The organism is Acidovorax sp. SUPP1855 (assembly GCF_030158955.1).
In the GTDB taxonomy this organism is placed as follows: domain Bacteria; phylum Pseudomonadota; class Gammaproteobacteria; order Burkholderiales; family Burkholderiaceae_C; genus Paracidovorax.
Genome location: NZ_BQXI01000005.1, coordinates 114,071 through 170,168, shown reverse-complemented (window position 1 = coordinate 170,168; position 56,098 = coordinate 114,071). Strand labels below are relative to the sequence as shown.

The 56,098-nt window shown below is 68.4% G+C and carries 47 protein-coding genes and 1 pseudogene (2 of these 48 cut by a window edge); 23 read left to right on the top strand and 25 right to left on the bottom strand.

What is annotated here, in order from left to right; translation table 11 throughout:
- Together AVMA1855_RS06485 and AVMA1855_RS06480 are read right to left on the bottom strand one after the other, a co-directional pair.
- Positions 1–905: the 5' portion of a sensor histidine kinase gene (locus AVMA1855_RS06485; protein ID WP_284425060.1), read on the bottom strand. It extends 166 nt beyond the left edge of the window; 905 of the gene's 1,071 nt are visible here — the first part of the coding sequence; it begins with the start codon at positions 903–905; the stop codon falls past the left edge of the window.
- 74 nt (positions 906–979) lie between these two features.
- Positions 980–1,333 carry a 2TM domain-containing protein gene (locus tag AVMA1855_RS06480; protein WP_284425059.1) on the bottom strand — a complete coding sequence of 118 codons (354 nt, stop codon included), beginning with the start codon at positions 1,331–1,333 and terminating at the stop codon, positions 980–982.
- A gap of 263 nt (positions 1,334–1,596) precedes the next feature.
- On the opposite strand from AVMA1855_RS06480, the gene AVMA1855_RS06475 reads away from it, so the two are divergent.
- The 5 genes from AVMA1855_RS06475 to AVMA1855_RS06455 all read left to right on the top strand — a co-directional run bounded on the left by AVMA1855_RS06475 (position 1,597) and on the right by AVMA1855_RS06455 (position 12,024).
- Positions 1,597–3,027, top strand: a complete 1,431-nt coding sequence (locus AVMA1855_RS06475; RefSeq protein ID WP_284425058.1) for an efflux RND transporter periplasmic adaptor subunit — start codon at positions 1,597–1,599, stop codon at positions 3,025–3,027.
- Between the two features lie 19 nt (positions 3,028–3,046).
- Positions 3,047–6,169, top strand: coding sequence for an efflux RND transporter permease subunit (locus AVMA1855_RS06470; RefSeq protein WP_284425057.1), 3,123 nt, complete (start codon positions 3,047–3,049; stop codon positions 6,167–6,169).
- Positions 6,166–9,369, top strand: a complete 3,204-nt coding sequence (locus AVMA1855_RS06465; RefSeq protein ID WP_284425056.1) for an efflux RND transporter permease subunit — start codon at positions 6,166–6,168, stop codon at positions 9,367–9,369. Before AVMA1855_RS06470 ends, AVMA1855_RS06465 begins: the two co-directional genes overlap by 4 nt.
- Positions 9,366–10,808 (top strand): efflux transporter outer membrane subunit, encoded by a 1,443-nt coding sequence (locus tag AVMA1855_RS06460; protein ID WP_284425055.1) that lies wholly within the window; start codon positions 9,366–9,368, stop codon positions 10,806–10,808. Before AVMA1855_RS06465 ends, AVMA1855_RS06460 begins: the two co-directional genes overlap by 4 nt.
- 214 nt (positions 10,809–11,022) lie before the next feature.
- Positions 11,023–12,024 carry a hydrogen peroxide-inducible genes activator gene (locus AVMA1855_RS06455; protein ID WP_284394806.1) on the top strand — a complete coding sequence of 334 codons (1,002 nt, stop codon included), beginning with the start codon at positions 11,023–11,025 and terminating at the stop codon, positions 12,022–12,024.
- A gap of 18 nt (positions 12,025–12,042) precedes the next feature.
- On the opposite strand, the gene map is transcribed toward AVMA1855_RS06455, so the two are convergent.
- Positions 12,043–12,855 carry a type I methionyl aminopeptidase gene (gene map / locus AVMA1855_RS06450; protein WP_284425054.1) on the bottom strand — a complete coding sequence of 271 codons (813 nt, stop codon included), beginning with the start codon at positions 12,853–12,855 and terminating at the stop codon, positions 12,043–12,045.
- Positions 12,855–13,109, bottom strand: a complete 255-nt coding sequence (locus AVMA1855_RS06445; RefSeq protein WP_284408525.1) for a ParD-like family protein — start codon at positions 13,107–13,109, stop codon at positions 12,855–12,857. Before AVMA1855_RS06445 ends, map begins: the two co-directional genes overlap by 1 nt.
- A 454-nt stretch (positions 13,110–13,563) precedes the next feature.
- Between AVMA1855_RS06445 and AVMA1855_RS06440 the strand changes: the two genes are divergently transcribed.
- Positions 13,564–14,826 (top strand): GGDEF domain-containing protein, encoded by a 1,263-nt coding sequence (locus tag AVMA1855_RS06440; protein WP_284408526.1) that lies wholly within the window; start codon positions 13,564–13,566, stop codon positions 14,824–14,826.
- 86 nt (positions 14,827–14,912) lie between these two features.
- Positions 14,913–15,851 carry a LysR family transcriptional regulator gene (locus tag AVMA1855_RS06435; protein WP_284425053.1) on the top strand — a complete coding sequence of 313 codons (939 nt, stop codon included), beginning with the start codon at positions 14,913–14,915 and terminating at the stop codon, positions 15,849–15,851.
- Between the two features lie 35 nt (positions 15,852–15,886).
- Here AVMA1855_RS06435 and AVMA1855_RS06430 read toward each other — a convergent pair whose 3' ends face one another.
- The 3 genes from AVMA1855_RS06430 to AVMA1855_RS06420 are packed head-to-tail and all read right to left on the bottom strand — an operon-like array spanning position 15,887 to position 17,624.
- Complete coding sequence (locus tag AVMA1855_RS06430; RefSeq protein WP_284425052.1) at positions 15,887–16,270, bottom strand: nuclear transport factor 2 family protein; 384 nt, start codon at positions 16,268–16,270, stop codon at positions 15,887–15,889.
- 15 nt (positions 16,271–16,285) lie between these two features.
- Positions 16,286–17,185 carry an amino acid ABC transporter substrate-binding protein gene (locus tag AVMA1855_RS06425; RefSeq protein ID WP_284425051.1) on the bottom strand — a complete coding sequence of 300 codons (900 nt, stop codon included), beginning with the start codon at positions 17,183–17,185 and terminating at the stop codon, positions 16,286–16,288.
- 7 nt (positions 17,186–17,192) lie between these two features.
- Positions 17,193–17,624, bottom strand: a complete 432-nt coding sequence (locus tag AVMA1855_RS06420) for a VOC family protein (protein WP_284425050.1) — start codon at positions 17,622–17,624, stop codon at positions 17,193–17,195.
- Between the two features lie 204 nt (positions 17,625–17,828).
- Here AVMA1855_RS06420 and AVMA1855_RS06415 point away from each other — a divergent pair, with 204 nt between their 5' ends.
- The gene (locus AVMA1855_RS06415; RefSeq protein WP_284394799.1) at positions 17,829–18,653 is read left to right on the top strand and encodes an undecaprenyl-diphosphate phosphatase; all 825 of its coding nucleotides are present in this window, start codon (positions 17,829–17,831) and stop codon (positions 18,651–18,653) included.
- A 179-nt stretch (positions 18,654–18,832) separates the two neighbouring features.
- Positions 18,833–20,173 carry a diguanylate cyclase domain-containing protein gene (locus AVMA1855_RS06410; RefSeq protein ID WP_284394798.1) on the top strand — a complete coding sequence of 447 codons (1,341 nt, stop codon included), beginning with the start codon at positions 18,833–18,835 and terminating at the stop codon, positions 20,171–20,173.
- A gap of 71 nt (positions 20,174–20,244) precedes the next feature.
- Here AVMA1855_RS06410 and AVMA1855_RS06405 read toward each other — a convergent pair whose 3' ends face one another.
- The 4 genes from AVMA1855_RS06405 to AVMA1855_RS06390 all read right to left on the bottom strand — a co-directional run bounded on the left by AVMA1855_RS06405 (position 20,245) and on the right by AVMA1855_RS06390 (position 25,763).
- On the bottom strand, positions 20,245–21,729 hold the full coding sequence (locus tag AVMA1855_RS06405) for an FAD-binding oxidoreductase (RefSeq protein WP_284425049.1): 1,485 nt from the start codon (positions 21,727–21,729) through the stop codon (positions 20,245–20,247).
- Between the two features lie 87 nt (positions 21,730–21,816).
- Entirely contained in the window at positions 21,817–23,613 is a 1,797-nt protein-coding gene (locus AVMA1855_RS06400; protein WP_284425048.1) for a diguanylate cyclase, read from the bottom strand.
- A 459-nt stretch (positions 23,614–24,072) separates the two neighbouring features.
- Positions 24,073–24,888, bottom strand: a complete 816-nt coding sequence (locus AVMA1855_RS06395) for an alpha/beta fold hydrolase (protein ID WP_284425047.1) — start codon at positions 24,886–24,888, stop codon at positions 24,073–24,075.
- Between the two features lie 47 nt (positions 24,889–24,935).
- The gene (locus AVMA1855_RS06390) at positions 24,936–25,763 is read right to left on the bottom strand and encodes a proteasome-type protease (RefSeq protein WP_284394794.1); all 828 of its coding nucleotides are present in this window, start codon (positions 25,761–25,763) and stop codon (positions 24,936–24,938) included.
- 283 nt (positions 25,764–26,046) lie between these two features.
- Between AVMA1855_RS06390 and AVMA1855_RS06385 the strand changes: the two genes are divergently transcribed.
- On the top strand, positions 26,047–26,931 hold the full coding sequence (locus AVMA1855_RS06385) for a cysteine dioxygenase (RefSeq protein WP_284425046.1): 885 nt from the start codon (positions 26,047–26,049) through the stop codon (positions 26,929–26,931).
- Positions 26,932–26,964: 33 nt separating this feature from the next.
- On the opposite strand, the gene mutS is transcribed toward AVMA1855_RS06385, so the two are convergent.
- Complete coding sequence (gene mutS, locus AVMA1855_RS06380) at positions 26,965–29,547, bottom strand: DNA mismatch repair protein MutS (RefSeq protein WP_284425117.1); 2,583 nt, start codon at positions 29,545–29,547, stop codon at positions 26,965–26,967.
- Positions 29,548–29,998: 451 nt separating this feature from the next.
- Here mutS and AVMA1855_RS06375 point away from each other — a divergent pair, with 451 nt between their 5' ends.
- Positions 29,999–32,251 (top strand): aminotransferase class V-fold PLP-dependent enzyme, encoded by a 2,253-nt coding sequence (locus AVMA1855_RS06375; RefSeq protein ID WP_284425045.1) that lies wholly within the window; start codon positions 29,999–30,001, stop codon positions 32,249–32,251.
- Between the two features lie 150 nt (positions 32,252–32,401).
- Here the strand turns inward: AVMA1855_RS06375 and AVMA1855_RS06370 are convergent, their stop codons facing one another.
- The 5 genes from AVMA1855_RS06370 to AVMA1855_RS06350 all read right to left on the bottom strand — a co-directional run bounded on the left by AVMA1855_RS06370 (position 32,402) and on the right by AVMA1855_RS06350 (position 35,650).
- Positions 32,402–32,869, bottom strand: a complete 468-nt coding sequence (locus AVMA1855_RS06370; protein WP_272564333.1) for an Lrp/AsnC family transcriptional regulator — start codon at positions 32,867–32,869, stop codon at positions 32,402–32,404.
- A gap of 197 nt (positions 32,870–33,066) precedes the next feature.
- Positions 33,067–33,555 (bottom strand): dihydrofolate reductase, encoded by a 489-nt coding sequence (locus AVMA1855_RS06365; RefSeq protein ID WP_284425044.1) that lies wholly within the window; start codon positions 33,553–33,555, stop codon positions 33,067–33,069.
- 41 nt (positions 33,556–33,596) lie between these two features.
- On the bottom strand, positions 33,597–34,202 hold the full coding sequence (locus AVMA1855_RS06360) for a DUF4337 domain-containing protein (RefSeq protein ID WP_284394789.1): 606 nt from the start codon (positions 34,200–34,202) through the stop codon (positions 33,597–33,599).
- Positions 34,203–34,334: 132 nt separating this feature from the next.
- A complete protein-coding gene (locus AVMA1855_RS06355) occupies positions 34,335–34,901 on the bottom strand; it encodes a phosphonate degradation HD-domain oxygenase (protein ID WP_284425043.1) in 567 nt (188 codons plus the stop codon).
- A gap of 2 nt (positions 34,902–34,903) precedes the next feature.
- The gene (locus AVMA1855_RS06350) at positions 34,904–35,650 is read right to left on the bottom strand and encodes a phosphonate utilization associated transcriptional regulator (RefSeq protein WP_284425042.1); all 747 of its coding nucleotides are present in this window, start codon (positions 35,648–35,650) and stop codon (positions 34,904–34,906) included.
- A gap of 157 nt (positions 35,651–35,807) precedes the next feature.
- On the opposite strand from AVMA1855_RS06350, the gene AVMA1855_RS06345 reads away from it, so the two are divergent.
- The 8 genes and pseudogenes from AVMA1855_RS06345 (at position 35,808) to AVMA1855_RS06310 (ending at position 43,412) form a co-directional block, all read left to right on the top strand.
- Complete coding sequence (locus AVMA1855_RS06345; RefSeq protein ID WP_272564327.1) at positions 35,808–36,854, top strand: putative 2-aminoethylphosphonate ABC transporter substrate-binding protein; 1,047 nt, start codon at positions 35,808–35,810, stop codon at positions 36,852–36,854.
- Positions 36,812–37,297 (top strand): annotated as a pseudogene (locus AVMA1855_RS06340) (ATP-binding cassette domain-containing protein); the annotation flags it as partial. The gene AVMA1855_RS06345 and the pseudogene AVMA1855_RS06340, both read left to right, overlap by 43 nt.
- Before the next feature lie 298 nt (positions 37,298–37,595).
- Positions 37,596–37,958, top strand: coding sequence for a TOBE-like domain-containing protein (locus AVMA1855_RS06335; protein WP_284425116.1), 363 nt, complete (start codon positions 37,596–37,598; stop codon positions 37,956–37,958).
- Positions 37,955–39,676 carry a putative 2-aminoethylphosphonate ABC transporter permease subunit gene (locus AVMA1855_RS06330; protein ID WP_284425115.1) on the top strand — a complete coding sequence of 574 codons (1,722 nt, stop codon included), beginning with the start codon at positions 37,955–37,957 and terminating at the stop codon, positions 39,674–39,676. Before AVMA1855_RS06335 ends, AVMA1855_RS06330 begins: the two co-directional genes overlap by 4 nt.
- Positions 39,677–39,743: 67 nt before the next feature.
- Complete coding sequence (locus AVMA1855_RS06325; protein ID WP_284425041.1) at positions 39,744–40,868, top strand: TIGR03364 family FAD-dependent oxidoreductase; 1,125 nt, start codon at positions 39,744–39,746, stop codon at positions 40,866–40,868.
- Positions 40,869–40,918: 50 nt separating this feature from the next.
- Complete coding sequence (gene phnX, locus AVMA1855_RS06320; RefSeq protein WP_284425040.1) at positions 40,919–41,740, top strand: phosphonoacetaldehyde hydrolase; 822 nt, start codon at positions 40,919–40,921, stop codon at positions 41,738–41,740.
- 58 nt (positions 41,741–41,798) lie between these two features.
- Positions 41,799–42,785, top strand: coding sequence for a thymidylate synthase (locus tag AVMA1855_RS06315; protein ID WP_284425039.1), 987 nt, complete (start codon positions 41,799–41,801; stop codon positions 42,783–42,785).
- A gap of 114 nt (positions 42,786–42,899) precedes the next feature.
- Entirely contained in the window at positions 42,900–43,412 is a 513-nt protein-coding gene (locus tag AVMA1855_RS06310; RefSeq protein ID WP_284425038.1) for an Ivy family c-type lysozyme inhibitor, read from the top strand.
- 30 nt (positions 43,413–43,442) lie between these two features.
- Here AVMA1855_RS06310 and AVMA1855_RS06305 read toward each other — a convergent pair whose 3' ends face one another.
- Both AVMA1855_RS06305 and AVMA1855_RS06300 read right to left on the bottom strand, forming a co-directional pair.
- A complete protein-coding gene (locus tag AVMA1855_RS06305) occupies positions 43,443–44,870 on the bottom strand; it encodes an FAD-binding oxidoreductase (protein WP_284425037.1) in 1,428 nt (475 codons plus the stop codon).
- Positions 44,871–44,937: 67 nt separating this feature from the next.
- Entirely contained in the window at positions 44,938–45,390 is a 453-nt protein-coding gene (locus tag AVMA1855_RS06300) for a DUF2069 domain-containing protein (protein WP_284407720.1), read from the bottom strand.
- A 21-nt stretch (positions 45,391–45,411) separates the two neighbouring features.
- On the opposite strand from AVMA1855_RS06300, the gene AVMA1855_RS06295 reads away from it, so the two are divergent.
- A complete protein-coding gene (locus AVMA1855_RS06295; RefSeq protein WP_284425036.1) occupies positions 45,412–46,662 on the top strand; it encodes a YihY family inner membrane protein in 1,251 nt (416 codons plus the stop codon).
- Positions 46,663–46,725: 63 nt separating this feature from the next.
- Here the strand turns inward: AVMA1855_RS06295 and hpnE are convergent, their stop codons facing one another.
- The 3 genes from hpnE to AVMA1855_RS06280 all read right to left on the bottom strand — a co-directional run bounded on the left by hpnE (position 46,726) and on the right by AVMA1855_RS06280 (position 49,687).
- Positions 46,726–48,069, bottom strand: a complete 1,344-nt coding sequence (hpnE, locus tag AVMA1855_RS06290) for a hydroxysqualene dehydroxylase HpnE (protein WP_284425035.1) — start codon at positions 48,067–48,069, stop codon at positions 46,726–46,728.
- A 14-nt stretch (positions 48,070–48,083) separates the two neighbouring features.
- The gene (gene hpnD / locus AVMA1855_RS06285; protein ID WP_284407717.1) at positions 48,084–48,923 is read right to left on the bottom strand and encodes a presqualene diphosphate synthase HpnD; all 840 of its coding nucleotides are present in this window, start codon (positions 48,921–48,923) and stop codon (positions 48,084–48,086) included.
- A gap of 509 nt (positions 48,924–49,432) precedes the next feature.
- Positions 49,433–49,687, bottom strand: coding sequence for a hypothetical protein (locus tag AVMA1855_RS06280; protein ID WP_284425034.1), 255 nt, complete (start codon positions 49,685–49,687; stop codon positions 49,433–49,435).
- A gap of 232 nt (positions 49,688–49,919) precedes the next feature.
- Here AVMA1855_RS06280 and AVMA1855_RS06275 point away from each other — a divergent pair, with 232 nt between their 5' ends.
- Positions 49,920–50,606 (top strand): hypothetical protein, encoded by a 687-nt coding sequence (locus tag AVMA1855_RS06275; protein ID WP_284425033.1) that lies wholly within the window; start codon positions 49,920–49,922, stop codon positions 50,604–50,606.
- Between the two features lie 64 nt (positions 50,607–50,670).
- Here the strand turns inward: AVMA1855_RS06275 and AVMA1855_RS06270 are convergent, their stop codons facing one another.
- From AVMA1855_RS06270 to hpnC, 3 genes are all read right to left on the bottom strand, one after another.
- Positions 50,671–51,573, bottom strand: coding sequence for an amino acid ABC transporter substrate-binding protein (locus AVMA1855_RS06270; protein WP_284425032.1), 903 nt, complete (start codon positions 51,571–51,573; stop codon positions 50,671–50,673).
- 181 nt (positions 51,574–51,754) lie between these two features.
- Positions 51,755–53,131, bottom strand: coding sequence for an L-serine ammonia-lyase (locus AVMA1855_RS06265; protein WP_284425031.1), 1,377 nt, complete (start codon positions 53,129–53,131; stop codon positions 51,755–51,757).
- Positions 53,132–53,371: 240 nt separating this feature from the next.
- Complete coding sequence (gene hpnC, locus AVMA1855_RS06260) at positions 53,372–54,301, bottom strand: squalene synthase HpnC (RefSeq protein WP_284425030.1); 930 nt, start codon at positions 54,299–54,301, stop codon at positions 53,372–53,374.
- A gap of 50 nt (positions 54,302–54,351) precedes the next feature.
- Between hpnC and AVMA1855_RS06255 the strand changes: the two genes are divergently transcribed.
- Both AVMA1855_RS06255 and AVMA1855_RS06250 read left to right on the top strand, forming a co-directional pair.
- Positions 54,352–55,611 carry an efflux RND transporter periplasmic adaptor subunit gene (locus AVMA1855_RS06255; protein ID WP_502870275.1) on the top strand — a complete coding sequence of 420 codons (1,260 nt, stop codon included), beginning with the start codon at positions 54,352–54,354 and terminating at the stop codon, positions 55,609–55,611.
- Between the two features lie 10 nt (positions 55,612–55,621).
- On the top strand, positions 55,622–56,098 hold the start of the coding sequence (locus tag AVMA1855_RS06250) for an efflux RND transporter permease subunit (RefSeq protein ID WP_284408553.1). Its footprint extends 2,691 nt past the window's final position; only the first 477 of its 3,168 coding nucleotides appear in the window; it begins with the start codon at positions 55,622–55,624; the stop codon falls past the right edge of the window.

Sequence of the window (56,098 nt, the reverse complement as noted above, 5' to 3'; positions counted from 1 at the left end):
GCGGTGCCGCCCGCGGCCAGCCCGGCGCCCGAGTCCTGCACCTGCAGTTCCAGCAGGCCGTCGGGCAATGGCCGGGCGGCGATGTGGATGCTGCCGCCTTCTACCTTCGGCTCCAGGCCGTGGCGGATGGCGTTTTCCACCAGCGGCTGCAGCAGCAGCGGCGGCACGGGCACGCGGGCGAGCGCCTCGGGCAGGTCGAGCGTGTAGGCCAGGCGCGGGCCCATGCGCACCGACATCAGCTCCAGGTAGTCGCGCAGCCGGGCGAATTCGTCGGCCAGCGGGTGCAGCGTGGCCCGCGAGGCGCCGAGTGTGGCGCGCAGGTAGTCGATCAGGTGGTCCAGCATGGCCTGGGCGCGGGGCGGGTCGGCGGCGATCAGCACGCGCAGGTTGGACAGGGTGTTGAACATCATGTGCGGCTCCAGCTGCGCCTCCAGCAGTTTGAGGCGCGCCTCGGCGGCGTCGCGTTCGACCTCGGCGATCTTGCCTTCCAGAAAGCGCGATTTGCCCTGGGCGTAGAAGAAGAACGACAGCGCCAGGCACGCCAGCACCGTCGTCACCATGGCCGAACTGGGGCCGCCTGCCGACGCCAGGGTCAGGCCGGGGTGCATGCTCTCGCGGTAGGCATCGCCCAGGGCCGAGCCGAACTGAAAGCCGATGGAGCCGCCCACCGCGACCAGCGCCCAGCCGCGCCAGCCCAGGGGCCACGGGATGGGGCTATGGCGCGAGAGCCACAGGCGGCCGACGTCGATCAGCAGCCAGCTCGGCAGGCCGATGGCCAGGGAGTACACGAGCTGCACGTCCCACGGTCCCCGGCCGTAGGCGAGTTGGATGCCGGCGATGGCGGCGCAGAACGCGGCGATCACCAGCCCGTGGCGAATGGATTGGCGAAGGCTGAAGTGCTGCATGGCGGCGCTGGAGAAAGGAATAGCTTCTGGTGGGCCGATTGTGGGGGCACTCCTGGCGGCGGCCGTGCGCCCGGTCAGCGCCGCTGCAGGGCCTGGCGCAGGGCGGCGCGCTCGCGCTCCAGCAGGCGGGCGTGCAGCCGCCCGCCCGGCAGCGCCAGCCACACGGCCGCGCCATGGATCCCCAGGACCAGGCCCCAGCCCAGCGCGGGAAACACCGCCCAGTGGCGCCCCTGGTAGGCGGCGAGGGCGGCCAGCGCCAGGTTGACGCACAGGTACACGCAGGCGTGCAGCAGCCAGCCCATCTTGGCACCGGCCCGCTTGCGGGCCAGGCGGTCCAAGTCGTCCAGGTCGTCCAAGTCGTCCAAGTCGTCTAGGTCGTCCAGGTCGTCCAGGTGGGCGAGATCGTCGGGGGTGTGGAAAGCGGGCATGGCGGCTCCTTGGGGATCGGGGTGGGAGGGGAGGGGAGGGAATGGCCGCACTGTGCGCCCGGCCGCGCGGTCCGGCCAGCGCCATGCGACGAACCGCCCGCCGCGCGGCGCGAACCGCTGCGCCGGGCGACAGATTTACCTTTCTTCGCACAGCAGCCAGACAATCGGTACGCAGAGCCCCTACGATTCGGCGTGCCCCCCGTGCTGCCCCGCCGGCAGCCCGGGACGGACCTTTTCCGCGACACGCCACGCCAGCCATTTCCATGAATCCACAACCACACGACGCGCCCGTTCCCAACCCGCCGCCTTCCGCCCACCGGCCGCCCTCGCGGCGGTCGCGCTGGCTCGGCACGCTGCTGATGCTGGCCGTGGTGGCCTTGCTGGGCGGCGGCGCCTGGTATCTGGTGCAGCGCAGCACCGCCCCGGCGGGAGCGATGCGGGGCGCGGGCGGTCCCGGGGGGCCGGGCGGGCCCGGTTTCGGCGGCGGTGGGCGGGCCATGGTCACGGTGGGCGAGGCCACGGCACGGCAGGCGTCGCTGCCGGTGGTCATCGACGCGCTAGGGACGGTCACGCCGGTCACCACGGTCACCCTGCGCCCGCAGGTGTCGGGCGTGCTCACCCAGGTGCTGTTCACCGAAGGGCAGATGGTCAAGAAGGGCCAGGTGCTGGCGCAGATCGACCCGCGCCCCTACGAGCAGGCGCTGATGCAGGCGCAGGGCACGCGCCAGCGTGACGAGGCGCAGCTCGACAACGCCCGCATCACCCTGGAGCGCTACCGCACGCTGCTGTCGCAGGACTCGATCGCGCGCCAGGACGTGGACACGCAGGCCGCGCTGGTCAAGCAGCTGCAGGGCACGGTGATGACCGACCTCGCCCAGGAGAAGACCGCGCGCCTGAACCTCGACTACACCCGCGTCACCTCGCCCGCCACCGGCCGCATCGGCCTGCGCACGGTGGACGCCGGCAACTACGTGAGCGCCGGCGAGGCCACGGGCATCGCCACCATCACGCAGATGACGCCGATCGATGTGCAGTTCTCGGTGCCCCAGGACCGCGTGACCGACGTGCAGGCGTCGCAGCAGGGCGCGCAGCCGCTGGCCGTGACGGCGTTCGACCGCACCCGCACCACCGAGGTGGGCAAGGGGCAGTTCTCCACGCTGGACAATCTGGTGGACACCACCACGGGCACGGTCAAGGCCAAGGCCCGGTTCGAGAACGCCAACGGTGCGCTGTTTCCCAACCAGTTCGTGAACGTGCAGCTCCTGCTGCGCGAGGTGCCGGCCGTGGTGGTGCCGGTGACGGCGGTGCGCACGGGCGCCAATGGCGACTTCGTCTATGTCATCAACGAAGACCGCACGGTGTCGCTGCGCAAGGTCAAGCGCGGCCAGGCGACGGTGGGGCTGATGGCCGTCACCGAGGGCCTGAAGGCCGGCGAGCGGGTGGTGACCGAAGGCGGTGACCGGTTGAAGGACGGTGCCACCGTGCAACTGCAGGGCGCGCGCGGCCCGGCCTCCGCGGCCAGCGGCGCCGCGGGCGCCCAGCCACGCCGCGCACGGGCCTCGGGCCCGCGCGGGGAGGGCGAGGCCCGGGGCTTCGGCCCCCGTGGCGAGGGCCGTGGACCGGAAGGCGAGCGCCGCCAGCGCCCGCCGCAGGAGGGCGCCCACCCCGGGGCCTCCGCCCCGCAGACCCCTTGATGACCGCCCGGCCCCACCCATGAGTCCGTCGCGTCCGTTCATCGAAAGACCCGTCGCCACTGCGCTGCTGATGGTGGCCATCGTGCTGGCCGGCCTGGTCGGCTTCAAGCTGCTGCCCCTGTCGGCGCTGCCGGAGGTGGACTACCCCACCATCCAGGTGCAGACCCTCTACCCCGGTGCCAGCCCTGAGGTCATGAACCGCACCGTGAGTGCGCCGCTGGAGCGCCAGTTCGGGCAGATGCCGGGGCTGGCGCGCATGTCGTCCACCAGCGCCTCGGGCGTGTCCATCGTCACGCTGCAGTTCGGCCTGGGGCTGGCGCTCGACGTGGCCGAGCAGGAGGTGCAGGCCGCCATCAACGCCGGATCGTCGCTGCTGCCCACCGACCTGCCCGCGCCGCCGGTGTATGCCAAGGTGAACCCGGCCGATGCGCCTGTGCTCACGCTGGCCGTCAGCTCCGACACCCTGCCGCTCACCGAGGTGCAGAACCTCGTGAACACGCGCCTGGCGCAGAAGATGAGCCAGGTGCCCGGCGTGGGCCTGGTCAGCCTGGCCGGCGGGCAGCGGCCGGCCGTGCGCATCCAGGCCGACACCAAGGCGCTGGCCTCGTACGGCATCGGGCTCGACACCTTGCGCACGGCCATCACCTCGGCCAACGCCAACAGCGCCAAGGGCAGCTTCGACGGGCCGCAGCGCTCCTACAGCATCAACGCCAACGACCAACTGGTGACGGTGGCCGACTACAAGAACCTCATCGTCACCTGGAAGAACGGCGCGCCCGTGCGCATGACCGACGTGGCCCGCGTGGTGGACAGCGCCGAGAACAACCGCCTGGGCGCCTGGGCCAACGAGACCCCCGCCATCATCCTGAACGTGCAGCGCCAGCCGGGCGCCAACGTGATCGCCACGGTGGACAACATCAAGAAGCAGCTGCCCGAGCTGCAGGCCGGGCTGCCCGCCTCGCTGAAGGTGGAGGTGCTGTCGGACCGCACCACCGGCATCCGCGCATCGGTGCACCACGTGGAGATGGAACTGGTGCTGGCCGTGCTGATGGTGGTGCTGGTGATCTTCTTTTTCCTGCACAGCCTTCGCGCCACGGTGATCGCCAGCCTGGCGGTGCCGATCTCGCTCATCGGCACCTGCGGCGTGATGTACCTGCTGGGCTACAGCCTGAACAACCTGAGCCTGATGGCACTCACCATCGCCACCGGCTTCGTGGTGGACGATGCCATCGTGATGATCGAGAACATCGCCCGCTACATCGAGGAGTGCGAGCCGCCGTTCCAGGCCGCGCTCAAGGGCGCCACGCAGATCGGCTTCACCATCATCTCGCTCACGGTGTCGCTGATCGCGGTGCTGATTCCGCTGCTGTTCATGAGCGATGTGGTGGGGCGGCTGTTCCGCGAGTTCGCGGTGACCCTGGCGCTCACCATACTGATCTCGGCCGTGGTGTCGCTCACGCTCGTGCCCATGATGTCCGCGCGCTGGCTGAAGCCTGAGCCGCCGCACGGCGAGCGGCGCGGCTTTGGCGGCGCGGTGCAGCGCGGCTTCGACCGCGTGATCGCGCGCTATGACATCTGGCTGCAGTGGGTGCTGCGCCGTCAGGGCGCCACGCTGGTGGTGGCGCTGCTCACGATGGCGCTCACGGCGCTGCTGTACGTGGTGATTCCCAAGGGGCTCTTTCCCACGCAGGACACGGGACAGCTGCAGGCGCGCGTGGAGGCCTCGCAGGACGTGTCGTACGCCCGCATGAGCGAGTTGCAGCAGGCCGCGGCCCGCGCCATCCTGGCCGATCCGGACGTGCAGTCGCTCAGCTCCTTCATCGGGGTGGACGCGGCCAACAACACTATGCTGAATGCCGGGCGCATGCTCATCAACCTGAAGGCCGACCGCGACGGGCAGGAGGCCGTCATGCAGCGCCTGCGCGAACGCGTGCGCGCCGTGGCCGGCGTGACGCTGTACCTGCAGCCCACGCAGGACCTGACCATCGACGCCGAGACCGGGCCCACCGAGTACCGCCTGTCGATCGGCGGGGTGGATTCGGCGCAGGTCAACGAATGGACGAACCAACTGGTGGATCGCCTGCGCACGGTGCCCCAGGTGCGCAACGCCACGTCGGATGCGGGCGCGCAGGGCCTGTCGGCCTATGTGGACATCGACCGCAACACGGCCTCGCGCCTGTCGGTCACGGCCAGTTCGGTGGACGACACGCTCTACAGCGCGTTCGGCCAACGCATCGTCTCCACCATCTTCACCGAGACCAACCAGTACCGCGTGATCCTGGAGGCGCAGCAGGAGCATCTGGACAGCCCCGAGGCGCTGGGCACCCTGCAGCTGCGCACGGGCGGCGGCACGCCCACGCCTCTGTCCGCCGTGGCCACCATCCGCGAGCAGCTCGCACCGCTGCAGGTCACCCGCGTGGCGCAGTACCCGGCCGCCACGCTGGGCTTCGACCGGGCCGAGGGCGTGTCGCTGGGCAACGCGGTCGATGCCATCCGCGCGGCGGCGCAGGAGATCGGCGTGCCGGCGGGGCTGTCGATGCAGTTCCTCGGGGCAGCGGGCGCCTATGAAAAATCGCTGTCCAGCCAGCTGTGGCTCATCCTCGCGGCCATGGTGTGCGTGTACATCGTGCTTGGCGTGCTGTATGAGAGCTACATCCACCCGCTGACCATCCTGTCCACGCTGCCCTCGGCCGGCGTGGGGGCCTTGCTGATGCTCATGGTGACGGGCAACGACCTGGGGGTGATCGGCATCATCGGCATCATCCTGCTGATCGGCATCGTCAAGAAGAACGCGATCATGATGATCGACTTCGCCATCGACGCCGAGCGCGAGCAAGGCATGGCCCCGCAAGAGGCCATCCATCAGGCGGCGCTGCTGCGCTTTCGCCCGATCCTGATGACTACCCTGGCCGCACTGTTCGCCGCGTTGCCGCTCATGCTGGGCTGGGGCGAGGGGGCCGAGTTGCGCCGGCCGCTGGGCCTGGCCATCTTCGGCGGCCTGGTGCTGAGCCAGATGCTCACGCTGTTCACCACGCCGGTGATCTACCTGGCCTTCGACCGGCTGGGCCGCCGCTGGACGGGCCGGGGCACGGCCGCCGCGCCCGCGCAGTCCGGCGCGGCACCCTCCGGGCCCACGCCATGAACCTGTCGCGCCCCTTCGTCGAGCGCCCGGTCGCCACTGTGCTGCTGACCATCGGCATGGCGCTGGCGGGCATCGCCGCGTTCTTCGTGCTGCCGGTGGCACCGCTGCCGCAGGTGGACTACCCGGCCATCTCGGTGTCGGCCAGCCTCGCGGGCGCCAGCCCCGAGACCATGGCCACCAGCGTGGCCACGCCGCTGGAGCGCCGGCTGGGCGTGATCGCGGGCGTGAACGAGATGACGTCCAGCAGCTCGACCGGCTCGGCCCGCGTGAGCCTGCAGTTCGACCTGAGCCGCAACATCGACAGCGCCGCGCGCGAGGTGCAGGCGGCCATCAACGCATCGCGCGTGGACCTGCCGGCCACGCTGCGCAGCAATCCCACCTACCGCAAGCGCAATCCGGCGGATGCGCCCGTCATCATCCTCACGCTGACCTCCAAGACGCGCACGCCGGGCGAGATCTACGACGCGGTCTCCAACGTGGTGAGCCAGCGCATCTCGCAGGTGGCGGGCGTGGGCGAGGTCGAGATCGGCGGCGGCTCGCTGCCCGCGGTGCGCGTGGAACTGCTGCCGTTCGCGCTCAACCGCTACGGCATCAGCACCGAGGACGTGCGCGCGGCCATCCAGGCCTCCAACGCCAACCGCCCCAAGGGCGCCATCGAAGGCGATGGCAAGCGCCTGCAGATCTACACGCCTTCGCCCTCGCGCAAGGCGTCCGACTACGCCTCGCTGGTGATCGCCTGGCGCAACAACGCCGCCGTGCGCCTGGGCGACGTGGCGCGCGTGGTCGATGGCGTGGAGAACACGCGCACGCTGGGCCTGTTCAACGGCGACCCGGCCATCATCGTGCTCATCACGCGCCAGCCGGGCGCCAACATCATCGACACGGTGGACGGCGTGCGTGCGCTGCTGCCCGACCTGCAGGCGCAGCTGCCGCAGGACATCCAGGTGTCGGTGGCATCGGACAGCACCAATTCCATCCGATCGTCGCTGCGCGAGATCGAGTTCACGCTCATGGTCTCCATCGCGCTGGTGGTGCTGGTGGTGGGCCTGTTCCTGCGCAAGGCGCGCGCCACGGTCATTCCGGCGGTGGCCACGGTGGTGTCGCTGCTGGGCACCTTCGGCATCATGTATTTTCTGGGCTTCAGCCTGAACAACCTCAGCCTGATGGCCCTCACGGTGGCCACCGGCTTCGTGGTGGACGACGCCATCGTGGTGCTGGAGAACACCAGCCGCCACATCGAGGCCGGCATGGACCGCATGGCCGCGGCGCTGCTCGGCGCGCGCGAGGTGGGCTTCACGGTGCTGTCGATCAGCCTGTCGCTGGTGGCGGTGTTCATCCCGCTGCTGTTCATGGACGGGCAGGTGGGGCGCCTCTTCCGCGAATTCGCGGTCACGCTGTCGGTGGCGGTGGCGATCTCGCTGGTGATCTCGCTCACCACCACACCGATGATGTGCGCGTGGCTGCTGCGCTCGGAAGACCCCGCCCAGGCCAAGCCCCTCGGCCGCTTCGCGCGCTGGGCCGAGCGGGGCTACGACGGCATGCTGCGCGGCTACGCCCACAGCCTGGACTGGGCGCTGGCGAGCAAGGCGCTCGTCATGCTGGTGCTGCTGGCGGTGATCGGGCTCAACGTGTACCTGTTCAGCAAGATTCCCAAGGGCTACTTTCCGCAGCAGGACAACGGCCAGCTCAACGGCGGGCTGCGGGCCGACCAGAGCATCTCCTCCGACGCCCTGGCGCGCAAGCTGCGCCAGGCGGTGGGCATCATCCGCAACGATCCGGCGGTGGACACGGTGGTGGGATTTTCCGGTGGCGGGCGGGCGGGCGGAGGCTTTCTGTTCGTGAACCTGAAGCCCGTGGGCGAGCGCGCCGACAGCAGCAACGCCGTGATCGGCCGCTTGCGGCCGCAGCTGGCGCAGATCACCGGCCTGCAGGTGTTCCTGAGCCCGGTGCAGGACCTGCGCATGGGCGGTCGCTCCAGCAATTCGACCTACCAGTACACCCTCAAGAGCGACAACCTGGCCGACATGCGGCTGTGGGCCACGCGCCTGGCCGAGCGCCTGAAGCAGGAAGAGTTGCTGACCGACGTGGACACCGACCAGGCCGACAACGGCGTGGAGACCTATGTGGAGGTGGACCGGGCCAGCGCCTCGCGCCTGGGCGTGAGCGCCTCGGCCATCGACAGCGCGCTCTACAACGCCTTCGGCCAGCGCTCGGTGGCGACCATCTACGGCGAGCTGAACCAGTACTCGGTCATCATGGAGTGGGCGCCGGAATACACCAAGGGTCCGCCGGCGCTGGCCGACATCTTCGTGGCGTCCAACCCGACCGGGGCCACCGGCACGGCCGCCAATCCGGGCCAGCGCGGTGCCTCCACGGGGCAGGTGCTGAGCAACACCGCATCGACCATGGTTCCGTTGAGCGCCATCGCCAAGGTGGTGGAGCGGGCCTCGCCCACCTCCATCAACCACCAGGACGGCGAACTGGCCACGACGATCTCGTTCAACCTGGACGGGAACACCTCGCTGAGCCAGGCGCGGCAGGTCATCGAGCAGGCGGAGGCCGACATCGCCATGCCCACCAACGTGCGCGGCAGTTTCCAGGGCACGGCGCTCGGTTTCCAGCAATCGCAGTCGCAGCAGTTCTTCCTGATCCTGGCGGCCATCGTGGTGATCTACATTGTGCTGGGCGTGCTGTACGAAAGCCTGATCCACCCCATCACCGTGCTGACCACCTTGCCCTCGGCCGGCGTGGGGGCGGTGCTGGCGCTGCTGCTGTTCAACATGCAGTTCACCATCATCGCGCTCATCGGCGTGTTCTTGCTGATCGGCATCGTGAAGAAGAACGCCATCCTCATCATCGACTTCGCGCTGGAGGCCGAGCGCGCCCGGGGCCTGTCGGCGCTGGAGGCGGTGCGCGAGGCCTGCATGCTGCGCTTTCGTCCCATCCTGATGACCACGCTGGCGGCCGCGCTGGGCGCCTTGCCGCTGGCCATCGGCTTCGGGCAGGGCTCCGAGTTGCGCCAGCCGCTGGGCGTGGCCATCATCGGCGGCCTGATCGCCAGCCAGCTGCTGACCTTGCTCAACACCCCGGTGGTCTACGTGCTGCTGGACAAGCTGCGCCGCCGCTCCGCCAACGAACACCAACTGAGCCGCGCGGCCCCGCCTGCGGGTGCCGCTGCGTCTCCACTGCAACAACCATGACATCCGCTTTTCCTTCCCTTGCCTGGGCACCCCGCGCCGTGCGCGTGGCCTGCCTGGGCGCGCTGCTGCCCCTGGCCGCCTGCTCCGTGGCGCCCGTGTACCAGCGCCCCGAACTGCCCCTGCCCACCGCCTTCAAGGAAGCGGGGGCGGTGTGGCAGCCCGCCGCGCCCGCCGATGCGATCGACCGCGGCGACTGGTGGACGCTGTTCCAGGACGACGACCTGAACCGCCTCGCCTCGCAGGTGCAACTGTCCAACCAGAACATCGCGGCCGCCGTGGCGGCCTATGCCCAGGCGCAGGCGCTGGTGCGCGAGCAGCGCGCCGGCCTGTTGCCCTCGGTCAGCCTGTCGGGCAGCGGCTCGCGCGCGGGCGGCGAGGGCTCCACCCGCCGCGGCACCACCACGCAGGCGGCACTGGGTGCGGACTGGGCACCCGACCTGTGGGGGCGCCTGGGCGGCGCGGTGGACAACGCCAGCGCCAATGCCCAGGCCAGCGAGGCCGATCTGGCCTCGGCCCGACTGTCCGCCGTGGGCTCGCTGGTGGCGGCCTATTTCCAGCTGCGCGAAGCCGATGCCGAAATCGACCTGCTGCAGGCCACCGTGCAGGGCTACGAACGCAGCCTGCAGATCGCCCAGAACCGCTACGCCGCTGGCGTGGTGGCCAACTCCGACGTGCTGCAGGCCCGCACCCAACTGGCCAACGCGCGCGCGGACCTCGCCACCATGCAGCAAAACCGTGCCCGCTACGAACACGCCATCGCCGTGTTGACGGGCGTGGCACCGGCCTCGTTCACGCTGCCACCCGCGCCCTGGAACATGCGGGCCCCCGAGGTGCCCGCAGGCATTCCGTCGACCCTGCTGCAGCGCCGCCCCGACATTGCCGCGGCCGAGCGCGCGGTGGCCGCGGCCAATGCGCAGATCGGCGTGCAGCGCTCGGCCTATTACCCCAGCCTGAGCCTCACGGCCTCGCTGGGCCGTAGCGGCACCAGCGTGGGCGATCTGTTCAGCGCCTCGGGCGCGCTGTTGTCGCTGGGGCTGTCGGTGGCGCAGACGGTGTTCGACGGCGGCGCCATCGCTGCCCGGGTGGACGGTGCCGAGGCCGCCCGCGACGCCCGAGCAGCCACCTACCGCCAGACGGTGTTGACTGCCTTCCAGGCCGTGGAGGACCAGTTGACCGTGCTGCGCACGCTGCAGGCGCAGGAGCCCCTGCGCCAGGAGGCCGTATCGGCCGCCAATCTCACCGAGCAGCAACTGCTGAACCGCTACCGAGAGGGTCAGGTGAGCTACACCGAGGTGGTGACGGCGCAGGTCACCGCGCTGTCGGCACGGCGCGCGCTGCTGCAGCTGCAGGTGAACCGCCAACTGGCGGCCGCCACGCTGGTGCAAGCGCTGGGCGGCGGATGGCAGGCCCCCTGGGAGGGTGAGGCAGGGCCGCAGTGAGCGCGCTGTGAGCGCGCGGCGAAGCGGTGGGAAACTGGCGGTGCTCCGGAGGGTGTGACCTTCTCCCCGGCACACCCCTGGTCCTGGCTCTGGCAATGGCGCGGTACCCGGATCAGGGTATTCAGTCGGCGTAATGAAATCGGCGTAATACTTGCTTCATGGATTGGTGTTAAACCGTGCCACCCCAGTCGCCGTTCCTTTTTCCTCCCAGACAATGACGCTCACCGAACTCAAGTACATCGTCGCCCTTGCCCAGGAAAAGCGTTTCAGCCGCGCAGCCCACCTTTGCAATGTCTCCCAGCCCTCGCTGTCGATGGCCATCAAGAAGCTGGAAGAGGAACTGGAACTCAAGCTGTTCGAGCGCACGGCGGGACAGGTGTCGGTCACGCCGGTGGGCGAGGAGATCGTCTACGAAGCCCGGCGGATCCTGGAGCATGCGGCCGCCATCCAGAAAATCGCCCAGCGCGGCAAGGACCCGCTGGCCGGCACGATCAAGATCGGCGTGTCCTATACCGTCGGCCCGTATCTGCTGCCCGAGCTGGTGCACCACTCCAAGGCCCGCACGCCGCAGATGGAGCTCATTCTCAAAGGCAGCTTCACGGAGCGGCTGATCGAAATGCTGGGCACCGGGGAGATTGATTGCGCCATCATGGCCGAGCCCTTTCGCTCCACCGGCCTGGCCAAGGCGGCCCTGTACGACGAACCCCTGATCGCCGCGGTGCCTGCCTCGCACATCCTGGCCCAGCGTGAAAGCGTCTCCACGACCGAGCTGCAGGGCGAGACCCTGCTGCTGCTGGAGGCCGACGAGAGTTTGCGGGAACATCTGGAGGCTTTGAGCCCCGAGGCCGCGCCAGCGCTGGGCGACGCAGAAGGGGTGAGCCACACCTTCGAAGGCTACTCGCTGGAGACCATCAAGCACATGGTCTCGCGCGGCATGGGCATCACCCTCGTGCCGCGGCTGTCGGTGCCGCAGGACCAGATGCATTCGGGCTACAAACGGCGCAAGGATGACGAGCATCCTGCCGAAAAACGCCGCCGCAACGACGACAGCCAGATCCGCTACCTGCCCATCCAGCAGGAGACCGGCCAGCCGCCACCCGTGCGCCGGATCGTGCTGGCCTGGCGCAGGAGCTTTCCACGCTACGAGGTCATCGCCGCCCTGCGCAATGCGATCTACGCCTGCGAACTGCCCGGCGTCACGCCCATCCTGAGGTAAGCCGCTGCAGGCGTGGGATCAAGGGGCTCGTTCGCCGGCCAACAGCGGCGGGTAGGTGCACGTCCCGTCGGGCCAGGCGGTGAGCACCTCGTACCCCTCAGGCGTGACCGCCACCATGTGCTCCCACTGGGCGGACAGGGATCGGTCCTTCGTCACCACGGTCCACCCATCGGACAGTTGCCGGGTCTCGCGTTTGCCCGCGTTGAGCATCGGCTCGATGGTGAACACCATGCCAGGCTCCAGCCGCAGCCCCTCTCCGCGCCGGCCGTAGTGCAGCACTTGCAGGTCTTCGTGATAGACCTGACCGATGCCGTGTCCGCAGTATTCGCGCACCACGCTGAAATGCTCGCGGTGGGCGACCGACTGGATGGCATGGCCGATATCGCCCAGCGTCGCCCCGGGCCGGACTTGCTGGATGCCTGCCCGCAGGGCTTCGTAGGTCGTGTCCACCAGGCGCCGCGCCAAGGTGCTGGGGGCACCGACGAAGTACATGCGGCTGGTGTCGCCGAACCAGCCATCCTTGATGACGGCGACATCGATGTTGATGATGTCGCCCCGCTTCAGGATCTTGTCTGCCGAGGGAATGCCATGGCAAACCACCTGATTGACGGAGGTCAGGATGGTCTTGGGGTACCCCTGGTAGCCCACATTGGCTGGAATGGCGCCCTGGACATTCACGATGTGGTCATGGCAGATGCGGTCGAGCGCTTCGGTGCTCACGCCGGGCACGACGTGGGATGCCACCATGCTGAGGACCTCCGCGGCCAGTTGCCCGGCCTGCCGGGCCATCGCGATCTGCTCGGCCGACTTGATGCGAATGTCGCTGGCCATCAGTGTTGCCCGGGCGAGGAGGGGGCGGGCTTGCCCGAGGAGGCCTTGGCAGCCACCGAGATGTCCAGTCCCCCGGCGAGCTCGGCGCGGATCAGCAACTGGCAGATTTCCCGGTGGTTCAACTCCGGATACAGCTCGGTGAGCATGCCGACGCGCATCCAGTGCTCGGCCTGCGCATTGATTGATCGGCTGAGTGCGTTGCCTGCGACGCGCAGGTTTTCATGCATCAGATCCGAAATTTTGACGATTCCCATCAGTCACCTCTATACGAAACGTATGTGAAGTATATATGTTTCATATGGTGTTTGACCGCTTCTCACCGATTGGAACCGCTGACGGGGGAAACCAAGCAACCTCCATTGGCCTTTAAGCTGCCGTTCTTTCCAAGCGCCAACGGGTGTTTACCGCGCAATTCGGTTCGCATTCGCTGAAATGAGAACGCGCGACCCGGTTAGGCTCGGAGCCCGCGCCGGGGGCGCGTTGCCGTGCGACGGGCTGCTGTCTTACTGCCTTATTGGGTAAAAGCTTGTATGCAAGGTCCGTTTTAAACCGCCCACTCTCTCGATTTCCTAAATGGGACATCAAGAAAGCCTATCTATTGCGCTTCGACTATTGTCCTGAATGAACCAATATGTAATATTGGCAATGAAATTTTGCTTATCACTGGTCAAGGCGCGAGCATCGGTTCGATCGTAAGGAAACACTTCCATGGGTTTTAGGGATTTATGGGACACGTTACGTGCCCGCCGGCGCATGCGCTTTGAAAATACGGATGCGTTTCCAATGAGTGAAGAGTTGCACGAGCTCGAGCCCTCCACGCATTCACCCCAATCGGAGCTGGGGGTGGCCTTGATGCTGCGGCGGCGCATGGACCGCCCTCGCACGCGGATGGTGCCGGTCCTGCTGTGCTTGCTGTATCTGGCTTGCGTGCTGGTTTACTTTGGCTTGGGCGTGGTGGGTTTTTCCACGGTGTTGATGGTCGCGGCCCTCATCGCATTGCTGGTGGTCGCTTTCATGGGCCTTTTCTATTTGGGCGTGCACGAGCATTTCGCCGACCGCCAAATGCGGTTGCCCATCGTGATCGGCTCGGCGGGCGCATTGCTTCTGGTTTTTTATCTGGAGCCCGTCACGCAGATCGCCCTGGCGCCGTTTTTGTTCGTGGTCATGGCCTATGGCCTGTTCACCCTGTCGCGCAACATGGCACTGGCGGTGTGCGTCGGTATCCTCGCGGTCTACGGCGCGATCAGCGGTCTGCACTATGCCCAGAACGAAAATACCGCCTTGCTGCGCCTGGAAGTGCTGCATATCGTGTCCCTGGCACTGGCGTTACCCGCCTATGTGCTGTTGATGGGGCGTGTGCGCATGTTGCACCGGTTGCTGCAAAAGAAAAGCAGCGAAGTGCGCTCCATTACCGAAAGCGCGCGCCGCGACGCTCTGGCGGGATGCCTGAACCGGCGGTCTGTCCTGGCCGCCCTCGAAGAGCAAAAGCAGTTGGCGGACGAAAGCGGCATTCCGCTTTGCATGGCCGTTGTGGATCTGGATCACTTCAAGCGGATCAACGACGAAATGGGCCACCTGGAAGGGGACGAAGTGCTTCGCACCTTTGCCAAGCTGGGGCAGGGCGCTGTGCGGGCCGACGATTACTTCGGCCGGTACGGCGGCGAAGAATTCCTGGTGATCTTTCCCGCGACGCCCTTGCTCCCCGCGCTGAACACCTGCGAGCGCATCCGCGTGCAGGTGGAGTCGCACGCTTGGGAAAACCCCCGTCTGCGGGGCCGGGTGACGGTGTCGATCGGTGTCACCCAGTACGTGCTGGGCGAAACCGCCCTCGAGTTCTTCGCCCGCGCCGATGCCGCGATGTACATGGCCAAGCAAGGCGGGCGAAACCAGGTGGTGGTGCAGGAGCCCGTGGGGGCCGGCAGTGCGGCGAACGACGAAGAGGTGCAGGTTCCATCGCACGGCTACTTCTAGGAGAGCCTTGCCGCGGCCTTCTATCTGAGCCACAAAAAAATCATCGGATTCTTTGGATTTCCATCGATTTCTGGGACGCTTCGTCGATGATCCCTGAACTCAAGACCCTCATCGCGGTCTGCAAGTACGGAACCTTCGCCTCAGCGGGGGAGCAGATCGGACTGACCCAGTCGGCCGTCAGCAGCCAGATCAAGCGGCTCGAGGACGCGTTGGGATTTCCCCTGTTCGACAGGACCGGCCGCTCTGCAACGCTGAACGCGGCCGGACAAACGACTGTCGAGCGTGCGGAGGTCATCTGCGCGCTCTTTTCAAAGCTCGGCGATCCCTCCGATGAAAGCGCCACGCAAGGGGTTCTGCGCATCGGCTCCATTGCCTCGGCGCAGCCGACGCTCGTGGCACGTGCGCTGGAGGGCCTGAGGCGCTTGTTTCCGCTGGTCCGTGTGCACGTCTCGCCCGGTGTTTCCATGCGGTTGATGGACGATCTCGATGCGGGAAAAATCGATGCGGCGGTGATGATCCGCCCTCCCTTTGGCATGCCCTCCGACATGGCGTGGCAAGCGCTGGTCCACGAGCCCTTCGTGCTGGTCGGTCCGAACGAGGGGACGGCCCGCAAGGATTGGCGCACCCTGATCCAGGAGCGGCCATTTCTTCGCTATGACCGGGTCTCGTTCGGTGGCCGCATGGTCGAAGGTTTCCTGCGGCGCCAGGGCTTGGCGGTCAATGAGGCCATCGAACTGGATGAGATTCCCGGACTCATTCATCTCGCATCGAAAGGGGTGGGCGTTGCGGTGGTTCCGCTGGTGGAAGCCCATCTGCCGTTGCCCGATGGCGTGCGTGTGATCTCGCTGCAGGAACACACCTTCTATCGGGAGATCGGGTTGCTCCAGCGTCGGGCCCAGACCGGTTCGCCGGTCGTGGCCCACTTCTCGCGGAGCCTGGAAGAGGCTTCGCAGATCGGCCGCGTGAAGGTGCCGGCCGGGACCAAGGCGCACATCCAGGCCTCCCGTCGCCCTAAAAAGCCATAGCGTGAATGCCGCGGTGGCGCGGCATCCGTTGAGCCTCAGCCGAACTGGTGGTAAACCTTTGCGATGACTTTCCAATCGCCCCCGATCTTGATGAGCGTGAGATAGTCGTTGTAGTCGGCGCCGATGGCATCCTTTTCCATGTCGACCCGGATCACGGCCGTGGTGGGCGTGATGGCCAGAACGTCCAGCCGGGCCGCGATCTCCGGAGCCTTTCCATTCTTTTGCACGAAGTCGAACAGGTTGGCCACCGGGCCTCCGAGCAGTTCACCATGGGTGAAGCCGTACATCACCGCGTCCTGGTGGAAGGCCTGGGCAATCGCCTCGATGCTGCCGATCCGCAGGCCGTCGACGTATTTCTGTGCGACCGCCACCACGGTGTGATAGTCGCTGGTCGGAACCGATTTGCTGTTGTGTGTCATAGGGTGCTCACGCATTCAGCGTGCCTCGTACTCTTCCATGGGTTTGTCGTTGGGGTCGGCCCAGGCGGCTCGGGTCATTTCGGTCGCTGGCAGCCCGACAGTGGCGTTCTGCGGCGGAATCGGTTTCATGAACCATTTGTCATAGAGGCGCGCCACTTCCCCGCTCCTGGCGAGTGACACGATGCTCTGATCGACCACCTGCTTGAATGCCGGATCCCCCTTGGGCAACATGATGGCGATGGGTTCGGTGCTCAGGACCTGGTCCAGCAGCTTGTATTGCCCGGGGGTTTTGCTCTTGGAGATCAGCGTTGCAAGAATCTGCCCGTCCGCCGCGAAACCGTCGGCGCGACCCGTCTCCAGCAGCAGGAATCCTTCGCTGTTGTCCTTGGCCAGGAGTTCCGAGGCGTCGCTCTTGAGCTTTCGCAGCACCTGCACCGAGGTGCTGCCCGAGGTGGCCGCGATCGTCTTGCCCGCCAACTGGGCCGTCGACTGGATGGTGGAGCCCGACCTGACCGCGATGCGAACCCCCTCCACATAGAGCGTTGGGGCAAATGCCACGTCTTTTTGGCGTGCGAGGTTGTTCGTCGTGGTGCCGCATTCAAGGTCCACTGTGCCGTTTTGAACGAGCGCAATGCGGTTCTGTGGTGTCACCAGCTGGTACTTCACCTCCAGCCGGTCGAGTTGCACGGCCTTCTTGAGGTCGGCAATGACGCGTTCGCAGATCTCCACATGGAAGCCGGTGTATTTGCCCGGCCCCGTCGTGAACGACATGGCGCCGGATGCATCGCGAACGCCCATCGTGACCGTCGCCGACTCCCTGATCTTTTTCAAGGTATCGGTTTGCGCAGAGGCCGAAGCTGCAAGCGCCATGAGCACCGCGGCCACGCCGGCGCGGATGGTGAGGAAAGGGTTCATCGCGTTCTCACTTGGCGAAGAGCGAACCCAGGTCTGCGAAGGCCTTCATCTCGATGGCATTGCCCGAGGGGTCCAGGAAGAACATGGTTGCCTGCTCGCCAGGTTCGCCTTTGAAGCGGATGTACGGCTCGATGACGAATTTTGTTTGCACTGCAGCCAGCTTTTCTGCCAGGGCCTGCCATGTGTCCATGGGCAAGATGGCACCGAAATGCCGAACGGGTACGTCATGCCCGTCCACGGCGCTGCTCGCCCTGTGGCCGCATTCTTCGGGGGCCAGGTGGGCGACGATCTGATGGCCGTAGAAGTCGAAATCGCCCCACTCCGGAGCGCTTCGGCCTTCAGGGCAGCCCAGAAGCTGCCCGTAGAAAGCGCGGGCTTCCGCGATGTCGCGGACGGGAAAAGCAAGATGGAAAGGAATGCGTGCAGGGGTGTTTGTCATGGCGTCGTCGTGGTGTGGAAGTTCGACATGACCCAGACTTTAGAAAACAACACGCATAACCGAAAACGATATATCTTCTTGCTGACCACCAATTGAATTGATGCTCGCGCCGAGGTGAAACGGCCTTCGTGCGATCGGCCCCCGGAACCGGCCGCCGCTATTGCGGCGCGCCGATAATCCCCGCTGTCATTTCAAGGAGCGCCAGTGGACGTCGTATTGTTGGTCAAGGCCGCCATCATGGGGGTGGTCGAGGGCCTGACCGAGTTTCTTCCCATCTCTTCCACCGGGCATCTGATCCTGGCGGGTTCATTGCTCGGGTTCGACGATGCCAAGGCCAAGGTCTTCGACATCGCCATCCAGACCGGGGCGATCTTCGCGGTGATCCTGGTCTATTGGCAGAAGATCCGGGCCACCGTGGTGGCGCTGCCCACGCAGCGGCAGGCGCGGCGCTTCGCACTCAACGTGATCATCGGATTCCTGCCCGCCGTGGTGCTGGCGCTGATCTTCGGCAAGCTCATCAAGGAGCACCTGTTCACGCCCGTGGTGGTGGCCAGCACGTTCATCCTGGGCGGCTTCGTCATCCTGTGGGCCGAGCGCCGTTCGCCCCGCGCGGTGCGCGTTCATGAGGTGGACGACATGACGCCGCTCGATGCCCTCAAGGTGGGGCTGGCGCAGTGTCTGGCGATGGTGCCGGGCACGAGCCGCAGCGGCGCCACCATCATCGGCGGCATGCTGCTGGGGCTGTCTCGCAAGGCCGCCACCGACTTCTCGTTCTTCCTGGCCATCCCGACGCTGATCGGTGCGGGGGTCTACAGCCTGTACAAGGAACGGCACCTGCTGACGGTGGGCGACGTGCCCCTGTTCTCGGTCGGGCTGGTGTTCTCGTTCATCAGTGCGTGGCTCTGCGTGCGCTGGCTGCTGCGCTACATCAGCACGCACAGCTTCGTGCCGTTCGCGTACTACCGCATCGGCTTCGGCATCGTGGTGCTGGTGACCGCCTGGACCGGGTGGGTCACCTGGGCGGATTGACGGGGCGCCGGCCCAGTGGCGGCCTGCCAGCCCATCCGCTGAGGCATTGGTAACAGAAAGTGATAAGCTGCCCCGCGCAAGCCGGAATGCCGGGGGATGGCGGCCGCAGGCTGCCGCAGCGCCCCTTTTAGCCCCGGTTGCCCACGCCGCCAACGACAACAGTCAAAGGTTCCCGCCGTATGACGCCAAACGAGCTGCCGGGATTTCGCACGCTGCCCGCGTCGAGGGCGGCCGCCGAGTTTTCAGCCGAAGAGATGCTGGGGTTGCTCACACGCAGCGTGGGCGCCACCGTGGCGGCGGTGAACCGGCAGCAGCGCGTCGTGTACGTGAACGACGAATACGCCCGCTGGTTCGGCGCGCCCGCCTCGGAGCTGGTCGGCAAGACGCTGCTGGAACTGTACGGCGACTACAACCATTCGCGCTTCATGCCGTTCGTGGAGCGGGTGTTGCGCGGCGAGCGGCTGAACTACCAGCGCCTGGTGCACAACCCTGAAGGCTTCGAGGAATGGCGCACCATCTGCCTTGCGCCCTGGCGCAACGCCCAGGGCGAGATCGACGGCTTCGTCACCACGGCCCTGGATGTGCATGAACTGCAGGTGACCATGAACGCCTTGCGCGCGGCCAACCAGCGGTTGTCTTCGCACATGGACAACAGCCCCCTGGCCGTGCTGGAGATGGACCACGAATTGCGGCTGCTGCACTGCTCGCGACGCGCCATCCAGCTGATGGGCTGGGAAGATGTGGTGCAGGTCGAGGCGCGGTCGCTGCTGGCGCTGCCGGGCACGGCGGCCATGGACGAGAACCTCACCCAGGCCCTGGCCAGCCTGCAATCGGGCCGCGAATCCCAGAACCGCGTGGAGACCTGCTTCCTGCGCGGCGACGGCACCGAGATGCACTGCGAATGGTTCAACTCCGCGCTCACCGACGCGGAAGGCCGGGTGACCTCGATCATGTCGCTGGTGCAGGACGTTTCTTCCAAGATCGAGATCTCGCGCCAGCAGCAGTACCTGGCCAATCACGACTCGCTCACCGGTCTGTACAACCGCTCGGCCTTCCACCGCCGCTGCGAACGGTCGCTGGAGGCCGCGCGCCACCAGGCCGGCACGGTGGCGCTGCTGTTCATCGACCTGGACGGCTTCAAGAAGATCAACGACGAGCAGGGCCACAAGGTGGGCGACGAGGTGCTGCGGCTCGTGGCCAAACGCCTGGGCAACGTGGTGCGGGCGCAGGACACCGTGGCCCGGCTGGGGGGCGATGAGTTCCTCGTGATGCTGGACACCGACGTGGACCATGGCGCCCCCAACAGCCTGGGCCACCGCATCATCGATGCGCTGGGCCAGCCGATGCGGGTGGAGGGGCGCGACGTGCGCGTGGGTGCCAGCATCGGCGTGGCGACGTATCCGCCCATCGAGGGCGATATCGAGGTGCTCATGGGCCGGGCGGACCAGGCCATGTATGCCGCCAAGCGCGCGGGCTCGGGCTGCGTGCGCTACGCCGAGCCACCTGCCGAGCGGCCTTGACCGGCCGGTGGCCTGGCCGGCATGCCGCCCGTGCTTGCGTGCGAGTGGCATGCGTGGCTTCATGCGCCGGGTCAGTCTTTCGGAGGCGGCGGCAGCGCGATGCTCTGCGCGTAATGGAAGAAGTTCGTCGGGTCGTACTGCAGCTTGACCTGCTGCAGCTTGGCGTACGTGGGGGCATCCCAGTAGGCGTCGGCGAAGTTCTCCAGCGTGGCGTCGGGGTAGTTCTGGTACACGGCACCGCACAGCCACGGCTTGACCAGTTCCATCAGGCCCGCCAGCCACAGCTCCATGTGGGCGCGCTCTTCTTCGTCGCGCCAGAACACGTCCACCACCAGGTCGCAATCCATGTGGCGGTGGATGAAGGCGCTGTCGGCCGCGGGGTAGCGGTTGATGGCGCCGCCATAGGGTTCCAGGTAGGCGAGTGACCAGGTGTTGGGCGAAGTGCTGAAATAGTCCACCAGCTGCTGCCACTGTGCCTGGGTGACCGGCTGCGCGATGTACGCGCTGGCCTTGGATTCGCAGATGTGGGGGGGCAGGTTGTCGGGCAACGTGTAGGGCTCGTCCTCCAGGTAGCTGTTCATGTCCGGGTAGGTGCCCGTCTTGTCCACCAGCAGCTTCGCGCTCGGCACGGTCAGCAGGGAGGCGATGGCGTGCATGCCGTCCTCGCGCGAACCGCAGAACATGCCCTGCACCATGTACACGGGCTTGCCGTTCAGGTAGCCCAGATTCATCATGTAGCCGAGCGTGTCGGGCGCGCCCAACTTCATGTAGCTGGTCTGGAACAGCTCCAGCACCTGCGCGGCGTGCGCCGCATCCCAGCTGATGGACCAGGCCCACACCTGGTCGAGCGGCACCATGCGGTAGGTCACCTGCAGCACCACGCCGAAGTTGCCCCCCGTGCCGCCGCGCAGCGCCCAAAAGAGGTCCGGGTTCTCCGTTTTGCTGGCCGTCACGGTGGTGCCGTCGGCCAGCATCACGCGCATCGAATCCACCAGGTCGCTCTGGATGCCGAAGGCGCGCGAGGTGTAGCCGTAGCCGCCCCCCTGCACGAAGCCCCCCACGCACACGTTGCCGCAGGCGCCGGTGGGAACGTGCCAGCCGGTGTTGTTCATCGCCGCATTGAACTGGTCGAATTGAGTGCCGGGCAGCACATGCACGAGCGCCTGGGCGCGATCCAGCACCACGCCGCTCATCAGGCTGAGGTCGATCACCATGCCGCTGTTGACCGAATAGCCGGCGGTGCTGTGGCCGCCCGAGCGCACGGCCACCCAGGCGTTGAAGGTGCGGGCGTAGGCCAGGCACAGCGCCACGTCGGTCTCGCAAGCGCAGTACACGATGACCCACGGGTAGGACTGGAAGGCCGGGTTGGACTCCTGGCGGTCCTCTTCGTATCGCGGATCGCCGGGCACGATGATGCGCCCGAGCAGGCCGTCTTCCAGCGCGGCCAGCGCCTGCCATGGCGTGGGATCGTCTGCGGGCTGGTTGGCGGCCAGTGCGTTCAGGTGGGCGACGCGGGCGTCCTTGGCAATGCGGGCGGGACTCTTGCGGTGGGCCATGGGGTGAAGCTCCTTGGGTGGTTGGACGATGGAAGGAAAAAAAAGGGGCTTGGGGCGGATGGGCTGTGGGGACCGGGTGGCGAGGCATCAGGAGGACAACAGCGCCAGGTCCCCGGTGTTGCGCCGCACGCAGAACTTGCCGCTCTGCTTGCCGGTGTACATGGCGGCATCGGCCAGCTTGATCAACAGGGCCGGCTCGGTGGAGTCCAGCGGCGCCAGGGCGTAGCCGATGGTCAGGCCCACGTGCAGTTCGAGATCGCCCAGCACGATGGGGGTGCGAAACGCATCGAGCAACTGGTTGCCGAGCGCATGCGCCTGCTCGGGACTGGCCAGGTCGTTGGCCATCACCACGAACTCGTCGCCGCCGATGCGGGCAACCGTGTCGGTGTGGCGCAGGTGTTCGTGCAGGCGTGCTGTCACCGCCACCAGCAGCTGGTCGCCCACGTCGTGCCCGTGGCTGTCGTTCACCGGCTTGAAGCCGTCCAGGTCGAGCATGTACACGGCCGCCAGATGCTCTGGCGTGCACCGGGCCATCGCGGCCGCCAGCGCCAGGTCGAGCCCGCGCCGGTTCGCCAGGCCGGTGAGCGGGTCGGTGTGCGCGAGCGAGCGCATGGCGTCGCGCTCGCGGCGGGCATCGCGCGCGGCCCGGCCCAGCGCCGCCGTGCGCAGCCCCAGCACGCGCATGAACAGCAGCATGTCCACCACCGTGCCGATCTGCAGGGCATGCAGTGTCCAGCCGTTGGCCGGCAGCAGGCCTTGCGACAGGCCGGCCATGGTGGCCGCCGCGATGAAGAACGCGGCGGCGGCCAGCAGCAGCGTGGCGCCCAGCGGATCGCGGCGCCGCGCGCGGGCCCAGGCCACCGGCACGCTCATCAGCCAGGGCAGGGGGCCCAGGGCGGTGAGCAGCACCATGGCCGTGCGCGTGTCGATCCCGTCCACCAGGAAGGCTGCACCCAGCACCGCGCTGACCGCGGCGCCGCCCTGCATGGTGCGAAAGAAACCGCCACGCGCCTTGCCCTCCAGCAGCGCCTGCCCGAGGAACAGGAAGGTGGTCGCCAGTGCCGCGAAGCCGCACAGGGTGGCGATGTGCAGTTCGATCCAGAGCTGGTCGCGCCAGAGGTATTGCGCCCCGATCCCGAAGAGTTGCAGGCAAAAGCCCGTGCTGGCAGCGACCAGCAGCGCGTAGTGCAGAAAGAGCCGCTCGCTCCCCCCGATCCATTGGCCCAGGCTGTAGATCAGCAGGCAAAGGGCCAGTCCCGCGAACAGGCCCTGCAGCATCTGCTCGGCGAGTGCGCCCGAGAGAAATTGCGGCGCCTGCGCCACGGTGGCGGGCAGGACCATGCTGCCGCCTGTGCGCACGCGCACCAGCAGTTCGTAGGGCACGCCGGTGGCCATCTCCAGGCCCATCGCCGGGGTGCGTGATTGCCAGGGGCGCTGGCTGAAGGGGCGCATGTTGCCCATGGCGGCCTGCTGCACGATGCGGCCGCCCTGCGCCAGGTAGAGGTCCACCTGGTGCAGGGCGGGGTAGTCGATGTTCACGACCCACTCCGTGTTCGCCCCCGCCTGGTTGACCAGCGTGGCGCGCAGCCACAGGGCGCCCGTGTGCACTCCGAGCGATCCGCCCGTGTGGGCCGGCGCGGCGAATGCGCCAGGGCTTGCCAGGGCTTCTTCGGCGGTCAGTGCGGCGGTGCGGTCGGCCAGCACCGTGAAGGCTTGCCACAGGTTCGCGGGCGGCATGCCATCGTGAAGCACCAGCGGTGGTGCCGCCTGGGCCGCAGGGGCGAGCAATGCGGCCACCATCACCACCCAGCCACGCAGAAGGCGGCGCGACCAGCACCGCAGGAAGGCTGGGGACCACGGATGCAGGCGGGAGAACAGGCGCATGGCAGCAGTGGCAATGGGGGCGACGCGGTGGCTTGTGCGTCAGCGCACCGTGCGCGAATGGCGGGCGCACCGCCCGCCGGGAGGTGCCGGGCGACGTGTCATGTGCGCAGGCCGCCGCAGGGCGGGCAGGGGGCCTGGCTGGACTCGAGAGCAGCGCAGCGGGGGCGGGTTGTGTCGGGATAAGGCATGCTGTATCACGTTGTAACGCTGCCGCAGTGTATGAGAACTTTCTCCGCAGATTCCATTTTTTTGATGAATGCGGTGCGTTGGCCACACGAAAAGCGGTTGCCGCTGCTGCAGCGGGTGGCCATGACGCGGAGAGTGGCCATGGCGCCCCTTTCGGGCGCGGGATGTACGAGTTGCAGCCTCTGGCTTGCCTCTCAGAGCTCGCTCAGCGGCACTTTGGCGCTGCGCGGATCGGAAGCCGTACGCGCGCAGTGCGACCAGGGGGCCAGAGGCTCAGGCGGTCCGGACCGCCATGAGATTCAGCAGCGCGGCCTCGATGGCGGCGGCCGTGGTCTTGGGCTGTTCCATCGGGAAGAGGTGGCTTCCGTCGAGCACCGTCACCCGCCCCTGGGTGATGGTCAGCGTCATCGCCATGCCCACCTGCCGCACCTCGGCCGATGAGCGCCCGCCGATGAACGCCGCAGGGCAGCGCAGCGGGTGCGCTCGCAGCAGCTGCGACAGGTTGTGCGGCAGGGTGTTGTAGATGGCGGTCTCCACGGCCCGGTCGAAATGCAGCATGTGCCGGCCCTCCTGCTCGCGCAGGCCGTGCTGGATGTAGTCGCGCAGTACCTCGCCGTCCCACTGCGCGAAGGCCTTCTTCTTGCGGAAATGCTCCAGCGCCTCGTCGGGGCTGGCCCACGCGTTGCGCCGGGCGCGGCTGACCTTGCCGGGCGACACGGCACCCACCAGCTGCGTCTGCTTGGCCATGCCCAGCGCACTGGCGCGCCAGCCGCTGATGAGGGGCGAGTCGATCATCAGCACGCCGCGCGCCAGTTCGGGGTGGCGTGCGGCGGCCATCACGCTCAGGAAGCCGCCCAGCGAATGCCCCACGAAGAACACCGGCCCGCCCGCGCGCTGCACCTGCTCCTGCGCGAAGTCGGCCAATTGCTGCACCAGGTGCGGCCAGTTGTTGGTGACCGGGTACTCGGGCGCATGCCCGTAGCGGTCCAGGGCGTTCACATCGAAACCCCGGTCCTTCAGGTGGCGAAACAGCACCGAGTAGGTGCCCGCCGGAAAGCTGTTGGCGTGCGAGAAGACGATGGGGAGCATGGGGCTTCAGTCAGTAGCTGCTGCCGTGGTGGCGTGCCGCCGGGGCGTCAGACGAGCTTGTCGCGCGGGTTGGTGATCTTCTTGATCGGGCGGCTGCGCGACGGTTCGACCTTGATCGGCACCTCGGTCAGGCCGCCGTGCCATGCGGGGTCTTCGATGCTGTCGAACACCTCGCGCAGCTTCTCGCCCCAGCTGTTGTGCAGCATGCGGAAATAGGGGTTGTGCTCGTCGATGCAGACGATCTTGTCGGTGGCGAACTGGCCCACCTCATACACCACCAGGTCCAGCGGCAGGCCCACCGACAGGTTGGACTTGAGCGTGCTGTCCATGGACACCAGCGCGCACTTGGCGGCCTCGTCCAGCGGCGTGTCGGGCGTCAGCACGCGGTCGAGCACGGGCTTGCCGTATTTGGATTCGCCCACCTGGAAGTACGGCGTCTCGGACGTGGCCTCGATGAAGTTGCCCGCCGAGTACACCTGAAAGAGCCGCATGCCCTCGCCCTGGATCTGCCCGCCGAACACCAGCGAGACATTGAAGTCCACGCCCGAACGTTTCAGCGCCGCGCCGTCGCGTTCATGCACGTGGCGCACGGCCGCGCCCAGCACGCGCGCGGCGTCGAACATGCTCTTGGCGTTCCAGATCGTCATCGGCTCGCCGCCCTCGCGGTCGGTGAGCTGCTCGGACTGCAGGATCTCGCGCACCGACTGCGAGATGCTCAGGTTGCCGGCGGACAGCAGCACCATGAACCGGTCGCCCGCCTTCTCGTAGATCATCATCTTGCGAAAGGAGCTGATCTGATCCAGGCCCGCGTTGGTGCGGGAATCGGACAGGAAAACCAGTCCGGCGTTGAGCTTGATGGCGACGCAATACGTCATGGGGGTGACTTCGGAGGCAAAGGGTCGAGTGTAGGCGTTGTCGTCGTTGCGCTGCGGGCTTGCCCCAAGACGGTGCGGCAGAAACAGGGGACAAACGGTGCGGCGTGTCGCCAATGTTTCAGATGATTTCGCAATATGAAAAGACATTCGCATGCCTGGGGCTCGGCTTCGCATGGGCAGTGGGATTCCGCCTTGTGGTTCGAAAAATGGCGGGTGGGTGGCGACACGGTGGATCGCCGTTGTTCTCCCTCTTTTTCTTTCCTCATCCACTCTCTTTCAAACCATGACGACCAGTTCTATCTCTTCCCCTTCCCGCGCCGTTTCTCCCCGTTCCGAACGCGCCGAAGTCGCCGATACCGCCTCTTCGAACAAGCGGCCTGCCGGTTCGAGCCAGCCGGGCGGCGATGCCCGCCTGGACGGCCTGCCAGCGCGGTCGCCGGACGCCACCGCGGAAGGTGCTTCGGCCAAGCGCCCCCGCACCTCGCTGCCGGGCGCGGATGCGGGCATCGCAGCCCGCGAGGCCCAACTCGACAAGGTGTACACCACGCTGTCTCTGCAGGCCCGGCAGACCCATGCGGCCAACCAAAAGCGCCTGGAAGCCGGCGTTCAGAAGCTTTTGCAAAATGCCTCCGTGCAAGCCGCGGGCAAGGACGTGCGCGATTGCGTGGCCGGTGCGCTGGAGGGCCTGCTGAAAGAAGCGCAGTTGTCCACCGACATCTACCAGCCCAAGAGCAACGAATTGGCGGGCTACGGTCGGTACCTCTTGCACAGCCACGCGAAAGAGGGCGAGTCGTTCTGCCTGCAGCTGTTCTCGTTCGCGGACAAGCAAAAGACCCCCATCCACGACCACCCGAACGAATGCGCCTCCTTCATCCTGAAGGGCAATCTGTGGGAGCGGATCTACTCCCCGAGCGATTCGCCCGCCGGTGCGCAGGTGCCCTTGGCCACCAAGGACAAAAAGAACGAGCGGCTCCAGGGGTCCATGGACGGCTTCGGGCCGACCCAGCTGGACGTGCCCCACAGCCTGAAGAACACCTCCGGCGACATCGCCCTGTCGGTGCACCTGTACCGCGATATGGATGGCCTGTCCGACAGCCAGCAGATCGCGGCCAAGACCAGGTTCGAGCGCGCGCCCAAGGCCGCGAAGCCCGCCGTTGCGCCGGCCTAGTGACCCCGCCCCGGGGCCTGTGGCCTGACCGTCCTAGCCCTGCACCAGCCGCTTGAGCTGGTACAGCGCGTCCAGCGCCTCGCGCGGGCTCAGGGTGTCGGGCTGCAGCTCGGCCAGCGCCGCTTCCGCCGGGCTCACCAGGGGCCCCTCGGCCTCGGGCGGCTCGGCGAACAGGTCCACCTGCGTTTCGCCCTCGCCGGCCCGCTGCTCCAGCGCGGCCAGCGTGTGGCGCGCATGGTTCAGCACCGGGCCCGGCACGCCCGCCAGACGGGCCACGTGGATGCCGTAGCTGCGGCTGGCCGGCCCCGGCTGGATCTCGTGCAAAAAGACGATGTTCGATCCCGATTCGGTCGCGCCCACGTGCACGTTCACCGCGTGCTGGTGGCGCGCCGACAGTTCGGTCAGTTCGAAGTAGTGGGTGGCGAACAGCGTGAACGCCTTGGTCCGGTCGTGCAGGTGTGTGGCGATGCCGCTGGCCAGCGCGAGGCCGTCGAAGGTGCTCGTGCCGCGCCCGATCTCGTCCATCAGCACCAGGCTGTGCGGCGTGGCCGAATGCAGGATCTGCGCGGCCTCGGTCATCTCCAGCATGAAGGTCGATTGCGCGTTGGCCAGGTCGTCGGCCGCGCCGATGCGCGTATGGATCGCATCGATGGGCCCCAGGCGGCACGACGTGGCCGGCACGTGGCTGCCCATGCTGGCCAGCAGCACGATCAGCGCCACCTGCCGCATGTAGGTCGATTTGCCGCCCATGTTCGGCCCGGTGATGACCTGCATGCGGGTGTTGGCGTTCAGCCGCGTGTGATTGGCGATGAAACTGCCGGACGAGGTCTCGGCCAGCCGCGCCTCCACCACCGGGTGTCGCCCGCCCTCGATCTCGATGCAGGGCTCGGGCGCGAACTGCGGCGCGCACCAGTTCAGCGTGAGCGAGCGCTCGGCCAGCGCGCACAGCACGTCCAGCGTGGCCAGCGCATGGGCCAGCCGGGTGAGGGCGGGCACGTGCGGCTGCAGGCGGTCCAGCAGCTGCTCGTACAGCCATTTCTCGCGCGCCAGGCCGCGCTCCTGCGCCGACAGCGCCTTGTCCTCGAAGGTCTTGAGTTCCGGCGTGATGAAGCGCTCGGCGTTCTTGAGCGTCTGGCGGCGGCGGTAGTCGTCGGGCACGCGGTCCAGGTGGCTGCTGGTCACCTCGATGTAGAAGCCGTGCACCTTGTTGAACTGCACGCGCAGGTTGGCGATGCCGGTGCGCGCCCGCTCGCGCGTCTCCAAGTCGAGCAGGAAGGTGTCGCAGTGCGTCTGGATGCCGCGCAGTTCGTCCAGTTCGGCGTCGAAGCCCGGGGCGATCACGCCGCCGTCGCGCACCAGCGCGGCCGGCTCTTCATGGATGGCCGCGCGCAGCAGTTCGCCGCAATCGACCGGCGGACGCAGGTGGTCGAAGATCTGGGCCAAAAACGGCTCCGAAGCATGGAATGCCCCGGCAAGCTGCTCTGCTTTTTGTAGCGTCTTGCACAGGCCCAGCAGCTCGCGCGGGCGCACCTGCCGCAGCGCGATGCGGGCCGTGATGCGCTCCACGTCGCTCACGCCGCGCAGCTCGCCGCGCAGCGCCTGCCACGCACCGGTGCCCGAGGCCTTGCCACGCAGCGCCGCCGTGGCCGACAGGCGCTGGCGGGCCTCGGTGCGGTCGCGCCGCGGCTCCAGCAGCCAGGTCTTGAGCAGGCGGCTGCCCATGCCGGTCATGCAGGTGTCCAGCAGCGAAAAGAGGGTGGGCGCGTCTTCGCCGCGCAGCGTGCGCGTCAATTCCAGGTTGCGGCGCGTGGCCAGGGGCAGGGCGATCAACTCGTCGCTCTGCTGCACGCGCACGCCGTGCACGTGGGTGAGCGATCGGCCCTGCGTGTGCTCGGCATAGGCCAGCAGCGCCGCGGCGGCGGCGTGGGCCTGGGCCAGGTCCTGCGCGCTCCAGGCGGCGAGGCTGGCCGCGCCCAGTTGCTCCAGCAGCTTGCGCTCGCCCAACGCGGCATCGAACTGCCAGTCCGGCCGCAGGCTCAAGGGGCAGGCGAAGGTGCCGTTCTGGCGCAGCGCCTTCAGCTGCTGCTCGAAGCGGTCGGTCACGCCCGCGCTGTAGATCACCTCGCTCGGGCCTATGCGCGCGATCCAGGCGCCGACCTCGTCGTGCGTGCACTCCGCCAGGTGCACCAGCCCCTGCGTCACGCTGAGCCATGCCAGGCCGCAGCGCGCGCGCGGGCCCTGGTGCACCGACAGCAGCAGCGATTCGGCCTTGTCGGACAGCAGTTCGCTGTCGGTGAGCGTGCCCGGCGTGACCACGCGCACCACCTTGCGCTCCACCGGCCCCTTGCTCGCGCCCACTTCGCCGACCTGCTCGCAGATCGCCACCGACTCGCCCATATTGATGAGCCGGCCCAGGTAGTTCTCCAGCGCATGGAAGGGCACGCCGGCCATCACCACCGGCTGCCCGCCGGACTGACCGCGTTGCGTGAGCGTGATGTCCAGCAGCCGCGCGGCCTTCTCGGCATCGGCGAAGAACACCTCGTAGAAATCGCCCATGCGGTAGAAGACCAGCGTGTCGGGGTACGCGGCTTTCAGGGCCAGGTACTGCTGCATCATCGGCGTGTGGTGCGAGAAGTCGCTGCCCAGATGCGGCGCGGCGGGCGCGGGCGTGCCGAGGGCGGACGGCGCTGCGGATGGCGATGCGGTGGTGGGGGCGTTTTCTGCCGGCTGCTGCATGTTCTGGGTTCTCTCGACTTCACCGGGATCGCGGAGCGCGCGAGGGCCGCTCGCTGCTGGCAATCCCCTGCGGGGTGGCATCGCGGCACCCGCTCGGTCAGCGGCCGGCCGCGGCGAACCCGCTATTGTGGACGAGCGCCCGGGCGCCAGCGGGCCGACCCGCCGGATCGGCAGGGCGGTGACCGGCAGCCGCCTCCATGCCCCGGACTTTGCCAAAGCGTGGGCAGATGGAGGCTGATTTCAAATAGTGTCAGAAAATGAGAAAAAAATTCTCAATATGGCTTACTAACATGGTTGTTTTTACCCGGATCAACGGAAATCAAGCAACGCCATGGAAATCTACCTCGACGCCAACGCCACCACGCCCGTCCTGCCCGCCGCCCGCGATGCCGCCCTGGCCGCGATGGCGGACGACTACGGCAACCCCAGCAGCACGCACAGTACCGGCCTCAAGGCCCGCGCGCTGATGGATGCGGTGCGGGCCCGGGCCCGCCGGGTGGTCGGTGCGCCTTCGGGCCAGCTGATGTTCGTGAGCGGCGCGACCGAGGGCATCCAGACCGCCGTGCTGTCGGCCCTCAACCATGTGCGCAGGCAGCGCACCGCGGGCGGCGACGGCGCCACGGGGCCGCAACAACTGTTGCTGTACGGCGCGACCGAGCACAAGGCGGTGCCCGAGGCGCTCCGGCACTGGAACACGCTGCTGCAGCTCGGCCTGCAGGTGCTGCCCATTCCCGTGGCGCACGATGGCCGGCACGACCTCGACTGGCTGCGCGCCCATGCGCCGCGCGCCGCGCTGGTGTGCACCATGGCCGCCAACAACGAGACCGGCGTGGTCAGCGATCTGGCGGGCATCGCGCAGGCGATGGCGGGCAGCGGCGCGCTGTGGCTGGTGGACAGCGTGCAGGCCCTGGGCAAGATGGCGCTGCAGCTGGCCGACCACCCCATCGACTACGCCACGTTCTCCGGCCACAAGCTCTATGCGCCCAAGGGCATCGGCCTGCTGTACGTGCGCGAGGGCGCGCCGTTCACGCCCATGATGGCCGGCGGCGGGCAGGAGGGCGCCCTGCGCTCGGGCACCGAGAACATGGCGGGCATCGCCGCTCTGGGCGCGGTGCTGGCGGCGCTGGAGGGCGGCACCACGTTCCAGCCGCCATCGGTGCTGGCGGGCTACCGCTCGCAGCTGGGCGCGGCGCTGGAGGCGGCCTTCCCCGGCCTCGTCTTCAACGCGCCGCCCGGGCTCTGCCTGCCCACCACGCTCAATTTCTCGGTGCCGGGCGTGGGCTCCCGGTTGCTGCTGGACCTGTTCGACGCCGCGGGCGTGCGCGTCAGCGGCGGCTCGGCCTGCAGCGCGGCCAAGGCCCAGCCCAGCCACGTGCTGCAGGCCATTCAGTTGCCGGCCTGGCAGGCGGACTCGGCCGTGCGGCTGTCGTTCGGCCCGGCCGCGGATGCCGCCTTGATCGGCGAGGCCTGCGCCCGCATCCGCGCGTGCGGCGAATCGCTGCGTGCCAGCTGCCTGGGCCCGGCGCAACCGGCCGCGCTGCCCGTCGAAGGTGTGACCCGTTTCGTGGTCGATGGCGCGTGCTGCTACCTGGTGGCCGATGCCGCCAGCCGCCGCTGCGCCGTGATCGATCCGCTGCCCGAGCTGACCGAACGGCTGGCCCAGCTGGTGCGCTGCCAGGGCTACACGCTGGCGGCGGTGCTGGACACCCACAGCCATGGCGACCACGCCTCATCCGCCGCTGCGCTGCGTGCTGCCCTGGCCGGCCACCCGGCCGCGGACGAGGCCGTGGACGCCCTGGGCTGGCCGCAGCCCGCCGAACGGATCGACCTGGGCGCGCTGCACCTCACCCGCCTGGCCACGCTGGGCCACACCGAAGATGCCACGGCCTATCTGCTGCACGGCGCGCAGGGCCTGCGCCTGGCGTTCGTGGGAGACACCGTCATGCCGGGCGCGCTGGGGCGCAGCGATTTCGCGCAGAGCGCGCCGCTCGCCTTCGGGCCGTCGCTGCATCGCATGGCGCAACACCTGGGCACCCGGACGCTGCTGCTGCCCGCGCACGATGAAGACCACCGCTTCGCCACCACGCTCGCCACGGAATGCGCCGCCCAGCCGCTGCTGGCGCAGGTGCTCGACGGGCGCCTGGACGCTGCGGGTTTCGCACAGGCCAAGGCGCGGCTGGAGCAGGGCATGGCACCGCAGGAGGCCAGCGGCCAGCCCATGCTATGCGGCGTGCGCGTGGACTCGCCGTGCGCATCCGCCGCGGGCAGCGACATGGCGCCGGCCGCACTGCAGGCGATGCTGCAGGCCCCGCAGCCCGCGCTGCTGCTGGTGGACGTGCGGGAGCCCTACGAGCAGCGCCTGGGCCGGGCGCCCGACCTGGGGGCACCCGTGCAGCGCCAGGCCGTGCCGCTGTCGGCCCTGGTGAACGCGCTGCCCGAATGGCTGGCCCTGTCGCCCGACACGCCCGTCCTGTTCTTTTGCCGCAGCGGCAACCGCAGCGCGCAGGCCGCCAAGGCGCTGCGCCGGCTGGGCCACGCCCGGGCCTGGAGCCTGGCGGGCGGCATGGCGCTGTGGCGCAGTTGACGGGCGGTGCGCCTGGCCGGTGCGCAGGCATAGGGGAAAAAGGCCTCCAGCACAATCAGTACTAAGGCATATCGCTATTAAAAATATAGCAACCGCCTGGTGCGGCCAGATGGCGAACGGGTGTGCCTGCGGCCCAACGGCCGCAGATGCCTACCGTGCGTAATTGAGCGGCAGCGCCGTGGTGAACTTGATCTCTTCCATCGCGAAGCTGGAGCTGATGTCGCACAGGTGGTTGCTGGCGATCAGCTTCTTATAGACCCGGTCGTAGGCCGCGATGTCGGGCACCACCACGCGCAGCAGGTAGTCGATCTCGCCGCTCATGCGGTAGAACTCGACGACCTCCGGCATGACCTGGATGGTGGCCTTGAACTTGTCGAACCACTCCTGCGTGTGGGTGCTGGTGCGCACCGACACGAACACCGTCACGCCGACGTTGACCTTCTGCGCGTCGACCAGCGCCACGCTCTTCTTGATGACGCCGCTCTCCTTGAGCCGCTGCACCCGGCGCCAGCACGGCGTGGTCGACAGCCCCACCTTGGCGGCGATCTCGGCCCCTTGCTGGTCCGCGTCTTCCTGCAACAGATCCAGGATCTTTTGGTCAATGGCGTCTAGTTTCACAGTGGGCTCGGCTGGAGGTTCGTAGGAAGGAGGGGGCTCGCCTGGGGCGGCGAGCGGTGGCATCGGGGCCGGACAAGGCGCCTTCGATTCCGCCACGCGGATTCTGCATCGACTGAACGGTCACCGCGTGCCTTAAGGGCCCGGACGAACCCCTCGAACCCCGGCCTTACTCGGCCCTTTCAGAGGGGCGGGGTTTTTCAGTGCCGCTCAAGCGTCAGGAAAGTGTAAGGCAGGCCGTCGGCACTCCGATGGCTTTCGCGCGCCGTTTCCACCCATTCGGGGCCCGGCTCGGGCGCGTAGGCGTCGCCCTCGAACGCCTGCCCGATCTCGGTGGCCTCGATGCGCGTGGCCAGCGGCAAGGCCTGCGCGTACAGCTGCGCACCGCCGATCACCCAGGTGGTGGGGCCCTCGGCCTCGGCCATCCGCAGGGCCTCGGGCAGGCCCGCGGCGCGGCGGGCGCCTTCGGCCTGCCAATCCGGCTGGCGCGTCACCACGATGTTGGCGCGCCCCGGCAGCGGCCGAAAGCGCGGTGGCAGCGAATCCCAGGTCTTGCGGCCCATCACCACGGGGCAGCCGTTGGTCAGCCGGCGAAAGTGCGCCAGGTCTTCGGGCAGGTGCCAGGGCATGGTGCCGTCCTTGCCGATCACGCCGTTGGCGGCGCGCGCATAAATCAGGTGCAGGGCCATTGAAAGGGGCTTTCGCAAAGACGGGAAGAGGGGATCCGCGCTCAGAAATGCAGGAACGCCATGGTGCCGACGCCCAGGCCGATGGCGGCCACGCCGTACATACCGTATTCCAGCCACTTCTTGCGCGTGAGCAGCGCGATGGCCGCCAGGGCGATGGCCACCTGCAGCGCGGTGGTGGCCTGGGCCCAGCGGTGGTGCTGGTGCATCTGGGCCTCGCTCTGGTGGTCGAAGTCGAGCGACTCGCGCTCCAGCTTCTCGGCCTGCGTCTTGATCTCGTTCTTCTCCGTCTCGTAGCGGTCCAGCTTGGTCTGGTAGCTGCCCTTGCGGTCCTCGGGCGCCAGATCGCGGGCCATTTCGGTCAGCGACTGCTTGGTGCTCTTGGACTGGAAGTAATTCCACTGGTTGGAGGCCTCCGTCTTGCGGATGGCCGCGTCGTTCTTCAGCAGCCCGGCATTGGCCTGCGTGGCCCCACCCATGTAGGAAAAGATGGCGCCCACCGTCGCTACGATCGCGGTGAACATGGCGATCTTGCTGGTGGACGATCCGCCGCCCTCGTGCGCGTGGGCCTCGTGGGGGCCGTGGCCCTGGCTGGCATGTTCGACCGCATGGTCGTGGGGGCCGTGTACGTGAAATCCGCCGGAAGACATAGGGAGTGGATGGTGGAAGGCGTCGGGTGGGACGGGAAAGACGGGGCGGAGCCCGAAGGCGCCGTCCCGTCCAAGGGTTCGCAACGGGGCGGTATCTTAGAGCGTGTCGGTGACCTCCCGGGGCCGCAGCACTCAGGCCGGTCCCGCAGGCTGCGGCAGGCGGCACCGCGCCGCGATGCCCAGGAAGTGCGCCAGCCCCGGCGTGGCCAGGCCCTCGACCTTGGCCTGGTCGTCCCACAGCCGCAGGCGCACGGCCTCTTCGGCGTGCGGGCGGCCGATGAAGGCCCGGGCCTCCTGCGCAGCGAACACGCCGCCCTGCAGCACCAGGCTGCGCTGCGAGTCGGCCGACAACGCCGACCGGTAATGCGGCCGGGTGGCGCACAGATAGCGCTTGGCGTCCACGTGCCAGCGGATGGTGTCGAGCACACGGTCCCCGAACAGCCCGCGCAGAAAGGGCAGGGCGCTGAACTGGTGCAGGTCGTCGATGCCGTGCGCGGTGGGGGTGTCGCCATGGTCCTGCAGCAGGTGGCCCAGGTCGTGCAGCAGCGCCGCGGTGACGAGTTCGTCGTCCGCGCCCGCCTGCTGCGCCAGCCAGGCGGTCTGCAGCGCATGCGCGGTCTGCGTGACCGGCTCGCCGCTGTACTGCGTGCCGCCATGGCGCTCGAACAGCAGGGCGATGTCGTCGAAGGCCAGCGGCATGGTCAGGCCTCGGCGGTGGTGCGCGTGGCGCGCCGGCGCGCCGGGGCCGGCGTGGCGAGGGGTGCTTCTGGCGCGGGGCGGTAGTTCTGCAGGGTGCGTTCGCGGCTGTTCATCACGTGGTCGAACATCGCCTGGCCCGCGGCCTCGGCATTGCGCGCCGCGATCGCCTTGACGATCTGCCGGTGCTCGCGGGTGTACACCGCCATGGATTCGACGGTGAGGTTGCGGCGCCGGATCAGCGACAGCTCCTTGATGAGGCGCCGGTAGTGGGCGGTGAACTTGGCGTTGCCGGCCAGCTGCAGCAGGGCGTCGTGGAACTCCAGGTTGAAGCGGTGGAAGTCCTGCGCGTTGCCGGCCTTGGTGGCCGCGTCCATGGCATCGACCGATTGGCGCAGCGCCTTCGTCTGGGCGGCGGTGCAGGTTTCGGCGAGCTTGCGGCCGATGTACATCTCCATCACCGCGCGCAGCTCGAAGATCTCCAGGGCCTCGTCCAGCGCGATGTCGCGCACGAAGACGCCGCGGTTTTTCTCGGTGCGCACCAGGCCGGCCTCGTCGAGCATGCGGAACGCCTCGCGCACCGGGCCACGCGACACGCCCAGGCGGGTGGCCAGGGTGGATTCGGTCAGCTTCTCCCCGGGCTGGAGCTCGGAGGCCAGGATCATGCGCTCGATCTCGTTTTGCACGAGGCCGGCGAGCGAGTTGCCCTGAAGCTGTGCGATGGCGGCGTTCGCGGGGCTCTGGACGGCCATGGATCAGGTACTCCCAAAAAAGACGAATTTGCAGATTGTCTACGATCTACAAAAAACAATCGGCCCAACATGGCCCTCATTTTGCTTGGCAAGAATGTCATGAGGATGACACGGGCGGGCACCAAAGTTCCACCCGTTCAACCCCTGGAGCATTTCCATGCAACGCACCCCACGGCCGCTTTCCGCGGCAATTCTCGGACTGGTCCTGGCCGTTGCGGCCGGCTCGGCCTTCGCGCAAAAGCAGCAACTGATCGTCTATACCGCCCTTGAGACCGACCAGCTCAAGGCCTACCAGGAAGCGTTCAATGCGGTGAACCCGGACATCGAGATCAAGTGGGTGCGCGACTCCACGGGCGTCATCACCGCCAAGCTGCTGGCCGAGAAAGCCAACCCGCAGGCGGACGTCGTCATGGGCGTGGCGGCCACCAGCTTGGCGCTGTTCGACCGCAACGGCATGCTGGAGCCCTACGCGCCGCTGAACATCGACGCGATCATGCCGGCCTACCGCGACAAGAAGAACCCGCCCGCATGGTTCGGCATGGACGTGTTCGGCGCCACCGTGTGCTTCAACACCGTGGAGGCCAAGAAGCGCAACATTCCCCTGCCCACGACCTGGAAGGACCTGACCCGGCCCGAGTTCAAGGGCCAGGTGGTGATGCCCAATCCGGCGTCCTCCGGCACCGGCTACCTGGACGTGGTGTCCTGGCTGCAGATGTGGGGCGACGAGGGCGGCAAGGGCGGCGGCTGGAAGTACATGGACGCGCTGCACGAGAACATCGGCCAGTACACGCACTCCGGCTCCAAGCCCTGCAACATGGCCGCCTCCGGCGAGTACGTCGCGGGCATCTCCTTCGAGTACCGCGGCCACACCAACAAGGCCAAGGGCGCGCCGATCGAGCTGGTGTTCCCCAAGGAAGGCCTGGGCTGGGACCTGGAAGGCTTCGCCATCTACAAGGGCACCAAGAAGCTGGACGCGGCGAAGAAGCTGGCCGACTGGGCGTCGTCGAAAGATGCCATGAAGCTCTACGGCAAGAACTTCGCCATCACCGCCCAGCCGGGCATCGCGCCCAAGCTGGCCGGCATTCCGGACGACTACGAGGCGCGCCTGATCCGACTCGACTTCGACCAGGCCGCCGCCAGCCGCGAGGCCACGCTGGCCGAATGGTCCCGGCGCTACGACAGCAAGAGCGAAGCGAAGAAGTAAAACCGATGGACAACGACGACGGCAGCTTCCTCGCGCTTCGCGGGATTCACAAGCGATTCGGCGCTTTCACCGCGCTCGGCAGCATCGACCTGTCGATCCGCCAGGGGGAGTTCGTCTGTTTTCTCGGGCCGTCGGGCTGCGGCAAGACCACCTTGCTGCGCATCGTGGCGGGGCTGGAAACCCAAACCGCCGGCCGCATCGTGCAGGCGGGCCGGGACATCTCGGTGGCGCCGCCGGCCGAGCGCGACTACGGGATCATGTTCCAGTCGTATGCGCTGTTTCCCAACCTGACGGTGGCGCAGAACGTGGCCTACGGGCTGGTCAACCGGCGCGAGGGGCGGGCGCGGATCGCGGCGCGCGTGGAGGAGCTGCTGCACCTCGTCGGGCTGCCGGGCAGCGGGCCGAAGTTTCCCGCGCAGATGTCGGGCGGCCAGCAGCAGCGCATCGCGCTGGCGCGCGCCTTGGCCACGTCGCCGGGCCTGCTGCTGCTGGACGAGCCGCTGTCGGCGCTGGACGCCACGGTGCGCGTGCACCTGCGCAACGAGATCCGGTCGCTGCAGCGCAGCCTGGGCGTGACCACCATCATGGTCACGCACGACCAGGAGGAGGCCCTGTCGGTGGCCGACCGCATCGTGGTCATGAACCACGGCGTGATCGAGCAGGTCGGCACGCCCATGCAGGTCTACCGCGAACCCGCATCGCCCTTCGTGGCGGACTTCGTCGGCAAGGTCAATCGGCTGGATGCGGTGGCCGAGGGCGGCCACTGGTTCCGCTGCGGCGACAAGCGCCTGCAGGGCGTGCCCGGCGGGCACGGAGTTCCGGCCGGGCAGCGCGGTATCGCTGTACCTGCGGCCCGAGGACCGCGTGGTCGGTGCCGCCGTGCAGGACGACCCGCTGCAGTGCGCCGGCACCGTGCGCCACATCGAGTTCCTGGGCGGCAACTGCCTGGCCGAGATCGACGTCGACGGCCTGGGCGGACAGCCGCTGCAGCTGCAGTATTCGCTCAACCAGATGGACGAGTTCGGCGTGCGCGAAGGCACGCGCGTGCGCTTCGCCCTGCGCGCCGACCGGCTGCGCGTGTTCGCCGCCGGCACCGCCGCATGAGCGCGGTGGCGGCGGCCGTTCGCGCGGCGCCCCTGCGCCAGCGGGTGCATTGGAGCGACCGGCTGGCCCACCTCGGCCTGCTGGGCATGGTGGTGTTGCTGGGCGTCGGACTGGTGGCGCCGCTGCTGCTCATCCTGTCGAAGGCGCTGGATGCACCGCAGGGCGGGGCGGTGTCGGGGCTGGGGGCCTTCGCTGCCTACCTGGCCTCGCCCGCCTTGCTTACCAGCCTGTGGAACAGCGTGTGGGTGTCGCTGCTGGTGACCGCCATCGTGCTGCCGCTGGCCTTCGCCTTCGCCTATGCGCTGACCCGCAGCTGCATGCCGGCCAAGGCGCTACTGCGCACGGTGATGCTGCTGCCGCTGCTGGCGCCTTCGCTGCTGTCGGCCATCTCGCTGATCTACTGGTTCGGCAACCAGGGCGTGGCCCGGGACCTCTGGACGGCGCTGGGGTTCACCGGCATCTACGGCGCATCGGGCATCGTGCTGGCCGAGTGCTTCGCGGTGTTTCCGCACGTGCTGATGATCCTGGTCACGGCGCTTTCGCTGGCCGATGCGCGCCTGTATGAGGCGGCCGATGCGCTCGGCACCGGCACGCTGCGCAAATTCTTCACCATCACCCTGCCGGGCGCCAAGTACGGGCTGATCTCGGCCGCGCTGGTGTGCTTCACCCTGGTCATCACCGACTTCGGCATCCCCAAGGTCGTGGGCGGCAACTTCAACGTGCTGGCCACCGACGTCTTCAAGCTGGTCATCGGCCAGCACGACTTCCAGCGCGGCGCGGTGGTGGCGCTGCTGCTGTTGCTGCCGGCGGTGCTCACCTTCGCCATCGACGGGCTGGTGCAGCGCCGGCAGACCGCCACCCTCACGGCGCGCGCCGTGGCGCTGGTGCCGCGGCGCGCGCGCGGATTCGATGCGGCCATGGCGCTCTATTGCCTGTGCATCGCCGCCCTGGTGCTGGCCATGTTCGGCATGGCGATGTTCGCCTCCTTCGCCAAGCTGTGGCCGTACAACCTGTCGCCCAGCCTGGACCATTACGTCGCGGGCCTGATCGATGCCGACCTGGCCGATGCCCTGGCCAACAGCCTGAAACTCGCCTGCGGCACGGCGGTGGTGGGGACGGCCGTGGTGTTCGTTGGCGCCTACCTGCTGGAAAAGACCCGGGGCCTGGAAGCCCTGCGGCCCGTGGTGCGGCTGGCGGCCATGCTGCCCATGGCCGTGCCCGGCCTGGTGCTGGGCCTGGGCTACATCTTCTTTTTCAACGCGTCGGCCAATCCGCTGCACGGCCTGTACCAGACGCTGCCGCTGATGGTGCTGTGCACGGTGGTGCACTTCTACACGACCGGCCACCTCACCGTGGTGACGGCGCTCAAGGCGCTGGACGCCGAGTTCGAAGCGGTGTCCGCCTCGCTCAAAGTGCCGCTCTACAAGACCTTCTGGCGCGTGACGCTGCCCATCTGCCTGCCGGTTTTGTTGGACGTGTCGCGCTATTTCTTCATCAGCGCCATGACGACGATCTCGGCCGTGGTGTTCCTCTACTCGCCCGACACCCGGCTGGCCTCGGTCGCCATCCTGAACCTGGACGAGGCCGGCGATACCGGCCCGGCCGCGGCCATGGCGGTGCTGATCGCCGCCACCTCGGCGGTGGTGACGCTGCTGTACCTGGCCGCCGGCCATTGGGTCGAGCGGCGCACCCAGGCCTGGCGGGCACCGGCCCGATGAAGGCGATGACTACCTGAAAACACAGCGCGCAGCGACGAAGACCGCCCTGCCGCCTGGAAAAAGCACCATGGAAACCCACCCTACTTTCGACGTGATCGTCGTCGGCGCCGGCATCGTCGGCCTGGCCCATGCCTACACCGCCGCCCGGCGCGGCCTGAAGGTCTGCGTGGTTGAGCGCGATGCGGCCTGCGTCGGCGCCTCGATCCGCAACTTCGGCTTCATCACCGTCACCGGCCAGGGCGCGGGCGACACCTGGCGCCGCGCCCGCCGGGCCCGCGAGGTGTGGGGCGAGGTCGCGCCCCAGGCCGGCATCGAGGCCGTGCACCACGGCCTGTACCTGACGGCGTTCCGGCCCCAGGCCCTGGCCGTGCTCGAAGAGTTCATGGGCACCGAGATGGGCGAGGCCTGCGAACTGCTCGGCGTGGCCGAGGCCGCCCGCCGCGCGCCCGCGCTGCAGCTGGAGGGCGCCCAGGGCGTGCTCTACAGCCCGCACGAGATGCGGGTGGAATCGCGCACGGCCATTGGTTTGCTGACCCAATGGCTGGCCGAGGCGCATGGCGTGGTGTTCCGCTTCGGCGAGGCGGTGCTGGAGGTCGCCACGCCGCGGGTGCGCACTGCACGCGCCGTGCTGCACGCCGAGCGCGTTGTGGTCTGCACCCATTCGGACATCCACGGCCTGTTCGCCGAGCGCCTGGCGCCGCACGGCCTGCGCCTGTGCCTGCTGCACATGCTGCGCGTCATGCCCGAGCCCGGCCTGCGGTTGCCCGGCTCGGTCATGGCCGACCTGAGCTTGGTGCGCTACCGGGGCTACAGCGACCTGCCCGCCGCCGCCGCGCTGCGCGAGCAACTCCAGCGAGAAGAGGCCGAATCGCTGGCCAACGGCATCCACCTCATCGTGGTGCAAAGCGCCGACGGCTCCCTGGTCGTGGGCGACTCGCACCACTACAGCGCCGCGCCCCAGCCCTTCGCCGACGAGCGGGTGGACGAACTCATCCTGCGACACCTGCGCGACACGGTGAAGCTGCAATCCTGCCGCGTGACCGAGCGCTGGGTGGGCATCTACCCCTCGTCGGCCACGACCGACTGCCTGATCGACCGGCCCGACGACGCCACCCGGCTGGTGATCGTCACCAGCGGCACCGGCGCCAGCACCGCCTTCGGCATTGCCGAGGACACCTTCGGCGCCTGGTGAGCCGTCTTTCACTCAACCCTTTCCCCACCGCGCCACGATCAGGACACGACATGGGCATGCCTCCTTCCACCACCACGCTGAGCGCCGTCGTCTTCGACTGGGCCGGCACCATCCTCGACTTCGGCTCCTGCGCGCCGATGGGCGCCTTCGTGCGGCTGTTCGCGCAATTCGGCATCCGGATCAACATCGAGCAGGCCCGCGGCCCGATGGGCGTCGCCAAGTGGGACCACATCCAGGCCCTGAGCCTGCTGCCCGAGGTCGCCCGGCAATGGGAGCACCTGCACGGCCGGCCCTTCGCCGATGCCGACATCGACCACCTCTACGAAGTCTTCACCCCCATGAATGCGGCGGTGGTGGCCGATTTCGCCGATTTCATTCCCGGCGCGCTGGACACCGTGGCCGCGCTGCGGGCCCGGGGGCTGAAGATCGGCTCCACCACCGGCTACAACCGGCCGATCATGGACATCCTGTCGCCCATCGCCGCGGCCGGCGGCTATGCGCCGGACAACCTCGTCTGCGCGGGCGACCTCGTAGCGGGCCGCCCTTCGCCGCTGATGATGTTCCGCTGCTTTGCCGACCTGGGGGTGTGGTGGCCCGCCACGGTGGTCAAGGTGGATGACACCGAGGTCGGCATCCAGGAGGGCCTGCACGCGGGCACCTGGACGGTGGGCGTCGCCGTCAGCGGCAACGCGATGGGGCTGCCGCTGGCCGAGTGGAACGCCCTGCCGCCGGCCGCGCAGCAGGCCCGCCGCGAAGCGGCCGCTGGCAAGCTGCAGGGCGCGGGCGCGCATTACGTGATCGATTCGGTGGCCGACCTCCTGCCGGTGATCGACGACATCGCCGGCCGGCTGGCCAAGGGCACCCGGCCCTGAGGCGCGCTGCCGGACCCCCTTGCGCTACGATTCCGCCCTTGGCTCGTCCCTTCGGCACATGAAACAGTACCTCGACCTCGTTCAGAACATCTTCGACAACGGCAGTTGGCAAGACAACCGCACGGGCGTCCGCACCCTGAGCCTGCCGGGCGCGATGCTCCGGTTCGACCTGCAGCAGGGCTTTCCCGCCGTCACGACCAAGAAGCTCGCCTTCAAGTCAGTGGTGGGCGAGTTGGTGGGCTTTTTGCGCGCACGCCGCAGCGCGGCCGATTTCCGGGCGCTGGGCTGCAAGGTCTGGGACCAGAACGCGAACGAGAACGCACAGTGGCTGGCCAACCCCTACCGCCTTGCCGAGGACGACCTGGGGTCGGTGTACGGGGTGCAGTGGCGCCAGTGGCCGGCCTACAAGCTCATCGACCCGGCGCTGCCGCAGGGCCCGGCGCAGATCGCGGACGCGCTCGGCCGGGGATACGAGGCCATCGGCACGCTCGGCGGCGAGGACGGCAAGCCGTCCGGCGTGCTCCTCTACAAGGCCGTCGACCAGCTGCGGCAGTGCCTGGACACGCTCATCAACGAGCCGGGCAGCCGCCGCATCCTGTTCCACGGATGGAACTGGGCGCAGCTGGACGAAATGGCCCTGCCGCCGTGCCACCTGCTGTATCAGTTCCTGGCCAATCCGGGCAGGAAGGAAATCTCGCTGTGCCTGTACATCCGGAGCAACGATGTCGGGCTCGGCACGCCGTTCAACCTGGCGGAAGGGGCGGCGCTGCTGCACCTGGTGGGCCGGCTCACGGGCTACACGCCGCGCTGGTTCACGTACTTCATCGGGGATGCGCACATCTACGAGAACCACGTGGACATGCTACGCGAGCAACTCACGCGCGAACCCCACCCGCTGCCCAAGCTGCTGCTGTCCGACCGCATCCCGGACTACGCCGCCACCGGCAGGTACGAGCCGGAGTGGCTGGAGACGGTCGAGCCGTCGGACTTCTCGCTCGAAGGCTACCAGCACCACGCCCACATCACGGCCCCCATGGCCGTCTGATATCGCGGGGTGCTCGTGCCGAAACGCCCGCGGACGGCGTGGGGCGCGCCAGATTCGGGGGCATCAGCGGATAAGCTCGCCGGTTGCTTCCCCGATTCCAAGGAAATCCGCCCCATGCGCCTTTCGTCCTCTTTGCCATTGTTCGCCGCAGCGGTGCTGGCCGCCAGCTGCGGCACCCACGTGCCGCTCACGCCCTCGGCCTCCACGTCCTCTCCCGCCAAGCCGGCCGCGTCCGCTGCGACGGCTGCGGCACCGGCCGCCGCCAACCGCTGGGCCAGCGTGCAGGCGCAGGTGGGCCGCAAGCCTTCGGAGGGCTCGGACTTTCTGCGCACCGGCCCCATGGGGGTGCGGGTCAAGGAACTGCTCGGTCCCGTCAACCACCCGGAGTTCCTGCAGAACATGGCCGTCAGCACGCCGCTGCAGCAGGAAGGCGGCCTGCTCTACATCACCGGCCGCCGGTCGACCCAGCCGGACGCCCAGGCGGCGGCTGTGGTAGTGGACCCGTCGCGCGACGCGATGCGCGTGTGGCTGCAGACGGGCGACGAGGAATGGGACGTGCAGGATGCCGGCGCGCCGGTGCCCCTTCCCGCCGACGTGCGCAAGGTGCTGGAAGACGCGCGGCGCTGATCCCGCCGGGCCGCCCCGGTGGCCCGGCCGTCAGGCGCCGTGCACCGGCAGCATGCAGTGCGGGTTCATCAGCCCCTGCGGGTCCAGCGCGCCCTTGATGGCGCGCATCATGGACAGCGCCACGGGCGACTGGTACTTCTCCAGCTTGTCCACCTTGAGCGCGCCCACGCCGTGCTCGGCCGAGAACGAGCCGCCGAACTGCGCCACCGCTTCGTAGACCAGGTGGTTCACGCGGGCTTCCTCGTCGCGCAGGAAGGCCTTGGCATCGCCCTCGGCCGGCGCCTGCACGTTGTAGTGCAGGTTGCCGTCGCCCAGGTGCCCGAAGTTGACCAGCCGCACGCTGGGAATCTCGCGCTGCAGCAGCGCGTCGGCGTATTCGACGAAGGCGGGGATGCGGGGGATCTGCACCGAGATGTCGTGCTTGATGTTCAGCCCTTCCTCGGCCTGGGCCAGCGGAATGTTTTCGCGGATGTGCCAGAGCTGGTGCGCCTGCGCCAGGTTCTCGGCCACGACCGCATCGGTCACGCAGCCGGCCTCGAAGGCGGTTTCCAGCAGCGATTCGAAGCGCGTGCGGGCGTGCGCCTCCGACTCGCTGTCGCTGTTTTCCAGCAGCACGCCGTAGGGCACGTCTTCCTGGTCGATGAAGGGCACGCGCAGCTGCGGCATGTGCTTGGCCACCAGGCTCAGGGCGAAGCGGCCCATCACCTCGAAGCCGGTCAGGCCTGCGCCCAGGTGCTTGTGCGCCAGGGCCAGCAACTGCACGGCGTGTTCCATCGACGGCACCGCGGCCCAGGCCGTCAGGCTGGCGGCGGGCTGCGGGTAGAGCTTCATCGTCGCGGCGGTGATGATGCCCAGCGTGCCTTCGCTGCCGATGAACAGGTCGCGCAGGTCGTAGCCGGTGTTGTCCTTGCGCAGGCCTTTGAGGCCGTCCCACACCTCGCCCTGCGGCGTGACGACTTCCAGCCCCAGGCACAGGTCGCGCGTATTGCCGTAGCGCACGACCTGCGTGCCGCCGGCATTGGTGGCCAGGTTGCCGCCGATGGTGCAGCTGCCCTCGGCCGCAAGGCTCAAGGGGAACAGCAGCCCCGCCTTCTCGGCCGCGTCCTGCACGTTCTGCAGAATGGCGCCGGCCTCCACGGTGAGCGTGAGGTTGTCGGCGTCCACCGCGCGGATGGCGTTCAACCGCGTGAGGCTGAGCAGCACCTGCGTGCCGGTCTCGTCGGGAATGGAGCCCACCGCGAGCCCCGTGTTGCCGCCCTGCGGCACGATCGCGGTGCCGGCGGCGGCGCAGGCGCGCACCACGGCAGCCACCTCCTGCGTGCTGCCGGGCCGTACCACGGCCAGCGCCTTGCCGCGCGCGCGGCGGCGCCAGTCCTGCTCCCAGGCGGTGAGGTCGCCTTCGGTGAGTACATGGGCGGCGCCGACGGTCTGGCGCAGGGTGTCGATCAGGGTGGACATGGTGTTCTCGAATGCTCGCGAAAAACGGGGAATGGAAGGGGCGTGGGGCGACGCGGTTTTGGGGTGTTCAGGGCGTGGACGGGGCCGGTGCCGCCGCGGCTGCGGCCGCACGTGCGTGCTTCTGGCGCAGGCGCACATGCAGCGCGCAGGCGGTGAACAGCGCCAGGCACAGCGCCACTTCGACCAGCGCGAGCCACCGGCCCGGGGCCGGATCGCTCCAGGCGCGCACCACGCCTTCGGTGAAATACAGCCACACCACCAGGCTCACCCAGCGGTAGGTGTACATGCGGTGCTTGAGCAGCCCGGCCAGCGGAAACGCCAGCGGCAGCGCCTTGAGCGCCAGCCACGAGCCGCCGGGACGCAGCGGGCTGAGCCACAGCTCCCAGGCCAGGCTGAGCACGATCAGGCCGAGCAGGCTGCCCACGGCCAGCCACCGGGTGGCCGCCACGTCGGGGGCCGCTGGAGCGCCGGTGCCGGATGCGGCGCGGGGCGCGCCAGGGGAGAGGGGGGAAGAGGCCATCGGGGTGGCATCATATCGGCCATGCCTTTAGCCCCACTCGCGCAGCGCTTCGAAGCCGTCCTGGCCGATCTGTCGCACTTTCCCTGGCGCACCACGGCGCACACCCTGCGCGAGCGCTTTCGCGAGGACCGCCTGGGCCTCACCGCCAGCAGCCTGACCTTCACCACGCTGCTGGCGCTGGTGCCTTTCTTCACCGTGGCGCTGGCCGTGTTCACCGCCTTTCCCATCTTCGGCACCCTGCAGACGGGGCTGCAGCGCTGGCTGGTGGACAGCCTGGTGCCGGACAGCATCTCGCGCCAGGTGCTGGGCTACCTCACGCAGTTCGCGGCCAAGGCCAGCGGCCTGGGCGTGGCGGGGTTTTCGATTTTGCTGGGCACGGCGCTGGCGCTGGTCCTGACCATCGACCGCACCCTCAACAACATCTGGCGCGTGCGCCGGCTGCGGCCCCTGGGCCAGCGCGTGCTGATCTACTGGGCGGTCATCACGCTGGGGCCCCTGGTGCTGGCGGCGAGCCTGGCGCTCACCACGTCGGTGGCGTCCTCGGCCTCGCGCGGCCTGCACGACGCGCTGCCCGACAGCGCGCGGCTGCTGTTCGATTCCATCGAATTCCTGCTGCTGGCCGGCGGCACCGCGGCGCTGTACCGCTACGTGCCCAACACGCAGGTCAAATGGCGCCATGCGTGGTCGGGCGGGGTGTTCGTCTCGTTGGGGATCGAGGTGGCCAAGAAGGTGCTCGGCCTGTACCTGGCCTCGGTGCCCACGTATTCGGTGCTGTACGGCGCCTTCGCGACGCTGCCGATCCTGCTGGTCTGGATCTACGTGGCCTGGGTGATCGTGCTGCTGGGCGCGGTGGTGGCGGCGTACCTGCCCAGCCTGCTCAACGGGGTGGCGCGCCGGGCGAGCGGCCAGGGCTGGACCTTCCAGCTGGCGGTGGAGGCGCTGCAGGCCCTGCACCGGGCGCACGGGACGCCGGCCCGCGGCCTGCGAATGAGCGCGCTGTGCCAGGCGCTGCGCGTGGATGCGCTGCAGCTGGAGCCCGTGCTGGAGGCGCTCACCGCCCTGGACTGGGTGGTGCAGGTCAACGAAACCGCCGCCGGCGTGCCCGAGACGGTGGAGCCGCGCTACCTGCTGGTGGCCGATCCCGCCGCCACGTCGCTGGAGCCGCTGGTGCAGCGGCTGCTGATCGAGCGGGCCGACAGCCTGGAGCGTTTCTGGGGCAACACGGGCGTGTCCGTGCTCAAGATGGCGGACGTGCTGCCCCGCCCGGCGTGATTCACAGTGGGCATTTGCTATTTTTTTTGTAGCTATATGCCCTAGTGGAATATGCTCTAGGGCCTATTTTTTGCCCAATTGCTGCCCGACCGCCGTGCCCGCCAGCACCGCGCCTTCCAGCGTGGCGGGGTAGGGCCCGCGCACATAGTCGCCGCAGGCCCATAGCCCCGGCGCGATCGCGTTGGACGGGCGCTGCAGGGCCGGCGTACACGCGAAGGTGGCGCGCTTTTCCACCACCGTCTGCACCAGGTCCAGCGCCGGTAGGCCCAGTTGGCGCATGGCCTGGCGCAGCACCTGCTGCTCGCGCTCGGCACGGTCGCCCTCGAAGGCGCTCACCACCAGGGCCAGCAGGCCCGGCGGCCCGCCCAGCACGCCGCGGTCGAAGGCGAACTGGGCCGGTTCCTGCATGGAAGAGCGCAGCGCCAGCATGGGGCTCTCCAGCACGGGCCCCTGGGCGCCCGGCACCTGCGCATAGATGGTGGCGATGGCGGTGAAGCGCATCGCCTGCGCCACGGCCGCCCAGTCGTACAGCGCGGAGCACAGCTCCTTGCGCGGCGCGGCCTGCTCGGAGCCCGCGCAGGCGGCCACCAGCCTGGCCGCATCGCTGCTGGGCAGGGCCAGCACGGCGGTGTCGAAGGCCTCGCCATCGACCGTCCAGCCGCTCGACGGCGGTGACTGGGGGGCGATGGCCTGCACCCGGCGCGCCCGGTGCACGGTGTGGCCCTGGGCCTGCAGCCATTGCGCGGCGGGTTCGGGAAACAGCGCGCCCAGGTCGGTGCGCGGCAGCAGCAGATTGGAGCCGCCGCGCCCGCTGAAGAGCGCATCGCGCAGCACGCGCAGGAACACCGTGGCGCTGGCTTCGGCGGCGGGGGTATTGAGTGCCGAGACGCACAGCGGCTCGACGAACTCGGCCATCAGCTGCGGCGGCAGGCCCTGGCTGATGGTCAGCACCGTATCGCCGGGCGCGCAGCGGAATCCGCCCAGGCCCCACATCCAGCGGGCGGTGGTGGTCATCAGCGCCAGTCGCTGGCGCAGGCCCCAGCCCCGGGCGGTGGCAATGCCCCACACGGCGTCCCAGGGGGGCGCGATGTCGGGCAGGCGGATGCCCTTGCCGTCGGCGAAGCGCAGCGACAGCGGCAGGCGCAGCAGGGCCGCGTCCGGGTCCACGCCCACTTGCGCCATGAGGTGCAGGCACTCGGTGTAGGCGCCGATCAGGATGTGCTGGCCGTTGTCCAGGGGGGGCGGGGCGCCAGGCGCACCGGGCGCATCGGTGGCGGGCAGGGCGCGGGCGCGGCCGCCCAGCACGCGGGTGGCCTCGAAGACGGTCACGCGGTGCCCCGCCTGCGCGGCGGCCACCGCCGCCGCCATGCCGGCCCAGCCGCCCCCGATGATGGCAACACGTTGCATGGAAGAAAACCCGGTCAGAGGCGGCCGAGGGCCTGCACCTTCCAGGCCAGCCACAGCTTGCGCAGCGGCGTCAGGCTCACCCGCTGGTGCAGCACCTGGAAGCCGTCGTGCTCGATCTCGCGCAGCAGGGTGCGGTAGATGCTGGCCATCATCAGCCCGGGCTTCTGGGCGCGCCGGTCGCCCGTGGGCAGCAGGGCGAGTGCCTCGTCGTAGAGCCGGTGCGCGCGCTCGGCCTGAAAGCGCATCAGCGCGGTGAACCGCTCGGAATACTGGCGCTTGAGGATCTCGTGCGCCTTCACGTCGAACTGCTGCAGCTCGGCCACGGGCAGGTAGATGCGGCCCATCATGGCGTCCTCGCCCACGTCGCGGATGATGTTGGTGAGCTGAAACGCCAGGCCCAGGGTGTGCGCGTATTCGGTGGTGCGGTCATCGGTCTGCCCGAAGATGCGCGCGGCCACCTCGCCCACCACGCCCGCCACCAGCTGGCAGTAGCGCGACAGGCCGGGAAAGTCGAGGTAGCGCGTCTGCTCCAGGTCCATCTGGCAGCCGTCGATCACGGCCTGCAGGTGGCGCTCCTCGATGCCGTAGGCCGCCACGTGCGGCATCAGCGCCTGCATCACGGGGTGCGTCGCACGACCGGCGAAGGACTGAGCCACCTCGGCCTGCCACCAGGCCAGCTTGGTGCGGGCGACGCCGGCATCCGAGACTTCGTCCACCACATCGTCGACCTCGCGGCAAAAACCATAGAAGGCCGTGATGGCGGCGCGCCGCGGCGCGGGCAGGAACAGAAAGGCGTAATAGAAGCTGCTGCCCGAGGCGGCGGCTTTTTGCTGGACGTACTGTTCCGGTGTCATGGGGCGCGATTCTCCCATGGGCGCCCGGGCTCGGCGGCGAACCGGGCTGGCTCGGGGCAGGGGCCGCCCTGCGGCCAGGCCAGGGGAGGGTGCCTTCGCATTCCTGCTCGCGCTTTCGGGTGGCAGTGCCGTGCTCGAACAGGGCCTGCCTACAGTGCATTTCAAGCGGCGATTTCCCGATGCGAGGCACGGCGAGCGACCGCCTCGAAAGGTTTTTCCATGTCCCTCAGTTCCAAGTTCGCTTCCAAGGTCTTATCGGCGGGTAACCGCTTCGTCAAGGAGGTGGCGTCGAAAACGAAGGGTCAGGCAAAGACCCAATCGGGTGCCGCGCAGTCCCGGCCGCAGCAGGACACCGTGTTCTCCAAATTGAGTTCGCGTACCAATGGAGCCGCAGCCCGTCCACAAGGCCCGCAGTCGCAACAGCCCCGGGTCAACCTGCATTCGTTCCCACCGGCCAACCAGCAGGCCGGCCTCGCTGGCCAACAGCAGCAGCGCGTGCAGACCCCGAATTACCAGCACGCCACGGCTGCCGCGCCTTCTCCGCGGAAACAGCAGCCCGAGCCCGCGGGCTTGAAGATGTTCGGCGATGGGCGCAGCAATGCACCTGCATCCCAGCCGGGAGTGCACCGCACGTCGATGCGCCCCACCAGTTCATCGAGTTCGCTCAGCTCCATGAGCTCCTGGGGTTCCACGAATTCTTCGAGCTCCCTCAGTTCCTGGAGCTCCACCAGTTCCTCGGGCTCTTCGAGCCCGTCACGCCCCACGAGTCCGTCACGCCCCTCGACCCCGGCGAGCCCGTCGCGTCCCACGACCCATGCAAGCCCGACGGGTCCGATGAGCACGGCCCAGGCTGCACGGCCTCAGCAGGCCGCGTCGTCCGCGAGTTTCGGGCGGACCAGGCCCCAGTCCTCGGAAGCCGATACGGCCCCGCCCAAATTGCAGTTCATCCGCGGAACCCGACAGGTCAAGGCGCAATACCTGGAGGCCAAGGCCCGCATGGACGCCGTGATCAAAGAGCATCACCAGGTGGACACGGCGTTGGACAACGCGACCGACGCCATGTCCGACAAGGAGTACGACGCGCTGAGCGCCCGATATGACACCCTCACCGCGCAGAAGAAAACAGCGGCCCGTGAACACAATGCCCTTCGCAACGAAATGGCGAGGATGAACATTCCTGTGGTGCACCATGTGAGCCAGGCACTGACGGCCAACCTTCCGATGCTGGAGAAACTGGCGGACCTGTCCGGCAAGTTCACCAAGGTCGATCAGACGGGCATGGCCTTCGACCTGGAGGGCACGATGCGCCGAAGCGGCGCGAAGATGGTGAGTACCTTCAGGGCCGCCCAGGAGTTCGACGAACTGTCGGGCCAGCGCGATGCGATCATCAAGAGCCAGGCTCAGCTCAAGCAATTGCTCGCCAGCGACGAGATGGACGGCCTGCGCTATGCCGATCCCAAGCTGCATGCCTCACTCAGCCAGATGGCGAAGATGGACCTCGGCCAGTCTTTCCGCAAGCTGGACGCCCTGCAAAGCGTGGCCAAGGACATCGAAGAAGCGTTTGACAGCCAGGGCCTGTCGGCGATGCTGTACTCGATTCCCAGCACGCCAGAAGAAATTCGGGAGCGCAAGGAAAAAGAGTTGCGAGAACACCAGGAGGTGATCGACCAAGGCTACATGTAAGCCGGTGGCCCGGGGGCCATCGGTTCCGGGCCCCACTGCCTGCCGCCATGGTGGCGGGCGGGCTTCAGAAGGCGATCTGCTCCACACCCATGTCGCTCGGCCGGCGCAGCGCCTCTTTCATGAACATGCTCATTGGGAGCATGCCTTGCTGCTCCACGCTGAACCACTTCTTGTACAGCGCGGCCATCTCGCCGCCCTGGATCATGCGGCGCGTCACGCGGTCCACCAGTTCCTTGAACTTGGGGTCGTCCTTGCGCAGCCCGATGCTGTAGGGCTCCAGCGACAGGCGCTTTTCCAGGAACTGGTAGTCGTCCACGTTCTTGCCCAGGCGGGTTAGCGGAATCCAGATGCCCGCATCGTCGGCGAAAGCGGCATCGGCCTCGCCCTTGACCAGCGCGCCGACCACGTCGATCGTGCTGTCGGCCAGCACGTAGTTGAAGTGGCGGTTGTAGGTGCGCTCGTTGGCACGCAGCAGCCCTTCGTTAGTGGTCTTACCCTGCACGGCGATCTTCTTGCCCTGCAGGTCGTCCAGCGTCTTGATGCCCGAGCTCTTGCGCACGAGGAACGAAGAGGTCGCCACGAAGATGTGGTGGCTGAACGCGATCTCCTTTTGCCGCGCGGCCGTGTTGGCGGTGCCGCCGCACTCCAGGTCCACCACGCCGTCCTTCACGTCGCTGATGCGGTTCTTGCCGTCCACCAGCAGGTAGTGCATGCGCAGGTCGGGACGCTTGAGCTCCTTCTTGATCTCGTCGAAGATCTGCAGGCACACGTCCACCGTGTAGCCCTTCACCGCGCCGTTGGCGTCCTTGAACGAAAACGGCAAGGACTTTTCGCGGTGGCCCAGCTTCAGCTCGCCCGAGCTGGCGATGCGCGCCAGGGTGTCTTCCGCCCAGGCGGGGGCTGCGCTGCCGAACGCGGCCAGGGCCGCCATGAGCGCCCAGGGGCGCAGTCGAGAAAGGAAATGCATGGGTGGAGGCGAAAAAGGCGGATGAAGGAAGGCGGCGGATGCGCCGACGCCCGCACGGGCGAAAACCGCAAAGTGTATGTGCGTGTAACGAAAAAAGGCAGGGCCTGCCCGCGCCCCCGCGTGCAGGTGCGTCTTATTCACCACACCGGCGATGGCGCAGCCCCGGATTCGGCGCCCTCACTCAGCACTCGACCACGTTCACTGCCAGCCCGCCGCGCGAGGTCTCCTTGTATTTGCTCTTCATGTCGGCACCGGTCTGCATCATGGTCTTGATGACCTGATCGAGCGAGACCATGTGCGTGCCGTTGCCGCGCAGGGCCATGCGCGCGGCGTTGATGGCCTTGATCGCTCCCATCGCGTTGCGCTCGATGCAGGGGATCTGCACCAGCCCGCCCACCGGGTCGCACGTCATGCCCAGGTTGTGCTCCATGCCGATTTCGGCCGCGTTCTCGACCTGCGCGGGCGTGCCGCCCATCACCGCCGCCAGCGCGCCGGCCGCCATCGAGCAGGCCACCTCGGCACCCGAGAGCGAGGCGTTTTCCTTGTAGATGATGCCGATGGCACCGGCCGTGAGCAGGAAGTCGGCGATGCCGTCCTCGTCGGCGCCCGGTACAAACTTCACGTAGTAGTGCAGCACCGCCGGGATCACGCCGGCCGCGCCGTTGGTGGGCGCGGTCACGACGCGCCCACCCGCCGCGTTCTCCTCGTTGACGGCCATGGCGTAGAGGTTGATCCAGTCCAGCATCGACAGCGGATCGCGCAGCGCCTCCTCGGCGCGGCCGGACAGCGTCTGGTGCAACTGGCCCGCGCGGCGCTGCAGCCGCATGGGGCCGGGCAGGCTGCCGTGGCTGGCGCAGCCGCGCTGCACGGCGCCGGCCATGGTCTGCCAGATCTGCAGCAGGCGCTGGCGCACGTGCGCGCGGCTGTGCCAGTGCCCTTCGTTGGCCAGCGTGACGGCGGCTATGCTCTGCCCGGTGGCGGCGCACTGGGCCAGCAGTTCGGCGGCGGTGCGGTAGGGGTGGGGCAAGCCCGTGCCGGAACCTGCTGCGCCCTGGTCCAGGGCCTCGACGCTGTTGAGCACCCGCTGGCCGCCTTCGTCCACCACGAAGCCGCCGCCCACCGAGTAGTAGGTGCGCGTGAGCAGCAGTTCGCCCTGCGCCCCATGGGCGTGCAGGCTCAGACCGTTGGGGTGGAAGGGCAGGCTCTTTCGCCGGAACAGCAGGTGCTCCTTTTCGATGAAGGCGACGCGGTGCATGCCCAGCAGGTCGATGTGGCCGCCCGTGCGGATCGCCTCGACCGTGGGGCCGATCCGGTCCGGATCGATGCGGTCGGGCTCGTGCCCGGCCAGGCCCAGCAGCACGGCGCGGTCGGTGCCGTGGCCGATGCCGGTGGCGGCCAGCGAGCCGAACAGCTCCACCACCACGCGGTGCACGGGCGCCAGGCCCATGGAATCGCGCAGGGCGACGGCGAACTGCCGTGCCGCGATCATGGGCCCGACGGTGTGGGAGCTGGAGGGGCCGATACCGATCTTGAACAGGTCGAAAACGCTGACGGACATGGCGGGCAATGCGAGGGCTGTGGGGCGCGCAGGCTAACCGGCTGGCGGGGGGCGGGCATGCTCGCTATCCCGGGGCGGCCTTGCGCGAGGCCTGTGCCTTACCGGCTCAATCAAAATAGATTGCTGCAAAAAATATAGCGTCATGCCCTAGTACTCATTGTGCTGAAGGCCGATTCGATGCCTGGATTCTCGGCCTCCAGGGCCGCGACTGAAGCCGCGCTTGCCGGGCATGAATTCGCCTTACATCGCCACGGCCCGGCCCAGCATGCGGGCCCAGTCCAGCGGGCGCAGGCGCGGGCGGGTGTGCAGGCTACCGCCGTCGAGCGCCTCCACCTTGTCCAGGATGCGCAGTCCGCCCTGCACGACCAGGCGCAGCTCCCAGCCGGCGCGCCCGGGCAGGCGGTGCACCAGGGGCGCGCCTTGGTCCATCAGCCCGCGCGCCCAGGCCGCGCAGCCGTTGACCAGCGCGCGCGTGGCGGGCGTGGTGCGCAGCGTGGACAGGGCCGCGCGGTCCACCCCGTGCGCCGCGCAGTCGGCGTCGGTGAGGTAGTGGCGCCCGCGCGGAATGTCCACGCTCAGGTCCTGCCAGAAGTTGATGAGCTGCAGCGCCGAGCAGATGGCGTCGCTGCGCGCAAGCGATTCGGCATCGTGCACGCCGTAGAGGTGCAGCAGCAGCCGGCCGACGGGATTGGCCGAGCGCCGGCAGTAATCCAGCAGTTCGGCCCGGTCGGCGTACACGGCGCCGTCCCGCGTGCGGGCGATGTCCTGCGTGAACGCGCTCAGCAGGTCGGCCAGCAGCGGCACGGGCAGGGCATGGCTGCGCAGCACGGCCTGCAGCGGGCCGAAGATGGCGGCCCACCGCGCGCCGGGCGGGTGGCCGGCGGCGATGGATTGCAGCTCGGCCCCGTAGGCCGCCAGGTCCGCCAAGCGCTCGTCAGGGCCGGCGTCCCCTTCGTCGGCCAGGTCGTCCGCGGCGCGGGCGAAGGCGTAGATGGCCGCGATGGGCTGGCGCAGGTGCGGCGGGCACAGCAGCGAGGCCACGGGAAAGTTTTCGTAGTGCGTCACGGCCGGCGCCTGGGGGGTGCCGGTCGGTGCGGAGAGGGGGCGGGGATCGGAGGAGGGAGGCGTCACGGCGCGATTGTCGCTTGACAAGGTGACGGGGCTTCTCATAGATTACTAACCAGTCAGTCATTAAAACGAACCGCTTTCCCGGAACCAGCATGAACACCTCTGTCGCGCCGCGGCTTTCCCGGCCGTTCCCCTCGCAGCCCCGTCACGGGGCATTTTCTTGGGTGCAGCGCGCGATGGGGGGGCTGGCCGTCGGCGCGGCCGTCCTCGCCGGGGTGGGCTGCTCCAAGCCCGAGCCCGCCCCCGAGCCGGTGCGCTCGGTCAAGCTGCTCACCGTGGGCGCCGCCCCGCTGAACACCCAGCTCGAATATGCCGGCGAGGTGCGCGCGCGCATCGAATCGCGCCTGGGCTTTCGGGTGGCGGGCAAGATCGTGCAGCGACAGGCCGAACTGGGCCAGCGCGTGCAGGCCGGCCAGGTGCTGGCCCAGCTCGACCCGCGCGACTACCAACTGGCCGCCGACGCGTCGCGCGCGCAGGTGGCCTCCGCCGCCACGCAGCGGGATCTGGCCGCCGCCGACTACCAGCGCTACGCCGCGCTCAAGGCGCAGAACTTCATCAGCGGCGCCGAACTGGAGCGCCGCGCCTCCACCCTCAAGGCCGCCGAGGCCTCGCTCGACCAGGCGCGTGCGCAACTGGCCTCGCAAGGCAACCAGACCGGCTACACGCGGCTGGTGGCCGACGTGTCGGGCGTGGTCACCAGCATCGATGCCGAGCCGGGCCAGGTGGTGTCCGCCGGCACGCCGGTGGTGCGCATCGCCCAGGACGGCCCCCGCGACGTGGTCTTCGTCGTGCCGGAGGACAAGGTCGCCCGCGTGAAGGCCGGCCAGCCGGTGGCCGTGCGGTCGTGGTCGGGCGGCGCGCCTTTGACCGGCCGGGTGCGCGAGGTGGCGGCCAGCGCCGATGCCGTCACCCGCACCTTCCAGATCAAGGTGGCCATCGAAGGCGCCGAGGCACCGCCGCTCGGCGCCACCGTGTACGTCACGCCCGAGGCCCTGGGCCAGGCCGGCCAGCAGGCCATCAAGCTGCCCACCAGCGCGCTGCGCCAGGATGGCCAGCAGACGGCCGTGTGGGTCTTCGACGCCGCCAGCGGCACCGTGCGGTCGCAAACCGTGCAGATCGCCACGGCCGACGGCAACGAGGCCGTGGTGGCTTCGGGGCTGGCCCCGGGCATGCAGGTGGTGGCCACGGGCGTGCACGTGCTGTCGCCCGGCCAGAAGGTCGTGCCGTACCAGCCCAAGACGCCTGCAGCGCAATCCAGTCCAGCGCAGACGGCTGTCAATGGCGTGGCAAGCCCCGCCAGTGCCGCGGCCTCCGGCCCGGTGCCCGCCGCGACCGCATCGTCCGCCCGCTGAAGGCCGCTCCATGACGCAGATCCAGCCGAAAGAGGGCTTCAACCTCTCCAAATGGGCGCTCGACCATCCGGCGCTCACCCGCTACCTGATGATCGTGCTGATGCTGATGGGCTTTGGCGCCTACTTCCAGCTCGGGCAGGACGAGGACCCGCCGTTCACCTTCCGCGCGATGGTGGTGCGCACCTATTGGCCCGGCGCCACGGCGCAGCAGGTGGCCGAGCAGGTCACCGACAAGCTCGAACGCACGCTGCAGGAGGTGCCTTACGCCGACAAGATCCGCAGCTACTCCAAGCCCGGCGAGTCGCAGATCATCTTCAACATCAAGGACTCGTCCAAGTCCGGCGACGTGCCCAACGTCTGGTACACGGTCCGCAAGAAGATCGGCGACATGCGCGCCACCCTGCCGCAGGGCGTGCAGGGGCCGTTCTTCAACGACGACTTCGGCGACGTCTATGGCGTGATCTACGCGCTGGAGTCCGAGGGCTTC

Excerpts from the sequence above, each read along its gene's own strand:
- AVMA1855_RS06480 (WP_284425059.1), bottom strand. The coding sequence starts at position 1,333 with ATGCCCGCTTTCCACACCCCCGACGATCTCGCCCACCTGGACGACCTG.
- AVMA1855_RS06475 (WP_284425058.1), top strand. The coding sequence starts at position 1,597 with ATGAATCCACAACCACACGACGCGCCCGTTCCCAACCCGCCGCCTTCC.
- AVMA1855_RS06470 (WP_284425057.1), top strand. The coding sequence starts at position 3,047 with ATGAGTCCGTCGCGTCCGTTCATCGAAAGACCCGTCGCCACTGCGCTG.
- AVMA1855_RS06465 (WP_284425056.1), top strand. The coding sequence starts at position 6,166 with ATGAACCTGTCGCGCCCCTTCGTCGAGCGCCCGGTCGCCACTGTGCTG.
- AVMA1855_RS06460 (WP_284425055.1), top strand. The coding sequence starts at position 9,366 with ATGACATCCGCTTTTCCTTCCCTTGCCTGGGCACCCCGCGCCGTGCGC.
- AVMA1855_RS06455 (WP_284394806.1), top strand. The coding sequence starts at position 11,023 with ATGACGCTCACCGAACTCAAGTACATCGTCGCCCTTGCCCAGGAAAAG.
- map (WP_284425054.1), bottom strand. The coding sequence starts at position 12,855 with ATGGCCAGCGACATTCGCATCAAGTCGGCCGAGCAGATCGCGATGGCC.
- AVMA1855_RS06445 (WP_284408525.1), bottom strand. The coding sequence starts at position 13,109 with ATGGGAATCGTCAAAATTTCGGATCTGATGCATGAAAACCTGCGCGTC.
- AVMA1855_RS06440 (WP_284408526.1), top strand. The coding sequence starts at position 13,564 with ATGGGTTTTAGGGATTTATGGGACACGTTACGTGCCCGCCGGCGCATG.
- AVMA1855_RS06435 (WP_284425053.1), top strand. The coding sequence starts at position 14,913 with ATGATCCCTGAACTCAAGACCCTCATCGCGGTCTGCAAGTACGGAACC.
- AVMA1855_RS06430 (WP_284425052.1), bottom strand. The coding sequence starts at position 16,270 with ATGACACACAACAGCAAATCGGTTCCGACCAGCGACTATCACACCGTG.
- AVMA1855_RS06425 (WP_284425051.1), bottom strand. The coding sequence starts at position 17,185 with ATGAACCCTTTCCTCACCATCCGCGCCGGCGTGGCCGCGGTGCTCATG.
- AVMA1855_RS06420 (WP_284425050.1), bottom strand. The coding sequence starts at position 17,624 with ATGACAAACACCCCTGCACGCATTCCTTTCCATCTTGCTTTTCCCGTC.
- AVMA1855_RS06410 (WP_284394798.1), top strand. The coding sequence starts at position 18,833 with ATGACGCCAAACGAGCTGCCGGGATTTCGCACGCTGCCCGCGTCGAGG.
- AVMA1855_RS06405 (WP_284425049.1), bottom strand. The coding sequence starts at position 21,729 with ATGGCCCACCGCAAGAGTCCCGCCCGCATTGCCAAGGACGCCCGCGTC.
- AVMA1855_RS06400 (WP_284425048.1), bottom strand. The coding sequence starts at position 23,613 with ATGCGCCTGTTCTCCCGCCTGCATCCGTGGTCCCCAGCCTTCCTGCGG.
- AVMA1855_RS06395 (WP_284425047.1), bottom strand. The coding sequence starts at position 24,888 with ATGCTCCCCATCGTCTTCTCGCACGCCAACAGCTTTCCGGCGGGCACC.
- AVMA1855_RS06390 (WP_284394794.1), bottom strand. The coding sequence starts at position 25,763 with ATGACGTATTGCGTCGCCATCAAGCTCAACGCCGGACTGGTTTTCCTG.
- AVMA1855_RS06385 (WP_284425046.1), top strand. The coding sequence starts at position 26,047 with ATGACGACCAGTTCTATCTCTTCCCCTTCCCGCGCCGTTTCTCCCCGT.
- mutS (WP_284425117.1), bottom strand. The coding sequence starts at position 29,547 with ATGATGCAGCAGTACCTGGCCCTGAAAGCCGCGTACCCCGACACGCTG.
- AVMA1855_RS06375 (WP_284425045.1), top strand. The coding sequence starts at position 29,999 with ATGGAAATCTACCTCGACGCCAACGCCACCACGCCCGTCCTGCCCGCC.
- AVMA1855_RS06365 (WP_284425044.1), bottom strand. The coding sequence starts at position 33,555 with ATGGCCCTGCACCTGATTTATGCGCGCGCCGCCAACGGCGTGATCGGC.
- AVMA1855_RS06360 (WP_284394789.1), bottom strand. The coding sequence starts at position 34,202 with ATGTCTTCCGGCGGATTTCACGTACACGGCCCCCACGACCATGCGGTC.
- AVMA1855_RS06355 (WP_284425043.1), bottom strand. The coding sequence starts at position 34,901 with ATGCCGCTGGCCTTCGACGACATCGCCCTGCTGTTCGAGCGCCATGGC.
- AVMA1855_RS06350 (WP_284425042.1), bottom strand. The coding sequence starts at position 35,650 with ATGGCCGTCCAGAGCCCCGCGAACGCCGCCATCGCACAGCTTCAGGGC.
- AVMA1855_RS06345 (WP_272564327.1), top strand. The coding sequence starts at position 35,808 with ATGCAACGCACCCCACGGCCGCTTTCCGCGGCAATTCTCGGACTGGTC.
- AVMA1855_RS06335 (WP_284425116.1), top strand. The coding sequence starts at position 37,596 with ATGCGGTGGCCGAGGGCGGCCACTGGTTCCGCTGCGGCGACAAGCGCC.
- AVMA1855_RS06330 (WP_284425115.1), top strand. The coding sequence starts at position 37,955 with ATGAGCGCGGTGGCGGCGGCCGTTCGCGCGGCGCCCCTGCGCCAGCGG.
- AVMA1855_RS06325 (WP_284425041.1), top strand. The coding sequence starts at position 39,744 with ATGGAAACCCACCCTACTTTCGACGTGATCGTCGTCGGCGCCGGCATC.
- phnX (WP_284425040.1), top strand. The coding sequence starts at position 40,919 with ATGGGCATGCCTCCTTCCACCACCACGCTGAGCGCCGTCGTCTTCGAC.
- AVMA1855_RS06315 (WP_284425039.1), top strand. The coding sequence starts at position 41,799 with ATGAAACAGTACCTCGACCTCGTTCAGAACATCTTCGACAACGGCAGT.
- AVMA1855_RS06310 (WP_284425038.1), top strand. The coding sequence starts at position 42,900 with ATGCGCCTTTCGTCCTCTTTGCCATTGTTCGCCGCAGCGGTGCTGGCC.
- AVMA1855_RS06305 (WP_284425037.1), bottom strand. The coding sequence starts at position 44,870 with ATGTCCACCCTGATCGACACCCTGCGCCAGACCGTCGGCGCCGCCCAT.
- AVMA1855_RS06300 (WP_284407720.1), bottom strand. The coding sequence starts at position 45,390 with ATGGCCTCTTCCCCCCTCTCCCCTGGCGCGCCCCGCGCCGCATCCGGC.
- AVMA1855_RS06295 (WP_284425036.1), top strand. The coding sequence starts at position 45,412 with ATGCCTTTAGCCCCACTCGCGCAGCGCTTCGAAGCCGTCCTGGCCGAT.
- hpnE (WP_284425035.1), bottom strand. The coding sequence starts at position 48,069 with ATGCAACGTGTTGCCATCATCGGGGGCGGCTGGGCCGGCATGGCGGCG.
- hpnD (WP_284407717.1), bottom strand. The coding sequence starts at position 48,923 with ATGACACCGGAACAGTACGTCCAGCAAAAAGCCGCCGCCTCGGGCAGC.
- AVMA1855_RS06275 (WP_284425033.1), top strand. The coding sequence starts at position 49,920 with ATGGACGCCGTGATCAAAGAGCATCACCAGGTGGACACGGCGTTGGAC.
- AVMA1855_RS06270 (WP_284425032.1), bottom strand. The coding sequence starts at position 51,573 with ATGCATTTCCTTTCTCGACTGCGCCCCTGGGCGCTCATGGCGGCCCTG.
- AVMA1855_RS06265 (WP_284425031.1), bottom strand. The coding sequence starts at position 53,131 with ATGTCCGTCAGCGTTTTCGACCTGTTCAAGATCGGTATCGGCCCCTCC.
- hpnC (WP_284425030.1), bottom strand. The coding sequence starts at position 54,301 with ATGAGAAGCCCCGTCACCTTGTCAAGCGACAATCGCGCCGTGACGCCT.
- AVMA1855_RS06255 (WP_502870275.1), top strand. The coding sequence starts at position 54,352 with ATGAACACCTCTGTCGCGCCGCGGCTTTCCCGGCCGTTCCCCTCGCAG.